Source organism: Streptomyces sp. NPDC030222, assembly GCF_055573115.1.
The window spans coordinates 93326-149327 of sequence record NZ_JBVICA010000019.1 but is presented as its reverse complement, the minus strand read 5'-3'; the positions used below and the strand labels follow the sequence as shown (position 1 = coordinate 149327).

The following is a 56002-nucleotide window of genomic DNA, read 5'->3' as shown; positions in this document are numbered from 1 at the left end:
AAGTCGAAGCAGTGGGAAATGGTCGCCACCGTCGACATCGACAATCCCAAGCAGCTCCCGCAGATCGTGCTCGACAAGGACGGATACGCCACCGCGGTCGACGCTGCCTGGCAGTCCCTGGCCGCACCGGTCGGCGTACTGCGCTCCGCCGTCACGGACAACTTCGCCACCGGCGGCGAGCTGACCGGGAAGAAGGTCTTCACCTCCACCGAGACCTCGAAGCGGCAGATCAAGGTCCACGACGAGACGACCAGGAAGTTCGGCCCGCGCGGCACCACCCGCTTCGCTGCCGCCGAACCGGAGTTCACCGACGCGTACGCGCTGAAGACGACCACGGGCGCACTCGTCGTCTTCTCGCACACCCACAGCCAGCACGACGCGGTGACCGCCCCGGGCCTGGGGATCGTGCCGGAGAAGCACGACCGGGCATGGCTCGGCACCAGCCCCCGCCCCGCCTTCACCTACACGTTCACCTGCTCGGACATCGCCGCAGTCCCGAGCGCGCCGGAGCCGTCCAGCCTCCTCGGCTACGGCTGTCGCCGCACCGACGCCGAGGCCGCTGGCCCCAGCACCTCCGTCTAGAAGGTCCCGTGCCCCAGAATCCCGACTTCGAGTTGTACGACAACGTCGGCCGCGACGCCGACCAGATCGCCGCCGCCCGATACGGCATCGCCACCCGCGGTGATCTGCTCCGCTGGGCCAGGCGGGACGCCGAGCCGTTCCTGGCCAAGCACCCGCTGCCGGACGAGCCGCTGCCGAGCCCTGACCTTGCCCCGTATCTCGCCGCACTCGCCGCCGCGCAGACCCCGGCCGAGGCCAGTGCCGTCACCCAGCGCCTGCTGGACGCCGCCGACCCCATCCTGCGTGCCGTGAGCGACTACCTCCTCGCAGCCGCCCAGTGGCGCGGACAGCACCGCGGCGCGGAGAAGGGTTCGCCGCCCAAGCTGCTGATGGAAGCGGCCAGCCGCAGCCTGTCCGTGACAGCCATCGCGGACCAGGCCGATCTCACCATCCTGCGGGCCGAATACGACCCCGCGCCAGCACCAAAGCTCCCGCCGCCGGGCCGGACCGAAACGTCGCCCAGGCTCCCCCCGGCTCCCCCGCCCGCCGGCCCGACACCCGGCCGGTAACCGCTCTCCTTGGAGGCGCCTGCTGTCGACCTTCCAAGTCGGCACCCCGCTCAGCCGCGCCGAGCGCAACACGCGGACACGGCCGGCTATCGAAGCCTGGCTCGCCCACGGCGAGCCGTTCCTTCGCCAGGCCCGAGCAGCGGCCCCGCACCAGCGCCCCGCCCTGGCCATCTCGGCGCCGCCTCGTGCTCTCCCGCCGGGCCGGCCCGCACCACGCCGCTGACCTGCGGCACCACCACCGTAAGGAGCCCCCTTCCCTTTGGATCCTGGCACCCACTTCGCTTTCGGCACTCACGAGCAGCACGGCTTCGTCGCCGCCTTCACTTCCTCCATGCCCGCCCACCTGGCCCACTGGTTCCTCGTGCGGGAGCAGTTCGAGCCCGTCCCCGACCAGCCGGGACTCTTCCGGCTCACCGAGCCCGAGCGCGACGGTTCCCGCCGCACCCGCCAGGCCGTGCACGACCTGCGTCAGAAGGGGTACGCCGTGCACGCCGACGTCGCCCTCGACCCCGCCGCCTCGGCGAGCCCGCCCCGCCCTGTCCGGCCCAACGGGCTGATGGAACGGCGCAGCCGCATCGCGCAGGCCGCTGCCGGCCGGTCATCCCAGCGCGGCACGGCGCCCACCATCACGCCGCCGGCAGCCCGGCTGCCGATCCCGCCGAAGCCCACCTACGCGCCCACCGTCCACCTCACCGTCTCCGCGACCGGGCGGGTTCGGTGAATTCGGGCAGCGGGCCGATCCGCATCACCCGCGGACCGGGTGGCGAGGTTGAAGTCGACGGCGCCTTCGATGCCTTCGCCGCCGATGTCCTGCGACGGGCGGGCTTTCTGTTCGAGCCGTCCCTGCGCGGGCAATGGATCCGCCTCCCGTTCGACCTGGGCGAGGCGTGGGAGAACGAGCACGCGACCTGGGCTGCCGAAATGCTGTCGGCCGCCCGCTACCGAGTCGACCTCGACCCGACGCTGCGCACGCCCACGACCAACGCGCCGCCGGCGGCGGCCAGCCGCCTCACGATCGGCTCCCAGGCGGGCGAGCCGACCCTCGTGGCCGCCCCGCCATCGGCATCCGTGATCAGCGCAGGCCGGCACCGCTGACAACCGACCACGAGGAGGAACCGATCCCCGACACCCGACAGACTGCGGTGACCGTCCTCGTCTCACGGGCCCGCGACTTCCGGTTGCGGATGGCCGTCATTGACCGCGCGGCCGAGGCTGCGCTCGACGCCACCCGGGACCGCTACGGACGCACCGTCCACCACGAGGCCGCCGCTGCTGCCCGTGCCCACCGCAATCAGGCCGCCGTCGAGGCATACGCCGCGTATCTCGCCCGGCATGCCGACCAACTGCTGGACACAGCACGCCGCGCTCTCGACAAGCTGCCGCCCGCCCGGCACGTCTCGGCGTGGCGAGACCTGCTCGACAGCCTCGCCTCCTCCCACACGGAGATCGTCCGCGTTCTCGACCGGCCCGACGTCCCCGGCTCGGACGCCGAACGCGAACAGCACAAGGCCGTGTGGCCGCACCTCGCCGTCTGGGCGGATCACAGCTCCATCGCCACCGACCTCGCAGACCAGCACCACCGGCCCGAACCTGAGCTGAGCGACGAGGAACGTCAGATGTGGACCGCGAGGGCCCAATCGGCGCAACTACGAGGCGCACTGGACCTGATCGAGTCGTGGTACGTGGCCGACGGCCGCCGCATCACGCTCGCCCATCTCGTCCAGGACGACGACTCCACGGTGGTCGCTCTCGCCGGAGATCCAGGCGCGCCGGGCTGGGAGGTCATCGGGCACTACGAACACGAGTACGCGGCCGGGCAGGCGCTGCCGCGAGCGGTCCCGCCCGGAGTCCTGCGACCCGAGGCCGCGTCCCGGTTCAACCGTCCCGAGCCTGCCCCCGAACGGCCCCTGCAGGAGCTGGTCCAGGAGGTTGTCGAGGCCCGCGCCGCCGGTGACGTGTCCGAGGTGCTGCTCAGTGCCACGCAACAGGGATACGGCGCCGGTCCGATGGTCCGCCTGCAGCACGTCCTGTCCGCCGCCGCCGAGTTCTCATACGCCCTCGACACCGTCCAGGGCCGGCAGATCGGTGCACGGCTCGACGTACTCGGCCGGCAACTGGCCTTCCTCGCCCGCGAAGTCCACGACGTCGCAGAGGACCTCGGCGCCACCGTCGCCGTCCTTCCACCGCACCGCGCCCCCAAGCCCCCGCGGATCCGGCCGCGCCCCGCCCTGGGCACCACGCCCCCGGCGCCGCCCCGCACCACGGCCCCCGCGCGCCACCCATAAGCTCCCTGACAGAAAGCTCCCGTTGCCCCTGACCGCCTCGACGGCCCCGGCACCGCGCATCACCTACCGCGCGGTGCTGGGCAGCCCGTACGTCGCCCGCCTTCTCGGCGGCACCCTCACCGGCCGCCTCCCCAACGGCATGGCTCCCATCGCGATCCTGCTGTGGATCACCGCCAACGGCAGCAGCCTCGCCTTCGGCGGCCTGCTCAGCGCCCTGTACGGGCTGGCCTCCGCGCTCGCGCAGCCGGTCAAGGGACGCCTGATGGACCGCTACGGGCAGACCGCCGTACACGTCCCCACCGCCCTGCTCAACTCCAGCCTGCTCCTGGCCCTTCCCCTGGCTGGCCCCCACGGGGAGGGGGCGCTCGCCACGGTGATCGTGGTCGCGGCCGGTCTGAGCACGCCACCCCTGGAAGCCGGCATGCGAGCCCTGTGGCCCGGTGTGCTGCCCGGACGGCGACTTCGGCACGCAGCCCTTGCCCTGGACACCGGCACACAGGGCCTGCTGTACATCGTCGGCCCCCTGCTCGCCGCCGCGCTCGCCGCGGTACACAGCCCCTCCCTCGCCCTCGCCGCCACCGCCGTCCTCGGCCTGGCCGGCACGACGGTCGTCGCCACCGCGCCGCCGTCGCGCCAATGGGCGCCCGCACCGAGGAACCCCGGCGACACACCGGCACAGCGGCTGCACTCCCCCGGCCTGGTGCTGCTGTTCATCTCCCTCGCCGGTATCGGCTTCGCGATCGGCTCCCTAAACGTGTGGGCCGTCGCCATGGCCGAGACCCATGGCAAGGACATGCTGTCCGGCCTGCTGCCCGCGGCTTTCTCGACCGGCAGCTTCCTCGGCGGACTCCTCTACGGGCGCCGCACCTGGCCCAGGTCCGCCACCCACCAACTCCTGGTCGGCGCAGGTGGGTTCCTGGCGGGGTGGCTGCCTCTGCTTGCTCTCCCCGGTCCGTACGGCGCCACCGTCGCGGTCGTCGTGCCCGGCGCGTTCCTCACCGTCGTGGTCGCCTGCGCCTACGTGACCACCGACACCCTCACCCCTGCGGGCCGCACGAGCGAGGCGTACGCGTGGCTGATCCTGTCGATCGGCGTAGGGCAGGCCGCCGGCACCGCCCTCGCCGGCCGCCTCGCCGGTCACCCCCTCGCCAGCGCCGCGCTGCCCGCTGCCGGAGCAGCCTTCGCCGTAGCCGTCCTGCTCCTCGCCCGACCCCGCCTCTCCCGATGCGGGCACGGCCCGCACCGCCGCCTTCGGCCGCCCCGGTGCGCGCGCACCTGAGCGCTCGACACCGGCACCCCTCTTTCTGCAACCGATCAAGGAGATTCATCCATGGCTGTCCGAACGACCTGGAATGTTGTCCACACCTGTGGACCCAGCGTGGATCACGACCTTTCGAACCGTCCCGCCGACAAGCGCGCCGGCTTCGCCCGTTGGCTCGGTGGCCGGGACTGCACCGACTGCTGGAAGGCATCGCGCGAGGCCGACACCGAGTCCAAGGAGCAGTGGCTCGCCGCCAAGCGAGCCGAGGAGCAGCAGGCCGCCGCCGAGTGGGCTGCGAAGTTCGACATGCCGGCACTGGAGGGCCCGGAGCGGGCTCTGGAGTGGGGTGAGCGTTCCCGCCACCAGCCGATGACCGCCGCGCACACCGCGCTCGTCGTCGAAGGCACTTGGGACGAGGCGGACTGGGCGGAGCTGGAGGAGAAGGCCCGCACGATCAGCCGCGCCGGATGGTGGATCGACCAGCGGGACACAGAGGGCGCTGACCTGCTCGAACTCCTCGACGCGGCCACCGAGGCGGACAAGGGGACGGAGAACCCGTTCCGCTGACAGCGGCGGAACATAGCCGAGGATCGCCGGTTAGCCAAACCGGCGATCCTCCGGACCATTGGTCCTCCCACCGCCACCCGCCCCGCGTGGAAGGATCCTCATGAGCCTGCCCCCGACCACCCCGGCCTTCGCGCCGACGCCCGACCCGCTCACCCCGGACCGGGACATCACCCACGCCCACTTCCAGGCCGGCGACCAGGTCGTCGTCCTCAAGGGAGTTGCCGGCGGGGAACTGTGGGGGGATTCGATGCGCATCGTCGCCCCGTCCTGGCACACCCCGACCGACGAGGACGGATGGCGACTGCGGGATGCGACCGGCGGAGCACAGTCGTTCATCACCGCGCACCCCCGCTACCTCGTGCACCTCTCCCGCCGCTGTCCGGACTGCCTGATCTACCTGCGCGCCATGGAGGACCACCTCCTGCCGAAGCACACCGGAGACGACACACTGATCGACTGCGGCTGGTACACCATCACGGCGCTGAACCAGCTCGTCCACGTCGCCGATGCCCTGGGTGACCGGTGATGCCGCGCGTCAACGAGCGCTCCATCGCCGCCCACGAACCCCTCGGCGACGCTCTGCACGCCGGGTATCAACCGACGAGGGCCTGACAGAGCACACCGTAGTCGCGGGCTTGGACTTCTACACCCTGGACGACGAACACGGGACGTGGGCGTCCGCCCAGTGGTCCGAGCACCTCGACGACCCGCTCATCGAGCACCCGTTCGCCACCAGCCCTTACGGGGACCGGCGGGCGAGCTTTCACCTTGATGCCCGGCTCCACCCCGACGACCGTGACCTGAACGGTGCGCAGTGGGCCGAGGTCGGCCACCGCCTCGCCCGAGCCGCCGGGATCGAGATCCCCGGCGACGAAGCCGGATGCCGCTGGATCGCCGTCCAGGCCCAGCCGGGACGCCTTGATGTGACCGCTCGCCATGGTCCTCTCGCAGCTCGCCGACGAGCAGTCCGGCTCGCTGGCCGCGGTCCGCGGACTCGTCGAACATGCCGCCCACCGGATCGCCTTGCAGCCGAGTGCCGCCAGCGACGACACGGCGCACAGCCTGGAGCTGATCGCCCGCCGTCTCTACCGCATCCAGCAGGACCTCGACGCAACGGCAACACGCCTGACCGGCCCGCCCGGCATGCCCCCAGCGCCTTCCGCCGTGCGGCACACCACACGTAGATCACTGAAGGAGAAACGTCTCTTTGACCCTGGCCGACCGCTTCCTGTTCATCCGCCGCGACCCGCACTCCGCGGAGGTCCTGGCCCGCGGCGGCGACGGCGAGGCCCACGGCGTTCTCGAGCGCGCGGGCTTCGTCCCGGTGGTCCGCGTCCATGAGACGCACCACCGCGCCCCCACCGGCCTGGACGGGCACGACGAGGCCCGTCTCGCCACCGAAGCCGTGGCCCGACTGCGGGCCGTCGGGTACCACGTTGACTGCGACGACGACTTCGACACCGAGCGTCGCCCGGCCTGTGACCTGCCGCTGGGTTCCTCAGTGGCCCATCTCGCCGAGCGGATCCGGCAGGCCACCACCACCGAGGAGGCGGCCGACGTCCTTACCGAGCTGACCGCCTCGCACGACGGCATCCTCGCTGCCCTCGAAGACGTACTCGTCGCGACAGCCGAGTTCCACGACGGCCTCGGCGGCGCGGCTGACCCGCACATCGCCCGCCGTCTGCGCTACCTCGCCGACGAGCGCCTGCCCCTCATCCGCGGCGATCTCGCCCACACGCGCAACGCGCTCGCCGACCGGCACGCTGTGCTCCCCGGCCGCAGCACCTGCACCCAAGAGGTCCCGGCCGGCGAGCGTGAACGGTCGGCCGTGTGCGCCTGCCCACCGGCCCCGCGCACCGTGCCGGCACCGCCCCCGGCCGTCACTGGGCTGCGCCGCTGACCCCTCACCCCTCGCCCAAGGACACCATGCACGACCACGAAGATTCCGAGCGCCTCGCCTCGTTCGCCGACGTTCTCGCCGGCGAACTGCCCGATACCTGGGCCAGCGCCTACCACTCACCCGAGCACAAGGACGACCTTGCCGAACTCGCCGACCGGATATGGGACCTGGACCTGGTCGCCGAGGCGCTCGCCGAGCATCCGCTGCGGCACGCCGCCGTCCTGACCCGACAGGACGGCGCCCAGCTGGCCGTCCTCGACCGGCACGACGAACTAGGCGGCTTCCTCATCGCCGCCGTCGGCCCGCGTGCTTTGCCCGACGAGGCGTACCGCGGCATACGGGAACCGAACGGGATCGCCCTGAGCGACGACCCCTTCCTGAGCGCCGAGCTGGTCGCCGGCGACCTGCTGGCCCGCTACGACGCCGCGCTCGCCCAGGCCCGCCACAACGCAGCCGCGGCCGTCCATCCGTCTCAGCCTGATCGTGTCGTCCTGACCTGGCAGCAGGACGGCAGCCTCGCCGCCGCCCCCGTGGGCGAGACGGCCTCCGCCGTACTGGCCGCGGGCGGCTTCGTCCACGATGAGCAGACCGGCATCTACCGGCTGAGCGGCGACGACACCGCCGAGCAGGCCCGCGCCGTGCGCGAGACGGGACAGCAGCTGGGCGCCCACGGCATCGCCGTCGCCCTCCAGCACCCCTCCGGCCGCATCGCGCCCACCGCCACTGCGCCGGCCACGCCGCCGGCCCTGGCTACGGCCCGGATCACGACCGCCAGGTCCGGCCCGGCAACTCCGCGCCACCGCTGAACAGGAGAACTGCCTATGGGCAATCGTGCCGATGATTGCGGCACCGACGTCGAGATCTACACCAAGGCCCTGACCACCACGATCTACGCAGCAACCCCGACCGGAGCGCCACACAGGCTCCTAGACCTGCTCGACCGGCTGGGCCTTCAGCGTCAGGAGGTCCGCACCGCCGGCCCCGTCTACGTCTGGCACATCGTCCCCGAACATCTCGACGACGCCGAGCAGAAGCGCCTGGCGAGCCGCGCGATCCCCTCCCTGCTCATGGCCGGATACAAGGTCAACATCGACCCTGATCTGTTCGACGAAGCCGCCTACCAGCAGGCCCTAACAGAGATCCGCTCCGGCCAGATGCGCCCTGCCGCGAAGACCCCGCCGCAGCCTGCTGCTCCCGCCCACCGACCGCCTTCCCGCCGCACCTCATAAGCCCGATGGCGGCCCCGGCGCCCTTGCCGGGGCCGCCTCCCACCGACCGGAGAAACCCGTAACACCCCGCATCACCCCGCCCCTCTCCCGTTCCCTCAAGCCCCGCCTGGCCACCGCCCTGTTCCGCCGCTACCTCCGCGCCTGCATCCCCACCGGCCCCGACCGCCCCTTCCCGGCATCTGGGGCACGGCCCGAGGCGGCTCTGCCCGAGGTACGGCGGATCGGCCACCGCCACCATCACTGATCCGACCAATGTCCTGGAGGAGCATGCCCCACCCCACCTCGCACCTGGTGCAGCTGGCCGACGAGATCGCCCGTCAGCTCGGCCAGCTCGGCGACCACCTCGCGATACTCCCGCCCCATGAGGCCACGCAGGTCATCGCACGCGTTGTAGACCCCGCGGACGGCGTGCTCGGCGGCGTCACCCACCTTGTCTCCGTCAGCAGCCGGTTTGCCAAGGAACAGGCCGAGCGCGGCGCACTGCCGGCCGAGATGTGGCTCGCCCTTGGGCGGGCTGCGAACGAACTCGACGCCATCGGCGACGACCTGGACGACCACCGTGAGATCCTCCAGCACGTCAGCGACCGGGCCCACGCCGGACCGGCGAAGCCGCCTGCCCCTGCTCCGCTCGTTGTCCGGCGACGCCGGTGAGAGGAAAGCAGTGGCAGGGCTGGGGGCCGGGCGAGCAGGCCGAACAGCACTACCTCGTTGAGCCCCGTACCCTCGCCGGCGGCGGCGACCTGCGCCACGTCTCCGAGTTCCTGCGTGCCTCCGGCTGGCGCGACAAGTCCAAGAGCGGCGGTCCGCTCTTCCTGGAGAGTCCCGACTGTACGGTCCGCGTCTCCTACGACCCCTACGTGCTGCCGGGCGGGTGGACGATCCACGGCAAGCCGGCCGGGCACCAGGACGAGTGGCTGGTAAACCTCGGCCGGCAAACCCCGGTGGAGATCGTCGCCGGTCTGACCGATGCCCTGACCCGCCCCCGCTCCGCCCACGCCCCCAACGTCTGGGCACCTCTGCACGAACAGCGTTGGCGCACCCCGCCCAACACGGAGCACGTCACCGCAGTGAGTCCCGACGGATCGGCGTGGATGCAGTACCACCAGGACCCGAACGGCGAGGCGATGTGGTGGTCCGGCGCCAAGGACCAGCAAGGCAACGGCTGGACCGCCAGCTTCACCGCCACCACCCCGATGCACCTCGTGCAAGCCTTCTCCGCCACGCTCGCCAGCCCCGAGCCCGTGATGCGCCCGCGAGGACGCGTCCCGCACAGCGGACAGATCCGGACCACGTCCGTCTCCGTCCTGCCCTCCCAGCTCAGCGCCTGGCAGCAGGCCCGCATCACCGCCGCCCGCGCCGCCACCTGGGCCCGCAACTCCTGGGCCGCCGGCCGGCCCCGCACCACAACCCGCCCCCACGCCCACGCCGGCGGCACCCGCGCCCGCCGCTGACCCCAAACCCAACGATCCAAGGAGCCCCGTGCCCGCACTGACCCCAGACACCATCCGCACCGCTACCGAAACCCTGACCGACCTCACCGACTACCTGCGCGACAACCCCGACCCGGCCAAGGCGCTCGCGCTCGTCGAGCCGCTGCTCGACGAATACACGGGCGTCCCCGTTCAGCTGGCCGACACCCTGCGCGCCCTCGCCCGCACCCTGCAGGACCACCCGGCCATCCCGCGCACCACCGAAACCGACCTCCTGATCGCAGAGCTGCGCACCGCGGCGTGGGAGCAGTCCGACCAGCACGTCCTCCACTACGTCCTCGACGGCCTCCGCGATCACTTCGACAGCACGCCTTCAGACGTGCCGGGGCGCGGCCGGTGCCGGTGAGCGAACGGCAGCTCGCCACCTTCGCCGACACGCACGCCTGGCGGATCCCGTTCGACACCACCCCCCGCCACCTCGCAGGCCCCGGCGACGCCCGCCACGTCACCCACGGCCTTGCCGCGGCCGGATGGACCCGCACGTCCGACCCGCTGAGCCCCGAGATCGTCCTGCGCAGCCCCGACCACCGTCACAGCCTGCAGTTCGACCCGCAGGTGGCGGCTGCGGGCCGAGCCCACCGACACCGAGCCGGGCTGGTACGCCGAATTCGGCGAACTCGTCCCCGCCGAGATCCTCGCCAGCCTCACCGACGCCCTCGTCTCCCCCACCCCGGCCCGACGCATCGACCCGTTGCAGGTGCTGGAGTCGGCGGGCTGGCTGCTCAACGGGCAAGACGCTGCTCACACGCCTGACGCCATGTGCCACGTGGAGCAACGCCTCCGAGCGGGGCGAGAGCACCGCGTACTGGCATGTGGAGACCTATGAGCCGGGACACGGCACCCCGATGGGCCGCCGGATCTGGCACGCCTGGTTCGACGGCCGCACCCCTGCCCATCTGGTCGACGCCTTCATCACCGCGCTCGCCGACCCCGCCCCGCTCCAGCGCGGCATGTACGACCGCACCGCCCACCACAGCGTCGTGCAGAAACCGAGCCCGCTCACACCCGAGCAGATCGTCGAAACGCACACCACCCGACTCGCCGGCATCCGCAAACAAGCACGCGCCGCACACCGCCAGCACCGGCCGGACGCCGCGACACCGCCGAAGGCCGGCACCGTCCGTTCACCCGCTCGCCGCTGACCCCGACAGGACACCCCACCATTTCCTTCGATCCCACCGCCCACCGCGAACTCCTGCGCCACCTCGACGGCTTCGTCCGCGACAGCAAGAAGATCCTCGACGCCTGGGACGCCTACTCCGACGAGCACACCGGCCTCGACGGCTGGCCCTACGACGACCACGCCTACGGACTCCGCCAGAGCCAGCGCGACGCCGACACCGCCGAAGCGTTCGAAACCGTCCACGCCGGCGCCCGCCACCTGCTGGCCACCGCCGAGACCCAGCTCGCCCAACTCCCCGCCCGCGCCGTACAGAACCACTGGGTGTGGCAGCTCGGCGTCCTAGGGGATGCACTGGACCGCCTCGACGCTCTGCACGAGGAGTGGCTGCAGACCCGCGACAGCCTCCCCATCGCCGCCCGGCCCGGCACCCCGGCCTACGACGACGCTCTCACCGAGTACCACGCCGAAGCGTGGAGCTACCTCGACGACTGGGCCTCCCACGGCAAAGCCGTCCTCGACATCAACACAGCCGCCCGGCACGCCCCCTCAACCCTGGCCCCGCCGCCGACCGTGACCACGGTCCCCTCGTCCGGCCGGACCTACACGGTGCGGAAGTGACCATGCCCAAGACCCCCGAGATCGTGGAAGTCGACTTCATCGCGCCGCGGCAACTCGCCGGCGGCGGGGATCCCGCCTGGGTCACCGTTCCCCTGCACCGGGCCTGCGGATGGAGCTACGGCCACGACCCCCTGATGCCGCGCGTCATCCTCTCCAGCCCCGACCAGAAGGCGCTCCTGCGACTGGAGCCCGATCCCGACGGTCAGTGGTGGACGCTCCACCACGCCCACCAGCCGGACCGGCCCGCCTGGTATGCGAGCTTCGGCGCACGCACCCCGGTCGAGATCATCGCCGGGTTCACTGACGCCCTGACCGACCCGGCAGCGAGCGCCGCGGGCACCGACCCGTACGAGCCGCTCCTGCAGGCCGAATGGACACCCGCCGCCGGCAAGGACGGTCTCGTCTCGCCGGACGGCAAGGCGCACGTCGAGCACTACACCAGCGCAACGTCCGACTGCTGGTGGGCCACCACCACCCTCAGCGAGACCGATGGCCCGGTGTGGCAGGCCCGCTTCGGCGAGCACACCCCGCGGCACCTGATCGCCGCGTTCACCCGCGCTCTTGCCGACTCCAGCCCGCTCCCACGTATGGGTAGCTCCCTGAGCATCCCGGCCTATGGCACCAAGCTTGTCACCCACTCATCCCGAGAGCTGCCCGCCGCCCAGGTCGCCTCCGCCCTGGAAGACCGCGTCCGCGTACTCGCCGCACGCTGCCCCGCCCCACCGGTGAAGTCTTCGACCCCGCGACGCTCCCCGGCAAACCCAGGCCGCACCCGCTGACCGCCGCCCTCCCTCACCCGGAAGCACACACCACCTTTGCCTCCTTCCACCAACCAGTCTTCCGACGGGTACGACATCGTCTTCCGTCTCCTCCTCGGCGTACTCGGCATCGTCGTCCCGCTGTCCCACCTCGCCTGGCTGTCCGGAAACATCACCGCCCGGTTGACCGGCGACGACTGGGCGCCCTACCAGCCCACCGCCGCCCTCCTCCACCCCGACCAGCTCTGGCCCCAGTTGGGTGAAACGTCCCTGCTGGTCGGTGCCCGGATCGTGCCGATCGCCGCCCTGATCGCGCTCGGCGCCGTGGCCGGCATCCTGTGGTCCCGCCACAAGTCCAGCGGCAGCAGCCGGAAGAAGAAGATCACCGGCATGGCCAAGGCTCGGGATATCGAGCCGCTGATGGCCAAGGCGATCACCGCCAAGGCCCGCTCCCTGCGCCCGAGCCTGAAGACGGCCAAGCACATCGAGGCCAAGGACACCGGCATCCTCCTCGGCAACCTGCAGGGCACCCGCCACGAGGTCCGCATGGGCTACGAGGACGTCGCCGTCGCGATCATGGCCCCCCGGTCCGGCAAGACCACCTCCCTCGCGATCCCGTCCATCCTCAACGCGCCCGGGCCCGTCCTGCTCACCTCGAACAAGGCCGCCGGCGACGCCTACACCGCCACCCTCGACGCGCGGTCAGCAGTGGGGCGGGTCTGGTCGATGGACCCGCAGCAGATCGCCCATGCCGAACGCTCGATGTGGTGGAACCCCCTCGCCGACGCCAAGACCCTCGACGGCGCGGGCCGCCTTGCCGGCCACTTCCTCGCCGCTTCCGTCGACGCGAGCCAACAGGGCGACTTCTGGTCCAAGGCCGGATCCAACATCCTGTCGCAGCTCTTCCTCGCTGCCGCCCTGGACGACCGGCCGATCACCGACGTGATGCAGTGGCTGGCCTTCCCCGCCGACCGCACCCCGCTCGACATCCTCCGCGACCACAGCTTCGCTGCTGTCGCCGCACAGCTCAAGGGCACCGTGGAAGGCCCGCCGGAGACACGGGACGGCATCTATGAGACAGCCCGCCAGTACGCCGCTGCCCTGCTCAACTCCGAGATCGCCGCGTGGGTCACCCCGCAGAACGATGTCCCCGAGTTCCGGCCGCCCGAGTTCGTGACCTCCGCCGACACGCTCTACCTGCTGTCGAAGGACGGCGGCGGCGGCGCCTCCGCGCTGATCGCCGCGTGCGCGGACTCCGTGATGCGGGCCGCAACCGCGCAGGCCGAGCGCGCCGGCGGACGCCTCGACCCGCCGATGCTCGCGATCCTCGACGAGGCCGCCAACGTGTGCAAGATCAGCGACCTGCCGGACCTATACTCCCACCTCGGCTCGCGCGGGATCATCCCGATCACCATCCTCCAGTCCTACCGCCAGGGCCAGAAGGTGTGGGGTGACGCCGGCATGGACGCCATGTGGTCCGCCTCCACCGTCAAGGTCATCGGTTCCGGCATCGACGACCCCGACTTCGCCGACAAGCTCTCCCGTCTCATCGGCGACCACGACGTCGAGACCACCTCCACCTCGCACTCCGAGTCCGGCAAGTCGACCTCCGTCTCGATGCGGCAACAGCGGATCCTGCCCGCCGACGCGATCCGCGCCCTACCCAAGGGCACCGCGCTGTGCTTCGCCACCGGAATGCGCGCCGCGATGCTCGACCTGCGCCCCTGGTACCTGGAGCCCGGCGCCGCCGAACTCACCGTCGCCTCCAAGAGGGCCTCCAACGGCATCATCGAGCGGGCCGTCGCCAAGCACGCGCCGCGGCAGACCAACTTCGGGACGGCAGCATGAACGCGATACGGCTCCCGGACGGAGCCCGGCTCGCCACCTACATCGACGGTCCCGCACACGCATCTGTGACGGCGGTCCTGGTCCACGGGCTTTCGGTCACGGCGGACCTGTGGCGCTCGCACGTACCGCTCCTGGCCGGTAAAGGGGTGCGCGTCGTGCGCTACGACCAGCGCGCCCACGGCTGCTCCACCCGCGGCACCGCCGCGCTGGGCCTGGACCAGCTGGCCGACGACCTCGCCCACCTGCTGGAGACGGCGGTGCCACGAGGACCGCTCGTGTTCGCCGGCCACTCCATGGGAGCGATGACGCTCATGCGCCTGGTCGCGCGCCACCGCGAACTTGCGCCACGGATCCGCGGCCTGCTGCTGATCTCGCCTCCGTACGGCGGGATCAGCACCCGCACGGGTACCGGCCCGGCCCAGTCGTTCCTCACGCTCAGCCGCAACCTGCTCGCGTCCGCATGCACGCACACGCCTCGCCTGCTCGACGTCACCCGGCGGCGCCTTCCCGCCACCAGCCGGTGGGCTCTGCGCTCAGACACCCACCCCGCATTCGATGGGCTGCCCCTTTCGTGCCGGAAGGGCCTGCACACCACGGCGACCAGCGACATCGCGGCCCTGTGGCACGACCTCGCCGGCCAGCAGCCCGACCCCAGACCGCTGCGGCACCTCGGCGATCGGGTCCACCTTCTGGCCGGAAGCCTCGACGCGCACATCCCGCCCGAGCAGACCCGGCGGCTGGCCGCCTTGCTGCCCGACGCCCGGCTGGAGATCGTCCCGGACGCCACCCACTCACTGCCGCTGCGTCACGCACAGCTGGTCACCGACCGAATGACCCGCTGCGCAGCGCCCATGCCCATCTGCGGATCGGAGTCTTCCCGTTGGGTCTCCTAGACCACGCCGACGTCACGTTCGGCACCGCCGACGCCGGCGGCACCTTCGCCGTCGTCAACAGCGACCTGCCCCAAGCCCACACCATCCTCGCCAGCGCGGGCTTCACACCTCACCAGTACCAGGGCCAACTGCTCTATCAGCTGCCCCTTGACGGACCCACGGCACGTCACCTCAACGCCGTCGCCCAGGCGTACAACACACTCCTGCGCTACACCCCCGACATCGCCTACCTGTGCACGCCGCCCCTCGACGGCCCCGGCGAGCACGCCCGCAAGCCAGACGTTGACATCCATCTTCCCTCGCCCGTCGTGACGGCGACGGCGCATCAACCGCACATGGTCGAGGTCCTGTTGCACTACGGCTGGCAGCCCGCCGACGCGCTCGGACACCACGTGTACGTGCTGCCGGACGAGATGAGCGACTCCGACAGGCTCGGCGTCGTGGTCATGGCGAAGGCGAATCTCTACGCCCTCGGCACGAGCGTCCGAGTCGACTGCGGCATCCCGTGCCTGACTGCGGATTCTCTGAGCGGTCGCGCTCGGCCGCCTGCTGTGGCCTCCTTCGCCGCCGGCCTGGCCACGCGGCTGCGCGGCGAGTGGAGCCTCGACTACCAGCGGCACCAAACCTGGGCCGACCGTCAACGCCGGGCCGACCGGATCTGGACCGCTGCCGAGCCCCGCCCCTCCTTCAGCAGGCACACCCTCGAGGACGCCGTGCTGCACGGCACCGACGGCCTCCAGCTGTACATCGTCAACCACCGGGCCAGCCGCTTCCTGGTCTGCCCCCTCATCCCCGCCGACATCCACGAGGACACCGCCGACCGGCTTCCCGCCCCTCCCGTGATCGGCACCCATGCCGACCCCCGCCGCGCAGCCTGGCGTGTCGCCGATCGCCTTCTGCCGCACTATCTCGCCACGACACTCGATGCCCGCCGCGCCACCGCCGCAATCCGACACCAGCGGACGCCGACGGCTGCTGCTCGCGCGCGCACCACGGCGCCTCCGTCGGGCCGCCGACGCTAGCGCCCCCGGCGACCTGCAGGCACGGGCCGCCGCTGGGTGATACCTCCGTTGCCCGCCCCGCCGAGCCCAGCGGCGACGCCAGTGCTCCGCACCCCCACCCCCGCCGTCTCACCCGACAGGAACCACCATTACCTCCAGCCCACAGTTCCGCGCCATATCCCTGGGCGCCGGCATTCAGTCCAGCACCATGCTCGCCCTCTCCGCCGAGGGCATCCTGCCCAAGGTCGATTACGCGATCTTCGCCGACACCGGCTGGGAACCAGCCGCTGTATACGCACACCTCGACCGACTGGAAAAGGAGATAGCCGAACCCGTCGGAATACCTGTCCTGCGAGTCTCCTCCGGTAACATCCGCAGCGACGCCCTCGACCCGCATCACCGATTCGCGTCGATGCCGCTCTACATCCTGAATAAGGACGGAAAGCAAGGCATGACCCGGCGGCAATGCACGGGCGAATATAAAATCAAGCCAATCAAGAAAAAGGTCCGCGAACTTCTCGGATACCCGCACCCCCAGCGCATTCCCAAGGGCATGTTCGTCCAGCAGTGGGTTGGCATCTCCACCGATGAATTCCACCGCGCCAAGGACGCCGACGTCCGGTACATGCGCAACCGGCATCCACTCCTCGACCTAGGCTGGTCGCGCAGTGACTGCGTCCGCTACCTCACCTCACTGGGCCTGGCGGACACGCCCAAATCGAGCTGTCTCGGCTGCCCCTTCCACGGAAATGCGCAGTGGCGGCACATCCGTGACAGCAGCCCGGATGAGTGGCGGGATGTCGTGGAGTTCGACGCCGCCATCCGGCAGGGAAATGCCCGCGCGAACAAGAGCGGCAACCCGCTGCTCGGGCAGGCGTTTCTCCACCGCTCCCGGGTGCCGCTGAGCGAGGCGCCGATCGACCACGTCACCGCAGCCGAGTGGGCCGCCCGCCAGCACGAGCTGGCCGACGCCAATGAACTGGAGCAGGGCGTGGTCGACGGCTGCTCTCCCTGGGCATGCCGCGGTGACGCCGAGCCGGTGCAGGACGACTTCGGGCTGGCTTCTTGATATTGGACCTTTTCGCGGGTCCGGGCGGGTGGAGTCACGCGCTGACCGTGCTCGGCGTACGGGACGTCGGCCTGGAGTGGGACGAATGGGCGTGCAAAACCCGTGCAGCCGCCGGGCAGTTGACGATCCGAGCCGACGTGGCGATGTATCCGGCATGGCCGTGGGTCGGCCGGACGCGGGGGTTGATCGCGTCTCCACCTTGTCAGGCTTGGTCGATGGCCGGTAAGCGCCTCGGACTGGTAGACCAGCCACTGGTGCACCAGGCGGTCGCCGACCTCGCCGCCGGACGCGACACCCGCGAGCAGCTCCTCGCCGCGTGCCGGGACGAGCGCTCGCTTCTGGCCGCCGAGCCCATGCGCTACCTCCACGCCTTGCACACGGCCGGCGAGCCGGAGTGGGTCGCCATGGAGGAAGTACCGGACGTCCTGCCACTGTGGAAGCAGTACGCGGCGATTCTGCGCCGCTGGGGATTCTCCGTCTGGACCGGCATCCTCAACGCCGCCGACTACGGCGTCCCGCAAACGCGGAAGCGGGCGATCCTGCTCGCTTCCCGGGTCCGCACCGCCGGGCCTCCCCCGCCGACGCACGCCCGGCTCCCGGAGCCCGAGTCGCTGTTCGGGCTGGGCCGCGCACGGTGGGTCTCCATGGCCGAGGCCCTCGGCTGGGGCGCGACCGACCGGCCCGTTCCCACTGTGTGCGCCGGCGGCGGCCCCGGCGGCGGACCGGAACCGTTCCCCTCCGGTTCACGCAAGACACTCTCCGACGCCCGCGACCGCGGCACCTGGACGCCCCGGCCGGACGGAATCGTCCTGCAGTCCCGCAGGGAAGGGGCCGGCTGGGCCGCCCGGCACGGCACACGCGACAACCGGCCCGCTGATGCCCCCGCCCCCACGTTCACGGCGGAAGCTCACCGCTGGTCCTGGTCTCTGCGTAGCAACAACCAGGCCAACGCCACCGTCCGGTCCATCGAGGAGCCGGCCGGGACGCTGTTCTTCGGCCACCGCGCGAACGAGTGCACCTGGATCGCCGAACCCCGCGCCGCCCAGCCGGACGCCGAGCGCCGGGCCACACCGGAGCCGATCCGGATCACCGCCCGAGAAGCGGGCCTGCTGCAGACCTTCCCCGCCGACTATCCCTGGGCCGGAAACAAGGGACAGCAGTTCTCCCAGATCGGCAACGCCGTACCTCCGTTGCTCGCCGGCCACCTCCTCGCCCCTCACCTCAACCGGCCCCTCAACCCCGACGACTTCACCCTGGCCGCCTAATGGCACACACCCCCGACCACGAGGACGACGACCTCGACCCGACCCCGCCGCCACAGCCCGTGTACTACGCCGAGCAAGCCCTCCTCGGCGCCCTCCTCCTCGAACCCCAGCGCCTCGGCGACGTACCCGGCATCGGTCCGGACGCGTTCTCCACCGCCGCGCACGCCGCTCTGTTCGCCGCGTTCCGCTCCCTGCCGGCCCCCGATCCGGCCCAGCACGCGCAGAACACCAAGTGGCTCAACCTGGTGCTCACCACCGCTCGCGAGCAGGCCCGCGGGCTGACCGCCTCCTACCTCCACACTCTGATCCAAGTCTGCCCCTGGCCCCGGCACGCGCCCGCGTACGCGAGGATGATCGAGGCAGAGCACGCCCGCCGCCGCCTGCGCGCCGGCGGCCAGCGCCTCGCGCAGACCGCGCGGGACACCTCGCTCCCGCACCCGGTCGCGACCACCCAAGCAGCAGCCGACTCCCTCGCCAGCGTCGTGGACGACCTCGCAGCCCGCTTCCCTTCGCACGCCGGCTCCCTGCCCCGCACCCCCCAACCCGCGCCGACCACCGCCCCGTACGACGTCGAAGAAGCAGTCGACGAGGAGCGGCTGCTGCTCGGCACCGCGACAGCGCACCCCACAGAGGTCGAACAGATGCGGTGGCTGACCCCGGACGACTTCACCCACCCCCTGCACACCGGGCTGTGGTACTGCCTGACCGCCCTGACCCGGCGCCGAGCGCCCGTCGACCCGGTCACCGTGCTGTGGGAAGCCCAGCACCGCGGCCTACTCACCACAGGCGTCGAACCCACAGATGTGCTCGACCTCCTCGGAAAACCGGCTGGCTGCCCGCAGCACTGGGGCGAACAGATCCTCCAGCGCGCCGTCCTCGCGACCGCGCACCACGTAGGCCGCCGCATCGAGGCGTTCACCGACGACCCGGCAACAACGCCGTACCAGCTCGTCATCGGCAGCCGCCGCGCGCTCGCCGACCTGTCTGCGGTACGCACCCGCTGGCAGCACGCCACCGCACCCGCACCCGCACCCGCACCCGCACCCGCACCCGCACCCGCACCCGCACCGGCAACGAAGCCTGCACGGCCCAGGGCAACGCCCCCACCCCGGGCCGGCCCGCCGCCTACCACGTCGCCGCCCGCTGCGCGCATCTCCCGCTGACCCCGAACCCGCCGGTGGCCGGACCCCACGGCCCGGCCACCGGCAGAAACGAGCACCCCTTCGTGCCGACACCCACCACCGACGCGCATGTCCGCCTCGACACCCACCCCATACACCCCAGCGCCATAACCGCCACGATCACCGGCCCCCGTCCCCACCTCGCACGCGCTCTGCTGACCGCCCACGGCTTCGAAGCCGTCAACGAGCGCACCCTGGTCATGGCCCGCATCGACCACGAGGAGCCCCACTGGGCCGAGAAGGCCGCCCAGGCAATGACAGCGGACGGAATCACCACCGAGATCAGCCCCCGGCTCCACGAGGCGATCGACGAGGAGTGGACCTGGGCCAACTATCCGATGCCCTGGTGCAGCCGCGAGGAGATGCGGGAGGTCTCCAACGAAGCCCAGAAGATCTACGACGACATCCGTCTCGGGCGCCTGATCATCCACGCTCATGCCGACGACAGCGGCACCGTGGTCGCTGTCGGCACCTACCCCGACAGCGGCAAGAGTGTCTACCTGCACGGCGAGAACCATCTGCGGCAGGTCGCCGACACCTTCGACTCGCCCGCCCGTGCCCTGGCAGCCTTCGAACGCCTCCACGGCGACACCATGCGCCCCGGCCCCGCACCGCTGACCGACACCGAGCGCCACGCCGCCGACGCCCGCACCACCCTCGGCACACCAGCCGCACACCCGGAGCCCGCCGTCCCGAAGCCGGAGATCGTACCCGCCTACGCCGCCGACCCCGGCGACCACGACTCCATCCTCGACCAGTTCCTCGCCGCACACGGCGACTGGGAGAAGTGGAGGACCTGGTCCGACGACACCACCCACGCGATCCACGAATCCCAGACACTGCGTATCGAGCGCGTCCACGAAGCCCACCCGCGCGAGACCGCCTGGACCGTGGCTGCGTACGAGTCCCCTGTCTCGGAGCGAATGTGGCACCTCACCGCGACCGCCTCCACTCCCGCGCCACTGCTCCAGACACTGCTGAAGCACCTGGCCGAGGGCGACGGCTGGGACACCGCCATCGGCGGCCCCATCAATGAGAAGACTGTTGCCGCCGCCACCAAGCCGCTCACCGACGCCGGCTGGGAACACACTGTCGACGGACGCTGGATCCGCTGGACCAACCTGACCGGGGACGCCGGCGTGCAGTTCGACGCCTTCGCCGCCCAGAAGGCGAATAGCCCCCTCGCCACCTGGACCGTCTGGGCGGGCCCCAGCATCGACCAGCCAACCTGGACCGTCACGGCGTCCCCGCACGCCCCGACTTCGCTGCTGGCCGACCTCACGGAGACCATCGCCCACGAAACCGGTACCCGCCGCGCCGATACCGCAACGCGCCCCCGCAGCGTGCATCTCCGAACCGCGCCACCAGCCAACCCCTCGACAGCGACCGGACCCCTGGTCAGCCGTCGTCTTTGAACCGGACACACCCGAGTCGTGCGCTGCTGCCGACCGGCAGCCGCCTTGCGCCCCGTGAGCCCGGTTTCCGTATCTGCCCTCGTTCGGGGCACGTCCTACCCAAGACCGGCCCTCACCCGCACACCGCCCAGAGGGGCAGCACGGGATCGATCTCCTCGTCAGTCACACTTGCTACGCCTTGCCCCGAATCTCCCTCGTAGCGCGGCTGTGACTTGGTACGTTCGGGCGCATGACACCGCGTTCAGTGGATCTGCGCAAAGAGCCCGTGGAAGCCGTGCTGGACCGTGTCGAACGGTCGCTTGGGGTGCGCCTGAGCCGGGAGGCTGCGGTACGTAAGCGCCGGTCTGTGGGCGCGCGTACGGACCGCAATACGTGGGTGCGGATCGAGCGTCGCGGACTCGATCGGATCGGGGTCCAGGGAGGGGACGGCACCGCGTCCGCCGAGGCCCTTCGCGGGATCGCGAAACCGGCCTGGCTCACAGGCGTCGCATGGCGGGACGACACAGAGCCGGTGATGTGGCGGGCGGACGAGACAGAGCTGCTGCCGGCGGCACCGGTAAGCAACGCCGTAGTGGCGGAGGATCCACAGCTGCCCGAGGAGTGGTGGAAGGCGCTGAACGCCACGCTGGATGCCTTGGCCACGCAGCACACCAACCGCATCGCGACACCAGACACTGAGACCCTCACGCAGGACCTGGTCAGCGGAACGATCCACAGCGTGTTCCCGGGCGTCGATACGACCGTGGCCGAATGGCGGCCGGCCCATGCAGATTTCAACTGGGCGAATATCACGGCGCCGGTGTTCTGCATGTTCGACTGGGAGGACTGGGGCATGGCCCCCCGCGGCCTGGACGCGGCCAGTCTGTGGGGGGCCTCCCTCGCCGTCCCGGCTCTGGCCGACCGCGTCCGCAGCGAGCGGCGTGAAGATCTGGAGAGCCAGGACGGCATGCTGATGACGCTGTTCGTCGCCGCGAAGATCCTCGGCCCTTACGCCGATCCCGAGGACCCCCGCCTGGTCCCCGCGCGGAAGACAGCGGAGCAGCTGCTGCAGGAACTTCAGTCAGACTGACGGGCTTTGAGGAGCTGCCGGTACTCCCGGACCACGTTCTCGTCGACCTCGTACGCCAGGGCCTCGGTCAGCTCCCGCAGATGGGCGACGTCGTCTGTGCCGACCGCGACCGCGTCGACCCGAGGGAGGCCGTACGAGGAACGGAAGGCAGCCTGGGTCTTCGTGGCGGACGGGGAGCCTCGCAGGAAGATCCTCGGATCGAAGCGTTCCCACACCGCCTCGGCCGTACTTCCGCCGAAGGGGCTCATGCCCCACACCTGCGACGGGCACCACCGCATCGCCAGGGCCTCGGCCGCTTCGAGGACGTCGACCCCGACCAGCAACCCCGCTCGGGCCATAAGGACATCAGGGCTTGGCACGTCGAAGTCCATGAGCGAGCGCGGATCCCAGGTCGAGACGCCCCAGGAACGGCAGAGCCCCGCCTGCGCTGCGTCGGCCAGGATCGTGCACGCCTGTTCCAGCGTCTCGGCGTCGGGTGCCGAGCGCTCTGGGTTGTGGAGAAATACCAGATCAGGCTCCCGCCCAAGATCCTTGATGGCTTGCTCGACGGCTACGCGGAGCCGGGCGGGAGCGAGGCTGTGCCCCTCGGGGAAATACCCGACCTTCGTGGAGACCGAGAATTTCGGCAGAAGATCGCCTGCCGTCGCCTTCAGGACCTCGTGGGAGCGATGACGCAGGTAGTTAGACGCGGTGTCGAGGCGTGTTACATCGAGGTCGACGGCTGCTTCGAGTAGGTCACGGGCGTGACCAGACCGGTGTAGCCCGAGGACGATAGTTCCGTCAGCGGTTCGCACAGCCCCTCCGTGATCAACAAGTCGGCCAAAGTGATGATGTCGTCGGGGGCACCCTCGAGGTAGATCGGGTGACCTGACAGGAGCGCACGCAAGCTCGGTTCTGCGCGCTCGTGGAAGGTCAGCCGCTTACCGCCACCGCACACTTGGACGGTGTCACCGGAGCGGAGGATGGAGGGCGCGAACTCGGTGACGGCCGCGACTCCGTCCGGCCGACCGAAGGCGGCCACGTGCGGCATGTGGCGTGCGGGTGGGGTGCTGGACCGCAGTTCGTCCAGGTACCGCTCTGGGCTGTAGGTGGCGGCCAGGGCGCTGAGCTTGTCCGTCAGCACCTGGTGTGCGGTGCCCTGGGCGCCCTCCAGGTCGTGACGGAACGCGTCGTCTGCGCGGGCGGCGTCAGAGAGGAAGTTGGCCCAGGTGACACCGGTCCGTTTGGTGAACCCGAACGTCACGTGCAGGGAGTGTCCACCACTCCCCGAGCCGAGGCGGGTCGCGGTGTGCCAGAAGCCTCGTGGGATGTGCATGACGTCCCCGGCCCGCATCGTGCCCTTCCACAGCACTTCCTCGGAGGGCGTGCGATTGCGTTCCGCGTCGCGGTACATCGGCGCCGGCCGCGAGGGACCGCGCACTTCCCACGACTTCTCGCCAGAAAGCTGCACGGCGATGACCTCGTGGTCATCCCAGTGCAGATGGAATCCGTCGGTGTCACCCACCGCGAGGTAGGCGTTGGCAGAGGTGAGTTCGCCGGACCACCAGCCCAGGGCCCGGCAGGCGACTTCCAGCGTCGGATCGAAGAAGTCCACGTGATCCAGGACCACGGTGCCGCCGTCGTTGAGAATTCGGCCGAGGGCCGCCATGTCGGCCTGGCTCACCGCCTGCCTGCGCCGGTTGACGTTGGTGGACAGGAACGTCGACGGGTGCACTTCCTCGCCCTCGGCATAACAGCGCAGCTGCGGATTGGCCAGATGGCGGCGCTTGATCAGGTCCAGCAGTCTGAGCGGAGTCAACAGCCGTGCGGGCAGCTCCGGGTCCGTGAGACGGGCGCGCGCGAACGCGGTCCCCACGGAACCCGGCCCGTCCCAGCCGAGAGCTTTCTCGATGTGGCTGACGAGCCGGTGCTCCATGGGTTCCCCTTACTCCTTCGGGAGGTTCAGGTCGCGGTTGTCGCCGTCATCTCCCGCGCTGTTCTGCGAGCTGGTGATGTCGGACCGCTCGGACTCGCTGCGGTCGTGGGCGGTCGCCAACTCCTCCACGGCGATCAGAAGCGCGGGGCTGGTCCCCGCCACCTGGGTGGATGCGCTCTCTGCCATCTCGTGCCCTCCTCTTCGACTTCTCCCGACCGGCTCCGGGCGAAGGACCTGAGTTAACCCGCCTCCACGGGATGGCAGTAGGGCGGGATTCGGACAGCGCCGCAGGGTGCCCCCCAGGAGGGCACAGGATTGATAGAGGGTGACTCAAGTTGGATTAACCCGGACGGCCGCTGCGACAGTGACCTGCGTGATTTCCGATGACGTGACCGACGCCCCACCCCTGGTCTACGCCGACAGCGTGGACATACCCGTGCTGTTCCGTGACGGGCCGGCCAAGCGACCATTCAAGCAATGGCGGACGGCGAAGCACCTGCCGTGGACCACGCCGGGAGCCTTTCCAGGCAAGGATGGCTGGTACGCGCCGACGACGACGTGGCGGGAGGTCGTCAAGGCAGCCACCGAGGTAGGCCGTGACGTCACGCCCTGGTTGCACCAGGCCCCGCGATTGGCACGAGGTGAACTGGTCGCCCGCGTCTCCCCTCTGTACGCCTACCTCGGCATCCACGACGTCACCCCGCGGCATCCGCTCCCCCACACGTCGGGCCGGCGCCTGACGGTCAACGCCGTCTACGAGCACGGCACCGAACGCTCCGCCAAGACCATGCTCGGCTACCGGCTGGGCATGACGATGGCGGAATGGGCATGCCGCTCGTTGATGGGGCTGGGCCAGACCTGGCACATCGAGGACGGCGGCCCGATACCGGCTCTGGAGAATGACTTCAAAGATCCCGTCCGCACGCTGCCGGACCTGTGGGGACTGCACGACGCAGAGAACGCGTACTGGCTGATCGAGGCCAAGGGCGGCAACGTCCGCAAGAACCGGCTCACCGAAGGGTGGGAGCAGCTCGAGGAAGGGACCAAGGTCCTCCACGCGTACGCTCACCGCCGCATCCTGTGCGGTGCCTCCGTCCAGCCGCAGGGCGACCTGTTCGTGACCATCGACCACGACCACCGCCCCGGACAGCCGGCGCTCCCAATCAAGGGGAAGACCGCTCCAACGCCCAGCAGCCCCGAGGACCACCTCGGAGAGAGCGACGACGCCCTTCTGGCAACCGCTCGCACACAGATGCTGGCCTACCTCGCCCTGCGCTCCGCACCCACTTCCCAGCTCCGGACTGTCGCCTTGCCCGCGGACCGCGCCACCCGCCGCCGGCGCGCCGACGGACTGACCACACCGCTGGAGCGCGACGAGATGACCCGAGGCATGCGCGCAGCCGTTCGCGCCGAATCACCATCGGACGACGAGCAGGCCCGCCGCAACATCACCCGGGCGATCGGCCTGGACGATTTCCTCACCTACCGCATCCCCGGCACCGAATTGCGCCTGGGCATGTCCCGTCGTCTGTTCGCCGCCTGCGACCAACTCCACTCCGAGGACCAGGACATCGCGGCGCGCACGCCCGGCCTTCGCGCCGAGGACCAGCGCACCGCCGAGGAGCCCGCCGACGAAGAGGTCGAGGAGCAGCGCCGTCGCACCCAGCGGCGTGTCTTTCGCGAAGCGCAGGAGGAGGAACGCGAGCTCATCCAGGAACGCCTCCGCGACGCCTACGAAGACGGCGCCGGCCGCCAGTGGCGAGACCTCCTGCCCGGTCAGGCAGAACCGAGCCTCGACCTCGACGACCACCCCGACCTACTGGAGGCCGCGACCCCGGAGACCTACCTCGCGCTGCGCCGAGACGACCTGCCGCACCACCGCCGCTGACGGAGACACCCCATCCCTGTGACCACACTGCTCGTCCTCGCCAAGTCACCCGTCGCCGGCCAGGTCAAGACCCGGCTGACACCGCCCTTCACCCTGGCCGAGGCACGAACGAGATGGCGCCGCGAGCTACGGCAAGCGAAACTCCTGGCAGGCCGCCCTGTATCGAGCTCTGGCCGCATCCCCGTGGTGCGTGAAGTCCGGATACCTGAACGAGTGGGACGCCTGAGCATTCTCACCAGCCGCACAGAGTGGATCACCCTCAAGGCCCCGGTCACCAGGAGTTCGCTGCCGTGAGCACCGTCCCCCTGTGTCACAGGCGGGTCGCGGCGTGGCATCGCTGCATCTGCCCGGGTGAAGAGGCGAAGCGTCGGTGCCAGCGGCGCGCCGTGCGGCTGCGCCGAGCCGCGCGGTGGCCTGACTCCTCAGCTGGCAGAGAGCGCCGCCCGACAGCGATCACAGCACCATGCCGTTCGGTCATCCTCCCTGGATCGCCGAGCCTTCCACCTCGGCGACGAGTTGGACGAGACGACGACGCACCGGCTTCCCGTACTGGAGGTGCAATCCGAGGATCAGCGCCGGCGGCATCGTCCGGTATCTGAACCACCGGGGATGGCGGGGCGGTGCGATTCCCTCGGCGTTGTTGCACTGGGTGCATAGGAGGCCGCGGACGAGGCCAGTCTCATGGCAGTGGTCGACCACTGCGTCGGAGTGAAACGCGTGTCCGCACCCGGCACAGCGGCCCGCTTGCCAGGCAACAAGCAGTTCGACGGGGTCCTCGTCGGGCAAGGGCACAGCTCTTGGGTACGGCCAGGAGTGGCAGGCGGGTGGCTGGGCGGCCCTGAGTCTCTGTTCTGTCTGCTGCTCTACCGTCATATGGACGCATCCGCCGGAGACGTCGCGGAGATACGCATGCGGGTAGTCGATGGTGTCTTGCCATTCCTCGTCGTTGAGGTGACGCGCACATCCGGCAAGGCCAGGCAGCGGCCATGACTGGCATCGTCGGATTCCGTCGCTCAAGGGCCGGCCACACCGGCCCTCGTCAGGCAGCCCAGCTGCTCGTCGCTCGTGTCTGATCCTTGCGACCAGAGCGAGATGGCGGGCTCGCTCCGGCGTCATCTTCGGCTCACGAGGGGGCGGGACCGTAATACGTGAACTCATGCGGGCGACTCCTGGGTCGGCGGCAATGGCGCGAATCTCATCCCACCACTCACCACTGACAACGGGTCCACAGCCGCTCACGGGCCGTGAAGCATAGGCCGCGGCTGCTGGTGATCACCGGCGGGCCAGAGCGGGGAAGCAGAGCCCGAGGTCGCCAGTTGGCCAATCTGCGGATTGATGTTCCACCACCACTTGACACGCCCTTCTGACCGAGGCGGTGCCGTGGCCGACCCTGCGCCCGCCGGTAGACCGCCGGCCCACTTCCCCGGTGATAACGCCGAGGAAGTGGGCCGTTCGGAGGGCGGGGCTGCTTCTTAGCCGAGCAGTTCGGTGACCATCAGGTCCAGTTCCTCGGCATCGGGGGAACTGAAAAGGAAGTCACGCAGGGTGCGGCGGATCTGGATGTAACTCTTGCCATCCTCGAACTTCAGCTCCGCGATCCGCTGGGCCTCCGCCTCACCGATCTCCGCGATTCGTGCATGCTTGGGGTCGGCCGGGTCGAAGTCTGGGATGGGCAGCTCCCACACGGCCTTGTCGATGTCCCGCTCGTCCTTGCCGTAGGACATGAGGGGGCGCACAGCTTCGGTGGTGTACGGCGAGTTGAGTACCGCCAGCATGTACATGCCCTCCTGCCGGGTGGCGACGGTTCCCCAGTACAACTTGTGCTCGATGATTGCGTTCGGATCGTCCACCAGCGCCGCCGTGACGTACATGCCGGATGCTCCGTAAACCACACGCAGCGGCGCGCCGGGTAGCTGTTCGGTCAACCCTTTGCGGAAGTCAAGCCTTTCGGCCAGGGAGAGACGTCCGCTGGAGCGGTTGTCATCCCAGAGCCGTTCCGCGTCGCGCCACCATTTCGCCAGGTCGGGGTAACGGTCGAGGTGGTCGTGCTCACCGTCCATGAGGGTTTTCGTTCCCTCAATGGGCAGGACGGCCTTGTCGGCACCCAAGATTCGGTAGGGGACGACGTGCTCGCCAAGCAGAACGGGCCGGACGAATTGCTTCTCGACCGATCCCTCCAGATCGGGAAGGTCCTTCCAGGGCTTCTTCTCCAGAGTGCTGCGCCGAGAGCGGACTGCGACGCGACCTCCTCCCAGGCCAAGAGGGCTGGCCGCCTGCTCCTCTACGAAGAAGAAGACCTTGGGGAAGATAGTCGCCCCATTCATGAATCGCTCCCGGTAGGGGGAACTGATCAGCCCCTCCTTGGGGTAGCGCAGTTCACCCGCCTTCCGGGTAATCCAGCCCTTAGCGCGTTCCCAGTGAGCGGCATTCTTCGGGATCTTCCCAGTCCAGACCTCGGTCTTCCGAGGCAGCGCCACGGCGCTGTTGCCCTGCTGCCCGATTCTGAGGGTGCGGCGCTTGCCGAAAACGACGGCGGCAGCGCGGGGGAAGAAGTGCGGACGCAGTCGGCGCAGGTCCCAGGAGCCGGTGAAGCCAACCTTAACGGGGTGGTCGGGGTCGGTCCATTCCCCACTGCGGAAACCTGTCCAGTAGGGGCGGTCCAGGACCGGGTTCGGGACGACGAAGGCGAAGGAGCCGTCCTCGCGCAGGTACTGCTGGACGGCGCGGGCGATGAACAGGCCGGAAAGGTCCTGGTGGGTGGCGACCTCGAAGCCCTTCCACAGGCCGCGTGCCTGCATCATGTCCTTGAAGGTCTTCTGCATGTGCCCCGGCATGTGCCGGTAGGAGAGCCAGGGCGGGTTGCCGACGAGGACGTCGACGCGGTTCTCGGCGCGCGAGAGCCACATGGGTCGGGCGAGGTTGCGGACATAGTAGGACCAGATGTGGTTGCGGTCCTCGTCGACCAGCTCACACAGGACACGGAAGTTCTCCGCAAGTTCTTCCTGGTCGTCCTTGTCGGCGACGCCGTGCCGGTTGAAGACGGCGGTGAGGGAGGGCAGCTTGCCCTTGGTTCGGTGCGGGTCGGCTGCCTTGTCGGCGAGTTCGTTGACGATCGCGTCAAAGCGGCTGGCGTCCTGCACCAGCGTTTCTGAGAAGCGTAGCTCGTTGGCGAAGAGCTGGTTGCCGGTGCCGGTCTGGATGACGAGATGGCCGTGGTCGATGAGGTCAGTGCGCTGGTCCCACTGGAGGCTGTCGCCCAGATAGACGGGGACGCTTATCGGACCGCGCTCTTCGGAGGTCAGGGTCTCGCGTCCGATGGCGAGGAGGTAGGTGACGCGGGCCAGTGCCACGGCGACAGGGTGGAGGTCGATGCCGGCAACATGGTCGTGCAGGCTGTCCAGTGCCTCACGCAGGGGCAGTCCGGCATCCTTTGCGGCGGTCAGGTAGCGCCGGACGCCGTGGAAGAGGAACGTGCCGGAACCGCACGACGGGTCCATGATCCGCTGGTTGAGCGAGTCGGGGACGGCCTCGATCACCGTCGCTTCCGCCAGCCAGTCCGGGGTGTAGTACTCCCCCTGTTTCTTACGCGTCTCCGTGGAGATCACCGACTCGTACAAAACCTTCAGGACGTCGTGCTCGACCCTCGACCAGTCGAAGCCTGCGAGCCGACGAGCCAAGTCTTGGACGAAGCCCTCGCCACCCTCGGTCTCCAGTGGCCAGCCGAAGAAATCTGACTCAACCACACCCGAGATTCGCGCCTGTGCGAACAGCTGACCGTAGACCAGCGAGGCGGGTGCCGTGTCCTTCACGTCGATGCCCATCACGGCGTGGGCGATGATCGAGGCTGTGTTCACCAGGAGCGTGTGCTCGATGAACAGGTCGTCGCTGTTCTCGAACTGGGCGCCCAGGGCGCTGCGCAGCAGCCGTGCCCACAGATCGCGCTTCAGTTGGACAGTCGGCTGGTTCTTATTCTCCTCGTACAGCGCCGTAAGGATCGTCTTGTCGATGGAGTGGGCGACGCTGTCCGCTCCGAGGCGGGTCGCGATGGCGTCCGGTGTGGGTGCGGCTCCCTCGGACGTCGCCAGGACGCCTTCGAGCCACCGGACCAGGTCCAGCGCCTTGACGTTGCGCTCCCGCACGTCGAAGCGGTTCACTTCGTTCAGCTCGTCGCGGACCAGTGTGTAGGCCCGCCAGTCAGCGCCGTCGGTGAGGATGCCGACGTGCCGCCGTTCGCGCTGCTCAGTTCGGGCCCGCACGTACTTCGTCAGTTGCACAACCGCCTCGTTGCGGGCCTTCGGGCGGCTGATGTCCTTCTTGACCTCGATGACGGTCGCGCCCATCTCGATGTCGATGCGGTGGCCGGTGCCGTTACCCACCTGGGCTTCCAGCACGGGGGTCAGGAGATCCTGCTCGCCAAGGTTGAGGTCCGCTTCGAGCAGGAACTGGCGGATGTCGGCCTGCAGTGTCGCTTCGGCGCGTGCGGCCTTGCGCTCGACGACCCGCTTGAACACGAGGTCGAGCGCCGTAGGCGAAGGAGGGGCAGACAGCGTCACAGCGGGGGCTCCAGGTACATCAAGGCTTATGAGAGACACTATGGGACCCCGGGGTCCCGAGGACCATTGTCGTGCAGGCAGTACGTGTCGGCACAGTCCTTGCCGGGCAGAGCCGTGGTGCACCGGGTACCACCCCGCCGATGGCCCCCACCGGACGCTCTGACCTCGGAGAGAACGACGCGATGGTCAGTCCCGCCACTCCAGCCCCGGCCCCGACGACATCGCACTCACTCGAGATCACGAGACCGTCCCCTTTCGAGACGGGACTGCTCAGGCAGTCATGGCTGCGTCGAGATACTTCTGCACCGGCTCGAACAACCCGTACGGCACGTACCGCGGGATCTCGCCATGGGCGACCCAAGCGAGCTCGGCCAACTCCTCGGTGTCCGCGACATGGGCGGTGCCGCCCATAACCTCGCAGGCCGTGTACGACATCAGCCGGCCTGTCTTCGGATGGACCCGCTCGCCGAGCAGCCTCACAGCGGCCACGTCCAAGCCAGTCTCCTCCTGGGTCTCCCTCACAGCGGCGTCCTCACGCGCTTCCCCGGGCTCCACTTCACCGGCCGGAAACTGCCAGGAGAGCTGCCCCTCGCTGACCCGGCGGCGGACCATGAGCACGCGCCCCTCGTGGACGACGATGGCCGCGGCGATGCCCGGTCGTTCCTCCGCGTTCTGCTGCATCACGTCTGCTCCTCCAGGACAGCCAGGATGGGTGGGAAGATCGTATCGACGGGGATGAAGCGCGGCACCGCGTTTCTGGGGACCCACATGACGTCGATGTTCTCCGCCGCGTCGCTGTTGATGGCCTCGCCCGCGAGGTACTCGCAGAGGAAGTATTCGCACAGCACGCCGGTTACGGGGTGGAGGCGGTTCCCGAGGTGCTGCCGGACCGCGCAGTGGACACCGGTCTCGTCCAAGGTCTCCCGCACGGTGGTCGTCTCCGCCTTGCCTCCCGGCTTGATGACCCCAGCCGGGAACTGCCACGTGATTCCAGCAGCGTCGTCGTCCCGCCGGCACACCAGCAGGACATCGCTGTCGCGGACCACCACCGCGATAGCCACCCGAAGGGGCTGCGCGCCCGGTGGCATCGAGTCCGCTGGGGACCGTTCCTTCGCCAGCAGAAGCGCGAAGCGCTGTCGTGCAGCCGGAGGAGCCTGCTCGTAAGCCGTGTCGAGTAGCTGCTGCATCTCCCTGCGAGGCACGACGGACGCGTCGGAGTGCCAGGTGGCCACGGTCCTCACGGCGATGCCCAGGAGGGTGGCGAACTGTTCGTTGCCGAGCCGTAGGGCGGACTGCAGCAGGCAGGCGTACCGGCCGCTCCAGCGCTCGATCACCTCCACAAGACTGCCCCCTCGTCGCTGCTCCGGTGCAGGAACCCGTGCGCCGAAAGTGCACCCCCACTGCACTGGCGCTTCATGGTCGCGCGAGAAGAGCCCCGGAAGAATCGGAGTCACCAGGGGCCAAGGAACCACCCGCCGACGGCTCAGTCCCTTGGAGACACATCAGAGGCGCGAAGGCGCCAGACGACCACACGGAGATTCTAGGTGCAGACCTCCATCGCATAGCGGCGACAAAGAAGTTGGCCGAATCGGGCCTCGCGTCAACTGCGCGTCGGCACCATTGCCGGCGTTCACCCGTCCGTGGCATTGCCCGCGCGCCCGGACCGCCCTGCCAGCGCCGGTAACCTCAGCAGGTGACGGCTGATCGTCCGTCATGTTCGGTTGCTAGCAAGGCGAAAGGAAGTCAATGCCCGAGGTTCAGGCACACACTGTCGAGCGCACGCTCGTCCTGCTCAAGCCCGATGCGCTGGCGCGTGGCCTGGCGGGAAGGATCATCACGCGATTTGAGGACGCCGCGCTGAAGATCGTCGGCACGAAGATGAAGTGGATGGACGAGGAGTTCACCCGCCAGCACTACTTCGACCTTGAGGAACGGCTGGGTTCGGAGGTCTACAACGTCACGTCGACGTTCATGCAGCAGGGGCCGGTTATCGCTCTGGTGCTGGAGGGCTTCGACGCCATCGCCACGGTCCGCAAGATCGTCGGCAGCACGTACCCGAACGAGGCCCCGGCCGGCACAGTGCGGGGCGATTTCTCGCACTACAGCGCCGCGGCCAGCATCGCCTCTGGCAAGGCGGTCGCGAACCTTGTGCACGCCTCCGGCAACGCGGAGGAGGCCAAGCAGGAGGTGGAGCTGTGGTTCGGCAAGGACGAGCTGCAGGACTACAAGACCCTGGCCGAAATCTATACGTACTAGCAGCGGGTCACGGCGTCACCACGTGGACGCCGTCGCGTTGATCACCACTGGGGCACGACCGTATGAACCGAGAGGGCACCATGACCAACCAGACCCGCCTGGCCTCCACCGAGGAACTGGAGTCGATCTTCCAGCGTGAGCTGGCGACCGACCGGTGGGCGGCCACCGAGACCGCGTACGCCCTGGCAGTGCGCCACCGCGACCTGGGCGACTGGCCCGCGTCGCGTGAGTGGGCCGACCAGTGCCTGCGTCTGCTGGAGGGCTTCCCAAGCGAGACGGAGGAGCAGGTCGCCACCGGCCGGACATCGGTAGGAGGCATTCAGCTGCCGACCTACCTGCACTCGGGTGTCGTCCAGGAGCGCTTCGGCACCCTCGGCTGACACCCACAGATTCACCGGCGTGATGCGGCCGGCACCCCCATCGGCCGCGTCACCCCGCGTTCGACCACCAACCCCATAGCGATCGCCCGACCGGACAGCCCCCGCACGGCAGGGTTCGGCTGGCTTCGCCATGCCTGAAACGAGGAGGCGTCAGCCCCGTGGCCGTCGAGATCGAGATGCGCGCCCGCTTCACCAAGGAGGTCCACGACCAGCTCGTCACCCGCCTGAAGGCGGACGGGGAGGACCTGGGCCCCGACGACAAACACATCTACTTCTACGTGCTCCCCGACCAGCTCCTGAAGGTCACCGACAACACCGCCGCCGGCACCGCCAAGATCACCCTGAAGGGGAGCAAGATCGGGCAGGGGGCGGCCTTCGCGGAGACCGAGTTCGCCATCGCACCCGCCGACGTTCCTGGCGCGGTGAAGGTGTTCAACGCCCTCGGGTTCGAGTCGGTGATGCATGAGGCGTTCAACTTCCGTCACAACTTCCGCTTCGACGGCGTCGAGATCGCGGTCAAGTGGAGTGAGGCGTGGGGCTATCACGCAGAGTTCGAGGTGCTGCTGGAGGACGGCGCCCCGGACGCCACCCGCGCCGAGGCCGAGGCCAAGATCACGGACGTCGCCACGGCGCTCGGGGTGACCTTGATGACGGAGCAGGAGCTGGCCGACTTCACGGCCGCCTTCGAGGCCGCAGAGAAGGAGCGCAAGGAGCGCGAACAGCAGGCCGCACCGATCCGGTAAGGAACATCACCGCGGAGACCACCAAGGGGGTGGGCACGAATGAGCACGACCCCGTTGACCGCAAGTCTGATCGACCTTGCTGCCCGAGGGCAGCTCCCGCTCCACCAACACATGGACCACCCCACCATCGAGTGGATCAGCGACAACCGGCCCGACCTCCCGTCAGCGCCGCAGCCGGCCTTGCGCCCGCAGTCGAAGAAGCTGCTCACGCACGGCGGACTGCCCACCCGGTGGTGGGCCGACCCCCGCCTGTACACCTCGCTCCACGGCGTCCGGCACGCCATGAGGACGGCGGCGCTCGCCGCCGTCCTCGCCGAGGCAAACTGCCTCGACGACGCCGACACCGCCACGGCCGTCCTCGCCGCCGCCGTACACGACTGCCAGCGGCGCCACGATAAGGACGACCGCGGACATGGCGCTCGCGCGGCCATCTGGCTCGCCGCGAACGCCGACACCGTCTGGGGCCACTTCGGCCTCACCGCCACGCCACGGCGGATCGTGCAGGCGGCCACCGCCGTCCGCCTGCACGACGTCCCCTACGAGACGTTCACCGCAGACGACAGGACCGACCACGCCCGGGCCGAGCGCATCACCGATGTGGTCAAGGCCGCCGACGCCCTGGACCGCTACCGCATGCCGAAGCTGAAGTGGTGGCCGGACTCCCGGTACGTCCGCGAACCCGCCTTCGACCATCTGCGCGGCCTCGCCTTCGACCTGGTCCTCATCTCCGAACGGGCCTACCTCGCCGGGGCCAGCGGCACCGCGGCCGTCCGCTACGCGCTCGCCGAGAAGGGCCTGGTCTGACCATGGACTTCCTCGACGCCTACCACCTGTGGGCCGACGCCCACGCCTTCTTCGACTCCACCCTCATTCCCAGCCCCTCCGACCACACCGACCCGCTCGCTGCCCAGGCTGCGAACTGGGAACGACGACTCGCCGAGGAGACCCCGAACGGCCACCTGCTGCGGCAGAACGCCCTCTTCGAGGCCCTGAGTGGAAACGGCAAGCTGCACCTCCTGCACGTCACCCACGCCCTGGAGGAGATCAGCCGACAGGGAGTGCTCTACCCGTCGGGCGGCTGCCTCGTCGGGAGCATCTACTGCGCGCCGGTCACCGCGACCGACCAGGGTTTCCGCATGCACAACCTCGGCGCCTACGTCCTGACCAAGGAAGCGCCGGCCTTCCTGGCCAAGCTCGGCGTCACCGATCGCGTCCCCGCCCCGCTGATCTTCGAGATCGACACCCCGCCGCAGGCGTATCGCGGTCTCGCCGGCGTGGACTACCTGCGGCTGGGCCTCATTCACCTGCAGATCTACAGCCATCTCGAATACCTGCTGAGCAAGAACGAGCGGCACCAGCTGCGCGAGACCGTCGTCAGCCGGGTCAAGAACTCGGCCGCGTTCCTCGCCACCGCTGCCGCTCTCGCCTACCAGGGCACCCAGGTCGACGCCGAACCGTTCCTCAGGCTGCTCGACGAGACGATCCCCCGCCTGCCGATCCTGGGCTACCTGTACTTCGAAGCGGTCGCCGAGTACCTGATGCTCCACTCGACGTCTGACCACACCCGGCGCCTTGCCGAGCTCGGCGAGCTGAACAACTGGCTGTACAAGGAGATGCTGTTCGCCTCCTTCCCCGCCATGGCCGGCAAGTTCGACCTGGCGAGGTTCCGTCCCCGTCCGAAGCAGCTGGCCGCGCTCATCCACCGAGTCGACCCGACCATCGACACCAGCCACGCGAGCGCTTACCTGGTCGAGCGGATCAGCTACCTCGTCGCCGCCCGCCTCTTAGCGCCTGGCGACGCCCCCGAAGCCTGGCACCACACGCGCTGGGAATTCGACTCCCTGGCCACCCAGCTCGGACCGCTCCTCGGCCACCTCATCCACCGAGAACTCCGCACCTTCGGCCGCTACCCCGACTTCTACTTCTACTTCGACCAGCACAAGGCATTGCAAGCCTGGAACTACTGGAACCACATGGACATCGTCGCCCCGTTCAACGGCACGATGCCCAAGGGCGAGATCGGCATCAACCCGGCCTACCCCAACCTCGACTACCGCGTCTGGCGCGCCGAGCAGGACGACGCCGGCCACCTCCACCCGGCCGAAGAGCTCTCGCTGACCATCGCCCCGCGCCTGGTGGACATCAAGTACACCCTCATGCGCAACAACCAGTGGACCGCCCCCACGCCCAGCGTCGCCTGATCCACCGCCGCCTCTCGCGGCACACCCCACCCGAGCAACCTCACACGCAGGAGATCCGTGATGAGTCCCTCCGGCATGCCCTCCGTCGACCTCCTCGGCGAGCAGATCGCCTCCGTCCTCGCCGACCCGGCCACCACCCACGGCCTCGCCCGCACCCTCCGGGCCGCCGCCAAGGAGATCGACCTCCACCGCTACCACCACTCCAGCCGGCGTGCCTGGCCCAACGGCCGGATCGACGACAAGCCCGCCAAGGTCCAGATCGGCGGCGGGGCCCACCGCATCGACGGCTTCTTCAACATCGACCTCGTCCCGCCAGCCGACCTCCTCTGGGACATCCGCGAGGGCATCCCCCTCCACGACGACAGCACCGACGAGATCTTCTCCGAGCACTTCCTGGAGCACATCGACTACCCGCGCTCGGCCAAGCACTACGTCCGCGAGGCCCACCGCGTCCTCGTGCCGGGCGGCCGGGTCATCACCGGCGTCCCCGACGCCGCCTTCGCCATGAGCCAGTACCCCGGCCCGCTGGACGCCACCGACGAGACGATCGAGCGCTGGTACGCCAGGCGCGACTGCCGCAGCGACATCAACACGCGGCTCGACCTCATCAACCTCGTCTTCCGCGACCAGGACGACGACCCCACGTACACCCCGCACCTGTGGGCCTACGACCACGAGAAGCTCGTCCAGCTCTTCACCGAGGCCGGCTTCACCACCGTCGAGCCCTGGACCTTCGACCCCGCCATGGCCAACCCGAAGCGCCGCTGGGGCAGCGTCTACGTCATCGCGACGAAATAACACCCCATCAAGGGTCCCGGCGCGTCCACGTGCGCCAACACTGTGCGCCACGAAGGGGCACTGGCCTGCGACAGCGACTACGTACCGGTAGACAGCTCCCCAGGCACAGAACCGGGTATGGGGCTCGGGGGTCCGTCACCTGCTCGGCACCTGAGCGCCTCCGAGGGAAGCGGCAACATAGCGGCTGATCGCCGGTTAGCCAAACCGGCGATCCCGCGCACCATTGATAGTCCACCGCCACGACCTGCCCGTACATCGAAAGGCACCACCCAGACGACCACAGACCAAACGCGAAGCGCTCATGGCCAAGGTGCCGTCAAGCGATCACGCCGCTGCGTAGCTCGCCCTGAACAGAGCCTGTGCACGCTCCACGTCCCTCGGCGTGCGGAGCTGTACCTCCAAGTCGCCCGTCCCGTGATGCCCGAGCCCGGACACGTCCCGGGTGAACCCGGGAACGAGGTCGACGTCCTTCGGGTCGACCTTCAGGTAGACGAGGATCTTGCTCCGCTGAGGCGGACAGACGCAGGCGAAATTTCGCAGACGCTGATACGCCCGGTACTGCTTGCGCTCAACGCAGTTCACGCCGTCCCCGAGACCGAGCAATGCTTCGTCGACCGCGTTCGCCAGCTCGACCATCGACGCCCCCTTGACGTCGACTGCCGCCCGTGCGACCGCCTGTCGGCGCGCCCGCCGGGCGACCGGTGTCCCGCCGCTCACGGACGCCACGGTCTCAAGCCCGAGCAGGTCGCAGCCGAAGAGTCGGTAGCGGACCAGGTCGATCGACCTCCGGTGCTCGCGTACGGCGTGCACGTCGTAGCGCGTGAAGTCTCCAGCGATACAGATCAGGCGCGGTCCGCTCCACAACACCTGGGCCGCAGCCGTAGCCCCGAGCCGGTCGCGGACCAGGTGCTCGAACTCGCGGCGGTGGTCCATCAACCACGAGAGGTAAAACAGGCCCTGGTTGATGACGCCGGCGTCGACACCCCGCTTGTACTCGACGATGACCGGCGACCCGTTCTCGTCCAAGCCGAGCGAGTCGATCCGGCCCCCGTGAACCGACCCTGTGCTGTACTCGCTCGCCATGAAACGGACGCCCAGCAGCGTCTCCATGTGAGCCTCGACGAGGCCCTGCACATCCGCCTCTACCTCAGCAAGACGCGGCGTGACCTCGGTCACGCCGCTTTTCGTCGTGTGGAACAGCTTCAGGCCCGACACCTTCCCCTCCTCGATTCGGAGATCGACAACGTCGGGCAGGTGCGGATTTGTTTCCGCGAGGGCCTTCGGAGCCGTGAAGAAAGTGTGAGCGCGGGTGGGTCGACGGTACCCGCTCCCCCTCTTGCCGAGGTGTGGCCCACGAGCCAGCACGGGAGTGTCACCGGCATCCCAGCACGATCCCAGCACGGTAGGGGTGAGCAGGGGTGATGACGGGTGACGATGGGTCAGATTTCCCAGCACCATCCCAGCACGGGAAAAAGCTAGGGGCCCGACGCCGAAGAGTCGGACCCCTTCTGACCTGCATGTTTGCCAGATCAGCGATGTGGTGGTACGTCACCCACTACACGTTGAAGCGGAACTCCACAACGTCCCCGTCCTGCATGACGTAGTCCTTGCCCTCCATGCGGGCCTTGCCCGCGGCGCGGGCGTCGGCGACCGAGCCGGTGGCGACCAGGTCGACGAAGTGGATGACCTCGGCCTTGATGAAGCCCTTCTGGAAGTCGGTGTGGATGACACCGGCCGCCTCGGGGGCCGTGGCGCCCTTCTTGATGGTCCAGGCGCGGGACTCCTTGGGGCCTGCCGTGAGGTAGGTCTGGAGGCCCAGCGTCTCGAAGCCGACGCGGGCGAGAGTGGCGAGGCCGGGCTCGTCCTGGCCGACGGACTGGAGGAGTTCGAGGGCCTCGTCGTCGTCGAGCTCGGCGAGGTCGGCCTCCAGCTTGGCGTTCAGGAAGATCGCCTCGGCCGGGGCGACCAGGGCGCGCTGCTCGTCCTTGAAGGCCTCGTCGGTCAGCTCCTCCTCGTCGACGTTGAAGACGTAGAGGAAGGGCTTGGTGGTGAGGAGGTGCAGGTCGTGGAGGATCGCGGCCTTCTCGGTGCCCTGGACGATGCCGGCGGAGAAGAGGGTGTCGCCCTTCTCCAGGATGGCCTTGGCCTCCTCGACCGCGGCGACCTTCGGCTGGACGTCCTTCTTGATCCGCGCCTCCTTCGCCAGGCGCGGCAGCACCTTCTCGATGGTCTGGAGGTCGGCGAGGATCAGCTCGGTGTTGATCGTCTCGATGTCGTCCTTGGGCGAGACCTTGCCGTCCACGTGGACGACGTTCTCGTCCTTGAAGGCGCGGATGACCTGGCAGATCGCGTCGGACTCACGGATGTTCGCCAGGAACTTGTTGCCCAGGCCCTCACCCTCGCTGGCGCCGCGCACGATGCCGGCGATGTCGACGAAGTCGACGGTCGCGGGAAGGATCCGCTGCGAGCCGAAGACCTCGGCGAGCTTGGCCAGGCGCGGGTCCGGGACGCCGACCACGCCGACGTTCGGCTCGATGGTGGCGAACGGGTAGTTGGCCGCCAGTACGTCGTTCTTGGTCAGGGCGTTGAACAGGGTCGACTTGCCGACATTCGGCAGGCCGACGATTCCGATCGTGAGCGACACGTTGGCGACTTCCCGTAGCGAGAGGGGTAGGGGACGGGCCCGTGGGACCGCGAGCGGCAGGGGCCGATCCCCCAGTTTACGGGCGCGGCCCGGTGACATCGCGGCCACGTGCCATCGAACTCATCGCCAAGCTCACACAAAGGGCGTGTCCAACGCCTGATAACGCCCTCCCCGCGACCTACGTTGGTCGGGTGGAGCAATACAGGACGCGCACCCAGCAGCCCTCCGCCGCCGTATACCGCGTCGAGACGCGTCCCGCGCGGCCGACGCCCCCCGTCGTGGTGGCGCTGCGCAGGATGCCCCGTCCCCGCCTGACCGGCCTGGGCGCGGGGCTGTTCGCGTCCATGACGATGCTGCTCCTGGGCTGCCTGGACTCGCTCCTGCTGGGCGGGGAGCCGATCGTCTACGGCCTGCTGTTCCTGCCCGTCAGCGCGCTGACCGCGCTGTGGGTGCGGCCCGCGGACCTGGTCACCGCGCCGATCGGCGTGCCGATCGCGTTCGCCGTCGGCGCGGTACCGATCGCCGGCGGTACGGAAGGGGTCGGCGCCCGGGTCATGGCCGTCGTGACCACGCTCGCCCTGCACGCCGGCTGGCTCTACGGCGGCACGCTCATCGCCGGGCTGATCGTCACCGTACGGAAGGTCCGGCTGATGCAGCGCCGCCGCGCCCGGCTGCGGTAGGCACGTTCGGGCGCAGCCGCAGGTCGATGTCGGGGCCGGGGTCGGGGTCGGGAGTGTTCTGGGCCGGGGTCGGGAGTGCTCTGGGCCGGGGTCGGGAGTGCTCTGGGCCGGGATCGGAGGTGCTCGGGGTCGGGGCGGAGGTGCTCGGGGCCGGGTCGGCCCGGACGGCGTGCTCAGACGGTGTGCTCCTCCGCCGCCGCCATCGCCGCACCCACGATCCCCGCGTTGTTCTGCAGCTCCGCCGGGACGATCTCCGCCTCGATGCCCTGGATCAGCGGGACGAACCTGTCGGCCTTGCGGCTGACACCGCCCCCGATGATGAACAGCTCGGGCGAGAACAGCATCTCGACGTGGGCAAGATACTTCTGGACGCGGTGCGCCCAGTCCTTCCAGCTCAGATCATGGTCTTCCTTGACCTTCGTCGAGGCGTGCTTCTCCACCTCGTGGCCGTCCAGCTCCATGTGACCGAGCTCGGTGTTGGGCACCAGCCGGCCGCCCGAGAACAGCGCGCTGCCGATGCCCGTGCCGAAGGTCAGCACCATGACGGTGCCGGTGCGGCCGCGGCCCGCGCCGAACGACATCTCGGCGATGCCGGCGGCGTCGGCGTCGTTGAGGACGGTGACGGGCAGCCCGCCCAGCCGGCCGCCGAGCAGCCGGACCGCGTCCAGGCCGATCCAGCCCTTGTCGACGTTGGCGGCGGTGCGGATCGTACGGCTCGTGACGACGCCCGGGAAGGTGATACCGATCGGCCCCGACCAGCCGAAATGGCTGACGACCTCGGCCACGGCCCCGGCCACCGCGTCGGGGGTGGCCGGGTGCGGGGTCAGCACCTTGTGGCGGGATTCGGTGAGGTCTCCGCGCTCCAGGTCCACGGGCGCGCCCTTGATTCCCGATCCGCCGATGTCCACTCCGAAGATCTGCATGGACCCAACGTTACGGCGTGGAACGCAGGGTCACCGCCGGAAGCGGTGACCAGGGGTCATTTCCCGGTGGTCCCGGCGAGGGTCACTGGTCGGCGAGGCGGGCCGCCTCGGCCCGGAGGTCGCGGCGCAGCTCCTTCGGCAGGGAGAACGTGATCGACTCCTCGGCCGCCTTGACGATCTCGACGTCCTCGAAGCCCCGCGCGGACAGCCACTCCAGGACGCCTTCGACGAGCACCTCGGGCACGGACGCGCCGGACGTGACTCCGACCGTGGTGACGCCCTCCAGCCAGGCCTCGTCGATCTCGTCGGCGAAGTCGACGAGATGCGCGTCCCGGGCACCGGCGAGCAGGGCGACCTCGACGAGCCGCTTGGAGTTCGACGAGTTCTGCGAGCCGACCACGATGACGAGGTCCGCCTCGGCGCCCATCTGCTTGACCGCGATCTGGCGGTTCTGCGTGGCGTAGCAGATGTCGTCGCTGGGCGGGGACTGCAGGAGCGGGAACTTCTCCTTGAGCTTGTCGACGGTCTCCATCGTCTCGTCGACCGACAGAGTGGTCTGGGACAGCCACACGACCTTCGACTCGTCGCGGACCGTCACGTTCTCCACGTCGTCGGGCCCGTCGACCAGCGTGATGTGGTCGGGGGCCTCGCCGGAGGTGCCGATGACCTCTTCGTGGCCCTCGTGGCCGATCAGCAGGATGTCGAAGTCGTCCTTCGCGTACCGCACGGCCTCCTTGTGGACCTTGGTGACCAGCGGGCAGGTCGCGTCGATGGTGGCGAGCTTCCGGGCCGCCGCCTCCTCGTGCACGATCGGGGCGACACCGTGGGCCGAGAACATCACGATCGAGCCCTCGGGGACCTCCGCCGTTTCCTCGACGAAGATCGCGCCCTTCTTCTCCAGGGTCTGTACGACGTACTTGTTGTGGACGATCTCGTGCCTGACGTAGACGGGCGCCCCGTACTGTTCGAGGGCCTTCTCCACGGCGATCACGGCACGGTCCACGCCCGCGCAGTAGCCACGGGGAGCGGCGAGGAGGACGCGTCGGGCGTTCGTAGCAGTCATGCCCCCATGTTAAGGGCGGGTTCCCGGCGTCGAGGGCGGGGCCCGACCGGCGGACGGAGCCAGGCCGCGCCGGTGATCACCCACGGAACCGGGGGCTGCGTCAGAGGCTCCCACTACGCTCGCCGCATGGCTTTGCAGACGTCTCCCGAGGCCCCCCTGCCCGTCGGCCGGGTCTCACGGCTGATCGGCGGATGGATCGACCGGCTCGGTGCGGTCTGGGTGGAGGGACAGATCACGCAGTTGTCGCGGCGGCCGGGCGCCGGCGTGGTGTTCATGACGCTGCGCGATCCGTCGCACGACATCTCGCTGAGCGTGACCTGCTACCGCCAGGTGTACGACACGGTGGCCGACGTCGTCTCCGAGGGCGCGCGGGTGATCGTGCACGCGAAGCCGGAGTGGTACGCCCCGCGGGGACAGCTGTCGCTGCGCGCCACGGAGATACGGCCGGTCGGTGTCGGCGAGCTGCTGGCGCGGCTGGAACAGCTGAAGAAGTCGCTGGCGGCGGAGGGCCTGTTCGCGGCCGACCGCAAGCGGCCGCTGCCGTTCCTGCCGCAGCTCATCGGCCTGGTGTGCGGCCGGGCGTCCGCGGCCGAGCGGGACGTACTGGAGAACGCCCGGCGCCGCTGGCCGGCGGTCCGCTTCGAGGTGCGCAACGTGGCCGTGCAGGGTGTGCACGCGGTGCCCCAGGTGGTGCAGGCGGTCAGGGAGCTGGACGCGCTGCCCGAGGTTGACGTGATCATCGTGGCCCGGGGCGGCGGCAGTGTGGAGGACCTGCTGCCGTTCTCGGACGAGCAGCTCGTACGGGCGGTGGCCGCGGCGGGTACGCCGGTGGTGTCGGCGATCGGTCACGAGCCGGACTCCCCGCTGCTGGACCTGGTGGCGGACCTGCGGGCGTCGACTCCCACGGACGCGGCGAAGAAGGTCGTGCCGGACGTCGGCGAGGAGCTGGACCGGGTGCGGCTGCTCCGGGACCGGGCGCTGCGTACGGTCCGGGGGCTGATCGATCGCGAGGAGCGGGGGCTGGCCCATGCGCTGGCACGGCCGTGCATGGAGCACCCGCACCGGATGGTGGACGACCGGGCCGAGCAGATCGACGCCCTGCTCGGCCGGAGCCGGCGCACGCTGCGGCATCTGCTGGACCGGGCGGACTCGGAGCTGTCGCACACCCGTGCTCGGGTGTACGCGCTGTCGCCCGCAGCGACGCTGGAGCGGGGCTACGCGGTCCTGCAGAAGGCGGACGGCAAGGTGGTGCGGGCGCCGGAGGAGGTCGCGGAGGGTGAGGAACTGCGGGCCCGGGTCGCGGAGGGCGAGTTCTCGGTTCGGGTCACGGAGTGACGGGCGGAGGGGATGCCGGATGGTGATGGCCCGCGGATGCCCCGCCTCGCCGAGCCGGAGTGCGGCGACGGCGGTGCCGCACCCACGAGCCGCTGCGTCCCGAGGAAGTCGCCGTCGGTCCCCGGCCGTGAGGGGGTCTGGCCCCTCGACCCGGCGGGCCGCCCCGACGGGCCGGAGGCCCCGTCCGGACCGGGCGCGGTGGCGCGGTCCGGGCAACGGTTCCCGCCGCCGCAACATCGCTGTCGTACCGCGCACATAGGGTGGAGCACATGGCCAGTACAGACACCGCGGGCACGTTGGGTTACGAGCAGGCGCGGGACGAGTTGATCGAGGTCGTACGCCGTCTGGAGGCGGGTGGCACGACGCTCGAGGAGTCCCTTGCGCTGTGGGAGCGCGGCGAGGAACTCGCGAAGGTCTGCCGGCACTGGCTGGAAGGCGCCCGGGCCCGGCTGGACGCGGCGCTCGCGGAGGGTTCGGAGGGCGCGGAGAACGGCGGCGGGGCGAACACCGCCGACGGCACGGGCTCGGCGAACGGCTGACCCGCCCTGTGCTGCTGCACCACGGCACCACACCGCACCACACCGCACCGCACCGCACCGCACCGCACCGGCGAGCCAGGACCGAGTGAGACGGACCGAGCGGGACGGACCGGAGTGTGAACAAGCCGTGTACCGAGGCGTTAGGCGAGGCGTGTACCGAGGCGTGAGGCGAGGCGTGTATCGAAGCGTGAGGCGAGGCGTGACCCCCACATGAGGCGAACAGCCATGAATGTGACGTGCGCCACTACTCGGCGTTAGTTGAAATTTAACCAATAGGCGCCCGGTTGAACCGCTCGCAAGACGCCCCGTACCCACTGGAAGGTTCGCCGTAATGACTCTCGCCCTTGACGCCGCCGCCCAGGACCTGCTGTTCCGCGAGGCCCACACCGCCCACACGTTCACCGACGAGCCGGTGACCGAGGATCAGGTGCAGGCGATCTACGACCTGGTCAAGTACGGCCCGACCGCGTTCAACTCGACCCCGCTGCGGATCGTCCTGGTCCGCTCCGAGGAGGCGCGTGGCCGCCTGGTCAAGCACATGGCGGAGGGCAACCAGGCGAAGACCGCCTCCGCGCCGCTGGTCGCGATCCTGGCCGCCGACAACGAGTTCCACGAGGAGCTGCCGGAGCTGCTGCCGCACTTCCCGCAGGCCAAGGACCTCTTCTTCACCGAGCGCCCGGCCCGCGAGAGCTCCGCCACCGTGAACGCCGCACTGCAGGCCGCGTACTTCATCGTCGGTGTCCGCGCCGCGGGCCTGGCCGCCGGCCCGATGACCGGCTTCGACTTCGCCGGGGTCCAGAAGGAGTTCCTGGACGGCGACCACACCCCGGTGATGGTCGTCAACATCGGCAAGCCCGGCGAGAACGCGTCGTTCCCGCGCTCCCCGCGTCGCGCCTACGAGGACGTCGTCACCACCGTCTGACGCACGCGGGCCCACCGTCCGGCGCATCCCGGCCGGCACGTCCCGGCGCGGGAAACCGGGCCGGGACCGCACGGGTGACAGCGCCCTGCACGGGCACCGGAAGAACCGAGGCCGCCGCTCCTTCCGGAGCGGCGGCCTCGCCGCGCGTTCAGGCCTTCTTCGACTCCAGGGCCGCGGCCACCAGGCCGAGCTGCTCGTACGAGCCGGTGCCGGTCACGACCGTCGTGTGGCCCTTGTCCTGGCGGACGAGCGCGTCGTACTTGGGCCCCTCCCAGCGCTCCCAGACCTGGTCGCCGACCTTCTGCGTCTCCTCGGTCCGCTCGGCCCGCTGGCTCACGGCGTAAGCGAACTTCCTCGCAGGCGCCGTGGACTGCTCGACGGCGACGTACTGCCGGTCGGGGCTGTGGAAGCCGAGGTGCCAGGCGTTCTCGTCGGAGCGGTCGTACCGCACGGAGGTGGCCTTCCAGCCCTCCGGGAGCCCGACCGGTGCCGCCACGGGGTACGGCGCCGCGCGCCGCGCCGTCTGGAGCTCTACCGTGTAGTCCCTGGCCTTGACCGGGTCGCCCGAGTCGTCGTGCGGAATGACGAGATAGGCCGCCACGACGACGGGCGCGACCGCCGCCATCGACAGCAACATGTTCCGTACCGTCTGCTTGCCTCGCATACCTGCCACGCACCCATGTTCTCAGGTCATGACGCCGCTCATACGTGGGGCCCACTGCTCATTCTGTCGGGGTACCGATAGAGTCTCGGGGCACCCTCGTTTTATCCGGCCGTCGTCGTACAGAAAGGTGCGCTCCGATGACCGAGCACCATCTTCCGCCTCCGCTCGAGGTCTCTCCCGAGGCCCCCGACCGCAACCTCGCCCTGGAGCTCGTCCGGGTCACCGAGGCCGCCGCGATGGCCGCCGGCCGCTGGGTCGGCCGAGGTGACAAGAACGGTGCCGACGGCGCGGCGGTCAAGGCGATGCGCACGCTCGTCCACACCGTGTCGATGAACGGTGTCGTCGTCATCGGTGAGGGCGAGAAGGACGAAGCGCCCATGCTGTTCAACGGCGAGCGCATCGGTGACGGCACCGGTGCCGAGTGCGACATCGCCGTGGACCCGATCGACGGCACGACGCTCACGGCGAAGGGCATGCCGAACGCGATCGCCGTCCTCGCCGCCGCCGACCGCGGCACCATGTTCGACCCGTCCGCGGTCTTCTACATGGACAAGCTGGTCACCGGCCCCGAGGCCGCCGACTTCGTCGACATCGACGCCCCGGTCTCGGTGAACATCCGCCGGGTCGCCAAGGCGAAGAACTCCTCCCCCGAGGACGTCACGGTCGTCATCCTGGACCGCCCCCGCCACGAGGGCATCGTCAAGGAGATCCGCGAGACCGGCGCGCGTATCAAGTTCATCTCGGACGGCGACGTCGCCGGCTCGATCATGGCCGTCAAGGAAGGCACCGGCGTCGATCTGCTGCTCGGTGTCGGCGGTACGCCCGAGGGCATCATCTCGGCCTGCGCGATCAAGTGCCTGGGCGGCGTGATCCAGGGCAAGCTGTGGCCGAAGGACGAGGAGGAGCGGCAGCGCGCGCTGGACGCCGGCCACGACCTCGACCGCGTCCTGTCGACGAACGACCTGGTCAGCGGGGAGAACGTGTTCTTCGTCGCCACCGGCATCACGGACGGCGAGCTGCTGCGCGGCGTCCGGTACCGCTCGGAGACCGCGACCACCCAGTCGCTGGTGATGCGCTCGAAGTCCGGCACGATCCGCCAGATCGACTCCACGCACCGGCTGTCGAAGCTGCGCGCGTACAGCGCGATCGACTTCGACCGGGCCCAGTAGCGGCAGGCGCGGTTACGTACGCGAAGGAGGGCGTTCCCGTTGTGCGGCGGGGGCGCCCTCTTCCGCGTCCGGATCATTTCCGGGGGCGCCCTCTTGCGCGTACGTACATTCGCCGTTCGTGGTGCCCTGCCGTCCCGGTGCCTCCGTCGGCGGCGGGGGACGCCGACGACCCTGCGTCAGCCGGCGGCGGCGACGCGGGTCGTCGAGGCGGCCTTCTTGAGCTCCATCTCACGGCGCCGGCGACGGGCGAGGGCCACCCGGCGCTCGGCGGCCGTGAGACCGCCCCAGACGCCGTAGGGCTCGGGCTGGAGGAGGGCGTGCTCCCGGCACTCGACCATCACGGGGCAGCGTGCACAGACCCGCTTCGCCGCCTCCTCCCGGGCCAGCCGGGCGGCCGTCGGTTCCTTCGACGGAGCGAAGAACAGCCCCGCCTCGTCGCGGCGGCACACCGCCTCCGTGTGCCAGGGCCCCTCCTGGTCGTCCCGGGCGGGGACTGCTGGACCACTCTGCGGCGGAACGGCGGCGACCTGCAGGGGCTGACGCGGCGCATGCAGCACGATCTACTCCTGACGACGGCTTCGCGAGCGAGAGACGATGCAGCGTTCCCTACCCGCTGTGCGCGCGCCTATGCACTGGGTTGACGGGCCCGTGTGTGCGGCATGTGTACAGGGCATGTGTGCGGACCGTGCGCCCGTACGCGCATGCCCGCCGCGGGGCAGGAGTCACTGGAGTCTCCCGCGAGGTCACTGGAGTCGCCGGCGTATCTGCTTGTACAGGTCCTGGATCACCTTGCCCTTGTGGGGCTTGGCCTCGATGTTCCCGAGGACCGCGTAGCCGTACACCACGACGACGGGGGCCTGCGGGTCGGCGGCCTCCAGCGAGTCGACCTCGAAGTTGCCCATGAGGCCGCTGCCGCTGCCGCGCAGAGTCACGTTCTCCGGGACGGTCACTTCGACGTTCCCGAACACCGCCGTCGCGTTGATCACCGTGAGCCGCTGCTCGAACAGCGCCTCGCTGAGATCGATCTCGATATTGCCGAAGAGCGCGAACGCGTTCGTCGTACGCGGGACCCGCCACCTGCCCTTGCGCACAGCGCCGGACAGCACGGCGAACAGCTTCTGCGAGGTGCCCGGGACGGCCGCGTCCTCCGGCGGGCAGGCGGGCGCCGGTGCGACCACCCGCCCCGGCGTGAGCGGGGTGCCGGGCACGGGCAGGTCCCGCACCAGGGGTTCGAGATCGGCCATCGTCTTGGCCCGGAGGACCGCCTCGATGCGGTCCACGTGCTCCTCGGCCGTCAGCCGGCCCTCGGCGAGGGCGTCCCGCAGGACGTCCGCGATCCGGTCGCGGTCGGCGTCCGAGGCCCGCAGTCCGGCTTCTTGGGTGCGCTTCGTCAGGTCCACGGCCCAAGACTAGCGAAACGCGATAGATCGCGACTAGTCCGCGACGCGCATCGATTCGCCGCCGTCGCCGCCCCCCTGCCCGCACGGCCTTCGCCACCCCGGCCCCGAACTGAGCCTTACCTCACAAGCCCCGACCTCCAGGTGCGTTCTACGCTTGTGGGCGCGCTGCCAATCGGATGTCAGCCGCAGTCTGCCGAGTGAGGAATGGCCGTAATGCCAGAGTTTCAGTACTCCGATCTGCTCCCGCTGGGAGAGGACACCACGCCCTACCGCCTGGTGACCACCGAGGGTGTCTCCACCTTCGAGGCCGACGGTCGTACGTTCCTCAAGGTCGAGCCGGAGGCGCTGCGCAAGCTGGCGGCCGAGGCCATGCACGACATCTCGCACTACCTGCGCCCGGCGCACCTCGCCCAGCTGCGGAAGATCATCGACGACCCCGAGGCGTCGTCGAACGACAAGTTCGTGGCCCTGGACCTGCTGAAGAACGCCAACATCGCGGCGGCCGGCGTGCTCCCGATGTGCCAGGACACCGGCACCGCGATCGTGATGGGCAAGCGCGGCCAGAACGTGCTGACCTCCGGCCGCGACGAGGAGGCCCTCTCGCGGGGCGTCTACGACGCGTACACCAAGCTCAACCTGCGGTACTCCCAGATGGCCCCGCTCACCATGTGGGAGGAGAAGAACACCGGGTCGAACCTGCCCGCGCAGATCGAGCTCTACGCGACGGACGGCGGCGCCTACAAGTTCCTCTTCATGGCCAAGGGCGGCGGCTCCGCCAACAAGTCGTTCCTGTACCAGGAGACGAAGGCGGTCCTGAACGAGGCCTCCATGATGAAGTTCCTGGAGGAGAAGATCCGCTCGCTGGGCACGGCCGCCTGCCCGCCGTACCACCTGGCGATCGTGGTCGGCGGCACCTCCGCCGAGTTCGCGCTGAAGACCGCGAAGTACGCCTCCGCCCACTACCTGGACGAGCTGCCCGCCGAGGGCTCACCGAGCGGTCACGGGTTCCGCGACAAGGAGCTGGAGGAGAAGGTCTTCGAGCTCACCCAGAAGATCGGCATCGGCGCGCAGTTCGGCGGCAAGTACTTCTGCCACGACGTGCGGGTCGTCCGGCTGCCGCGGCACGGTGCGTCGCTGCCGGTCGCCATCGCCGTGTCCTGTTCTGCGGACCGCCAGGCCGTCGCGAAGATCACGGCGGAGGGCGTCTTCCTGGAGGAGCTGGAGAAGGACCCGGCGCGGTTCCTGCCGGAGACCACGGACGAGCACCTGAGCGACGACGACGTGGTCCGCATCGACCTCAACCAGCCGATGCCGGAGATCCTCGCCGAGCTGTCGAAGTACCCCGTCAAGACCCGTCTCTCGCTCAGCGGCCCGCTGGTCGTGGCCCGCGACATCGCACACGCCAAGATCAAGGAGCGGCTGGACGCGGGCGAGGAGATGCCGCAGTACCTCAAGGACCACCCGGTCTACTACGCGGGCCCCGCGAAGACCCCCGAGGGCTACGCCTCGGGCTCCTTCGGCCCGACCACGGCCGGCCGCATGGACTCGTACGTGGACCGGTTCCAGGCCGCGGGCGGCTCCATGGTCATGCTGGCCAAGGGCAACCGCAGCAAGCAGGTCACCGACGCGTGCGGCACCCACGGCGGCTTCTACCTCGGCTCCATCGGCGGCCCGGCCGCCCGCCTCGCCCAGGACTGCATCAAGAAGGTCGAGGTCGTCGAGTACGAGGAGCTCGGCATGGAGGCCATCTGGAAGATCGAGGTCGAGGACTTCCCGGCGTTCATCGTCGTCGACGACAAGGGCAACGACTTCTTCCAGGAGCCTGCCCCCGCCCCGACGTTCACCTCCATCCCGGTCCGGGGCCCCGGCCTCGCCTGACCGGCCCGCTCACCGTCCCGCCCCCGCCTGCGTCCCGCAGCGGGGGCGGTGTCGCATCCACGCGTCCGGGCGTGCCGCACCCGGGAATAGACGCGGCGTCAGGGATGCTCGACGGTGCAGGAGGTACGGACATGGACCTGGGCGACTACCGGATCGAGCACGACTCCATGGGGGAGGTGCGGGTCCCCGCGGCGGCGAAGTGGCGGGCGCAGACGCAGCGGGCGGTGGAGAACTTCCCGGTGTCCGGGCAGCGGCTGGAACGCTCGCACATCGCGGCGCTGGCCCGCATCAAGTCGGCCGCGGCCAAGGTCAACGCCGGGCTGGGCGTGCTCGACCAGGACGTCGCGGAGGCGATCTCCGCGGCGGCCGGCGAGGTCGCGGAGGGCCGCTGGGACGAGCACTTCCCGGTGGACGTCTTCCAGACCGGTTCCGGCACCTCCTCCAACATGAACATGAACGAGGTGGTGGCCACCCTCGCCACCGAGCGCCTGGGCCGGGACGTGCACCCCAACGACCACGTCAACGCGTCCCAGTCGTCCAACGACGTGTTCCCGTCGTCCATCCACATCGCGGCCACGGGCGCAGTCACGGACGGGCTGATCCCCGCGCTGGAGCATCTGGCCGCAGCCCTGGAGCGCAAGGCGGAGGAGTTCCGGGAGGTCGTCAAGGCGGGCCGTACCCATCTCATGGACGCGACGCCGGTGACGCTGGGCCAGGAGTTCGGCGGCTACGCGGCCCAGGTCCGTTACGGGATCGAGCGGCTCACGGCCGCCCTCCCCCGGCTCGCGGAGCTCCCGCTCGGCGGCACCGCGGTGGGTACGGGCATCAACACCCCGCCCGGCTTCTCCGCGGCCGTCATCGCCGAGGTCGCCCGGGCCACCGGGCTGCCGCTCACCGAGGCCCGCGACCACTTCGAGGCGCAGGGCGCCCGGGACTCACTGGTCGAGACGTCCGGGCAGCTCCGTACGGTCGCCGTCTCCCTCACCAAGATCTGCAACGATCTGCGCTGGATGGCGTCCGGGCCGCGCACCGGACTGGCCGAGATCGCCCTGCCCGACCTGCAGCCGGGCTCCTCGATCATGCCCGGCAAGGTCAACCCGGTGATCCCGGAGGCCGTGCTGATGGTCGCCGCGCAGGTCACCGGCAACGACACCGCGATCGCCACGGCCGGGGCCTCGGGGAACTTCGAGCTGAACGTGATGCTGCCGGTCATCGGCAAGAACCTGCTGGAGTCGGTGCGGCTGCTCACCAACGCCTCCCGGCTGCTCGCCGACCGTGCCGTGGACGGCATCACCGCGAACGCCGGACGGGCCCGCGAGTACGCCGAGTCGTCCCCTTCCGTCGTGACCCCGCTCAACAGGTACATCGGCTACGAGGAAGCCGCCAAGGTCGCCAAGAGGTCCCTCGCGGAACGCAGGACCATCCGCGAGGTGGTGCTGGAATCGGGTTATGTGGAACGCGGCGACCTCACCCTGGAGCAGCTCGACGAGGCCCTGGACGTGTTGCGTATGACTCATCCGTGACCTGCGGAGGCGTCCGGGTTCGTAAGATCTTGGCATGACACGTACGGAGGAATCGAACACGACGGGCTCGGCCCCGCGGCGCTGGGCGCCCGGGGAGCACATCCTCTGGCGTTATCGCGACAACGTCCCGGACGGCAGGACCGGGCGCATACACATCTGCCGCCCGGTGACGGTCGTGCAGGACACCGACGAGCTGCTGGCGGTGTGGATGGCGCCCGGCACCGAGTGCGTGAAGCCGGTGCTCGCCGACGGCGGCCCGGTGTCGGGGGAACCGCTGGCCACCAGGTACACCGCGCCGCGCACCACGGTGCGGACGCCGTGGCGCGGCACGGGTGTACTCAAGATCGCCCGGCCCCACGAGCCGTGGTCGGTGTGGCTGTTCTGGGACGACGGCTGGCAGTTCCGGAACTGGTACGTCAACTTGGAGGAGCCGCGGACCAGGTGGAGCGGGGGCGTCGACTCCGAGGACCATTTCCTCGACATCGCGGTGTATCCGGACCGTACCTGGGCATGGCACGACGAGGACGAGTTCGCCCAGGCGCAGGAGGCCGGTCTGATGGGGGCCGGGCAGGCGCGGCTGGTGCAGGAGGCCGGCCGGGCCGCCCTCGACGTGGTGGGCTCGTGGGGGACGCCGTTCAAGGACGGCTGGGAGAGCTGGCGGCCCGATCCGCGGTGGACCGTGCCGGATCTTCCGGAGGACTGGGATCGCACCCCGGCGCATATGCCGTCGTGAGACCCTTGATGCGCCCCCAGGGTTCAAACGTAGGATCGTCCTCCGCAAGGCTGCGCAACGGCAATACCCGAGCGCCGCACATCTTTTGACCGTACGTCACCTCCGGGTGACCTTTCAGGGGGGTGGAGCCGTGCCGGGTGCCGGAATCACGGTGTCCGTGGCCCGCCCTGTGGACCCCGCCCGTGGAGCGGGTATACCGCTCAAAGAGATTGCAGCACGCACCTTTTCCCTGCCTCCGGCGGGGAGGCCACTTTCCGGACGGACGGAAACCGACGCGTGACGGAGCACCAGCCCACCTCGCACGAGAGCCGGCAGCCCATGGCCGCCCGGCCGCACGAGCGCGCCCGGACGCGGCCCGGAACGGACTACGCACCCCGCGCGGCCGCCGACGCCCCCGCGACACGGAGCGGGGCCGCCCCCGACCCGTATCCGGGAGGCGTCCCGGGCGCCCGCGGGCCCGCGGGTGGCCCCGGCGCGGCGGAACACCCGGTCGTACCGGGCGCGGGCGCGCCCGGCCCGCGCGGAGCCGACCATCGCGACACGCCCCCGCCGGACACGGCACCCTCGCGGCGGCGCACCGCGCGCACCTCGGAGGCGGCCGGCGCGGGCGGCACGGGGAACGTGCGGCGCCCCGACGCCGATGCGGTCCCCGGGCACTCCACGGGAACGGGACACTGCGGCCCGGGCGGCTGCGACGGCCCGGAATCCGGCCCTGCCGGGCGTCCGGAGGCGACGCACTCCTCGGGCCCGGTCACGGGCGGTGGCGGGGACGGTGATGCCCGCGTCCCCGGATCCCGCGCCCACGACCCGCACGTCCCCGGCTCACGGGCGGAGAGCACACGGGCCGACGGCGCTGGGACGGAAGGCGCGCGGGCGGACGGCACGCGGGCAGACGACTCGGACGCCCGGCGCTCCGGCCGGTACGACACCGCCGCCGTGTCCGGCGCGGACGCGGCACGCCGCGCCGCGGACACGGGCGCCGCGCGGAACGCCGGGCGTCGCGACCCGGACGGGGACCCGGTCGACATCACCGGGTTCGACGGCGACGGCGACGGTCTCACGGGGCCCGGCGGCGAGTCGGCGACGGCCCGCCGCGAGGGCGACCGGCTGCGGTTCGTGGGCGCCGCGACACGCCGGATCGCGCGCGGCATCGACCTCGACGAGATCGTGCTCGGGCTGTGCCGGGCGACGGTGCCCACGTTCTCCGACGCGATCCTGGTCCATCTGCGCGACCCTCTGCCGGTCGGCGACGAGCGGCCCGTGGCGCCGTTCGTCCTGCGGTTGCGCCGCACCGACCGGCTGCGTTTAACCGACGAGGCCCTGAGCGAAGGCCTCGCGCCGGCCGCCGTGCCCGACGAGGACGATCTGACGCCGGCCTCCGAGCTGTGCGAGATCCACACCGGTGGCGCGCTCGCCGAGGTGCTGCGCGGTGTGCGGCCGGTGTTCGCGGACTCGGCGGCCGCCCGCGCCGCGCTGGCCGAGCTGCTGGGCCCGGACCGTGCCGTGCCGTCGGGAAGCAGGGCGATCCTCGCGCCGCTGCGCGGCCGCCGCAGGGTCATCGGTGCCGCCGTGTTCGTACGCCGTCCCGAGCGGCCGGCGTTCGAGCCGAACGACCTGCTCGTCGCGGCCCAGCTCGCGACGCACACCGCGCTGGGCATCGACAAGGCGGTGCTGTACGGCCGGGAGGCGTACATCGCGGACGAGCTGCAGCGCACCATGCTGCCGGACTCGCTGCCGCAGCCGACCGGCGTGCGGCTCGCGTCCCGCTATCTCCCGGCCGCGGAGACGGCCCGGGTCGGCGGCGACTGGTACGACGCGATTCCGCTGCCGGGCAGCAGGGTCGCGCTGGTGGTCGGCGACGTCATGGGGCATTCCATGACCTCGGCCGCGATCATGGGCCAGCTGCGCACGACCGCGCAGACCCTCGCGGGACTCGACCTGCCGCCGCAGGAGGTGCTGCACCACCTGGACGAGCAGGCCCAGCGGCTGGGCTCCGACCGGATGGCGACCTGCATGTACGCGGTGTACGACCCGGTGGCGCACCGCATCACCATCGCCAACGCGGGCCATCCGCCGCCGGTGCTGCTGCATCTGGGCGGACGGGCCGAGGTGCTGAGGGTGCCGCCGGGTGCGCCGATCGGTGTCGGCGGGGTGGACTTCGAGGCGGTGGAGCTGGACGCGCCGGCCGGCGCGACGCTGCTGCTGTACACGGACGGACTGGTCGAGTCGCGGCTGCGGGACGTGTGGACGGGCATCGAGCAGCTGCGGGAGCGGCTGGCCACGACCGCCCAGCTGACCGGCCCGGACCATCCTCCGCCGCTGGAGGCGCTGTGCGACGACGTCCTCGACATGCTGGGTCCCGGCGACCGGGACGACGACATCGCGCTGCTCGCCGCCCGTTTCGACGGGATCGCGCCGAGTGATGTCGCCTACTGGTTCCTGGACCCGGAGGACGCGGCGCCGGGCCGGGCCCGTCGGCTGGCCCGGCGGGCGCTGGCCCGCTGGGACCTGGAGGAGCTGACGGACTCCGTGGAACTGCTGGTCAGCGAGGTGGTGACCAATGCGGTGCGGTACGCGGAGCGGCCGGTGACGCTGCGGCTGCTGCGCACGGACGTGCTGCGCTGCGAAGTCGGCGACGACTCCCCGCAGTTGCCGCGGCAGCGGCGGGCCCGGGACACCGACGAGGGCGGCCGGGGACTGTTCCTGGTCAACCGGCTGGCCCGGCGCTGGGGCGCCACCCGGCTGTCCACGGGCAAGGTGGTGTGGTTCGAGCTGCCCGCACCCGCGTGAGGTGGCGGCGCCCCGTGCGCGGCGTGGAACGGGCGCGGAGGGCCGGGCCGACCCTCAACGGCCGAATCGCCGACGACGTCGACGGGGCGAGCGGCTGCCGCGTCACGCCCGCCCGAGACACGGAAAGGGGCGGCCCCCCGGGAACCCGGGGGGCCGCCCCTTCCTCATGTCGTCGCCTCACCCCGTACGGGGCGTCGCGTGCGTCATGGTCTGGGCGGTTTCCCGCCGTCCGGGTCACCGATGGTGCCGCTGTCACCCGTGCCGGTCGGGTCCGGTGTCCCCGTCGGGGTGCGCGTCGGCGTGCCGGTCGGGCTGCTGCTGGGGCGGGAGGTCGGGCTGCTGGTCACGGAGTTCGTCGGGCTCGGCGACGTACTGCCGGACGGCGTGCCCGAAGGCGACGACGACGGCGAGCCGGACGGCGTGCCCGAAGGGCTCTTCGACGGCGTGCTCTTCGGCACCTCGACCTCGCCCTGGCTGGTCTCCAGATCGAACTCGGAGATCCCGTCCATGACCTCGAAGGTGTACGCGGCCCAGATGCGGGCGGGGAAGCTGCCGCCGTCGACCCGGCCGCCGCCCGCCGCGCCCTTCATGCTGACCTGCTGACCCTTGACGATCTTGTCGTGGGCCTCGGCGGCCTCGCCGAAGAGTCCGACGGAGGTGATCAGCCGGGGGGTGTAGCCGGTGAACCAGGCGGACTTGTTGTCGTCGGACGTGCCGGTCTTGCCTGCCACGTCCTGACGGGAGTGGCGCACTTCCCTGCCGGTTCCGTCGTCGACCACGCCGGTCATGATGGACGTGGCGGCGTCCGCGGCGTCACGGCTGATGATCCGGTCGCCGAACGGATCGGGCAGCTCGGTCTTGTTGCCTTCACGCTCGGCGGACTTCACGACGGCGGGGGTGACC

General features: G+C 70.1%; 58 protein-coding genes and 1 pseudogene (2 of these 59 cut by a window edge). 42 read left to right on the top strand and 17 right to left on the bottom strand.

What is annotated here, in order from left to right; translation table 11 throughout:
* From ACZ4Z5_RS25295 to ACZ4Z5_RS25260, 8 genes are all read left to right on the top strand, one after another.
* Positions 1 to 582, top strand: partial view of a DUF8094 domain-containing protein gene (locus ACZ4Z5_RS25295; RefSeq protein ID WP_468266487.1) — the 3' portion only. The gene continues 438 nt to the left of window position 1, outside the view; 582 of the gene's 1020 nt are visible here — the last part of the coding sequence; the start codon falls outside the window, past its left edge; it ends in the stop codon at positions 580 to 582.
* An 8-nt stretch (positions 583 to 590) separates the two neighbouring features.
* Positions 591 to 1130 carry a hypothetical protein gene (locus ACZ4Z5_RS25290; RefSeq protein ID WP_468266485.1) on the top strand — a complete coding sequence of 180 codons (540 nt, stop codon included), beginning with the start codon at positions 591 to 593 and terminating at the stop codon, positions 1128 to 1130.
* Between the two features lie 259 nt (positions 1131 to 1389).
* Entirely contained in the window at positions 1390 to 1851 is a 462-nt protein-coding gene (locus tag ACZ4Z5_RS25285; RefSeq protein ID WP_468266483.1) for a hypothetical protein, read from the top strand.
* Positions 1848 to 2225, top strand: a complete 378-nt coding sequence (locus ACZ4Z5_RS25280) for a hypothetical protein (protein WP_468266481.1) — start codon at positions 1848 to 1850, stop codon at positions 2223 to 2225. The genes ACZ4Z5_RS25285 and ACZ4Z5_RS25280 overlap by 4 nt, the downstream gene beginning before the upstream one ends.
* 89 nt (positions 2226 to 2314) lie before the next feature.
* The gene (locus tag ACZ4Z5_RS25275; protein WP_468266525.1) at positions 2315 to 3415 is read left to right on the top strand and encodes a hypothetical protein; all 1101 of its coding nucleotides are present in this window, start codon (positions 2315 to 2317) and stop codon (positions 3413 to 3415) included.
* Positions 3416 to 3437: 22 nt separating this feature from the next.
* Positions 3438 to 4694, top strand: a complete 1257-nt coding sequence (locus ACZ4Z5_RS25270; protein ID WP_468266479.1) for an MFS transporter — start codon at positions 3438 to 3440, stop codon at positions 4692 to 4694.
* A gap of 51 nt (positions 4695 to 4745) precedes the next feature.
* On the top strand, positions 4746 to 5243 hold the full coding sequence (locus ACZ4Z5_RS25265) for a hypothetical protein (RefSeq protein WP_468266477.1): 498 nt from the start codon (positions 4746 to 4748) through the stop codon (positions 5241 to 5243).
* A 100-nt stretch (positions 5244 to 5343) separates the two neighbouring features.
* Positions 5344 to 5769, top strand: a complete 426-nt coding sequence (locus tag ACZ4Z5_RS25260; RefSeq protein ID WP_468266475.1) for a hypothetical protein — start codon at positions 5344 to 5346, stop codon at positions 5767 to 5769.
* A 67-nt stretch (positions 5770 to 5836) separates the two neighbouring features.
* Here ACZ4Z5_RS25260 and ACZ4Z5_RS25255 read toward each other — a convergent pair whose 3' ends face one another.
* Positions 5837 to 6295, bottom strand: coding sequence for a hypothetical protein (locus ACZ4Z5_RS25255; protein WP_468266473.1), 459 nt, complete (start codon positions 6293 to 6295; stop codon positions 5837 to 5839).
* Between the two features lie 155 nt (positions 6296 to 6450).
* Between ACZ4Z5_RS25255 and ACZ4Z5_RS25250 the strand changes: the two genes are divergently transcribed.
* The 18 genes from ACZ4Z5_RS25250 to ACZ4Z5_RS25165 all read left to right on the top strand — a co-directional run bounded on the left by ACZ4Z5_RS25250 (position 6451) and on the right by ACZ4Z5_RS25165 (position 22102).
* On the top strand, positions 6451 to 7143 hold the full coding sequence (locus tag ACZ4Z5_RS25250) for a hypothetical protein (protein WP_468266472.1): 693 nt from the start codon (positions 6451 to 6453) through the stop codon (positions 7141 to 7143).
* Between the two features lie 26 nt (positions 7144 to 7169).
* Complete coding sequence (locus tag ACZ4Z5_RS25245; protein ID WP_468266470.1) at positions 7170 to 7949, top strand: hypothetical protein; 780 nt, start codon at positions 7170 to 7172, stop codon at positions 7947 to 7949.
* Between the two features lie 15 nt (positions 7950 to 7964).
* The gene (locus ACZ4Z5_RS25240; RefSeq protein ID WP_468266468.1) at positions 7965 to 8372 is read left to right on the top strand and encodes a hypothetical protein; all 408 of its coding nucleotides are present in this window, start codon (positions 7965 to 7967) and stop codon (positions 8370 to 8372) included.
* Positions 8373 to 8639: 267 nt separating this feature from the next.
* Positions 8640 to 9023 carry a hypothetical protein gene (locus tag ACZ4Z5_RS25235; RefSeq protein ID WP_468266466.1) on the top strand — a complete coding sequence of 128 codons (384 nt, stop codon included), beginning with the start codon at positions 8640 to 8642 and terminating at the stop codon, positions 9021 to 9023.
* On the top strand, positions 9020 to 9823 hold the full coding sequence (locus tag ACZ4Z5_RS25230) for an SPDY domain-containing protein (RefSeq protein WP_468266464.1): 804 nt from the start codon (positions 9020 to 9022) through the stop codon (positions 9821 to 9823). Before ACZ4Z5_RS25235 ends, ACZ4Z5_RS25230 begins: the two co-directional genes overlap by 4 nt.
* A gap of 28 nt (positions 9824 to 9851) precedes the next feature.
* Positions 9852 to 10208, top strand: a complete 357-nt coding sequence (locus ACZ4Z5_RS25225) for a hypothetical protein (RefSeq protein WP_468266462.1) — start codon at positions 9852 to 9854, stop codon at positions 10206 to 10208.
* A 216-nt stretch (positions 10209 to 10424) separates the two neighbouring features.
* The gene (locus ACZ4Z5_RS25220; RefSeq protein WP_468266523.1) at positions 10425 to 10688 is read left to right on the top strand and encodes an SPDY domain-containing protein; all 264 of its coding nucleotides are present in this window, start codon (positions 10425 to 10427) and stop codon (positions 10686 to 10688) included.
* Entirely contained in the window at positions 10675 to 11004 is a 330-nt protein-coding gene (locus tag ACZ4Z5_RS25215) for an SPDY domain-containing protein (RefSeq protein WP_468266460.1), read from the top strand. The genes ACZ4Z5_RS25220 and ACZ4Z5_RS25215 overlap by 14 nt, the downstream gene beginning before the upstream one ends.
* 302 nt (positions 11005 to 11306) lie before the next feature.
* A complete protein-coding gene (locus ACZ4Z5_RS25210) occupies positions 11307 to 11603 on the top strand; it encodes a hypothetical protein (RefSeq protein WP_468266458.1) in 297 nt (98 codons plus the stop codon).
* Positions 11604 to 11605: 2 nt separating this feature from the next.
* Entirely contained in the window at positions 11606 to 12382 is a 777-nt protein-coding gene (locus ACZ4Z5_RS25205) for an SPDY domain-containing protein (RefSeq protein ID WP_468266521.1), read from the top strand.
* Between the two features lie 36 nt (positions 12383 to 12418).
* On the top strand, positions 12419 to 14209 hold the full coding sequence (locus ACZ4Z5_RS25200) for a type IV secretory system conjugative DNA transfer family protein (RefSeq protein WP_468266456.1): 1791 nt from the start codon (positions 12419 to 12421) through the stop codon (positions 14207 to 14209).
* A complete protein-coding gene (locus tag ACZ4Z5_RS25195) occupies positions 14206 to 15102 on the top strand; it encodes an alpha/beta fold hydrolase (RefSeq protein ID WP_468266454.1) in 897 nt (298 codons plus the stop codon). The genes ACZ4Z5_RS25200 and ACZ4Z5_RS25195 overlap by 4 nt, the downstream gene beginning before the upstream one ends.
* Complete coding sequence (locus tag ACZ4Z5_RS25190; protein ID WP_468266452.1) at positions 15090 to 16124, top strand: hypothetical protein; 1035 nt, start codon at positions 15090 to 15092, stop codon at positions 16122 to 16124. Before ACZ4Z5_RS25195 ends, ACZ4Z5_RS25190 begins: the two co-directional genes overlap by 13 nt.
* Positions 16125 to 16311: 187 nt before the next feature.
* On the top strand, positions 16312 to 17172 hold the full coding sequence (locus tag ACZ4Z5_RS25185; protein ID WP_468266450.1) for an adenine nucleotide alpha hydrolase family protein: 861 nt from the start codon (positions 16312 to 16314) through the stop codon (positions 17170 to 17172).
* The gene (locus tag ACZ4Z5_RS25180; RefSeq protein WP_468266448.1) at positions 17169 to 18437 is read left to right on the top strand and encodes a DNA cytosine methyltransferase; all 1269 of its coding nucleotides are present in this window, start codon (positions 17169 to 17171) and stop codon (positions 18435 to 18437) included. Before ACZ4Z5_RS25185 ends, ACZ4Z5_RS25180 begins: the two co-directional genes overlap by 4 nt.
* Complete coding sequence (locus ACZ4Z5_RS25175) at positions 18437 to 19600, top strand: DnaB-like helicase N-terminal domain-containing protein (RefSeq protein WP_468266446.1); 1164 nt, start codon at positions 18437 to 18439, stop codon at positions 19598 to 19600. Before ACZ4Z5_RS25180 ends, ACZ4Z5_RS25175 begins: the two co-directional genes overlap by 1 nt.
* Before the next feature lie 62 nt (positions 19601 to 19662).
* Positions 19663 to 21033, top strand: coding sequence for an SPDY domain-containing protein (locus ACZ4Z5_RS25170; protein ID WP_468266444.1), 1371 nt, complete (start codon positions 19663 to 19665; stop codon positions 21031 to 21033).
* A gap of 229 nt (positions 21034 to 21262) precedes the next feature.
* A complete protein-coding gene (locus ACZ4Z5_RS25165) occupies positions 21263 to 22102 on the top strand; it encodes a hypothetical protein (protein WP_468266442.1) in 840 nt (279 codons plus the stop codon).
* On the opposite strand, the gene ACZ4Z5_RS25160 is transcribed toward ACZ4Z5_RS25165, so the two are convergent.
* The 4 genes and pseudogenes from ACZ4Z5_RS25160 to ACZ4Z5_RS25145 form a co-directional block, all read right to left on the bottom strand.
* Positions 22090 to 22440 carry a hypothetical protein gene (locus tag ACZ4Z5_RS25160; protein ID WP_468266527.1) on the bottom strand — a complete coding sequence of 117 codons (351 nt, stop codon included), beginning with the start codon at positions 22438 to 22440 and terminating at the stop codon, positions 22090 to 22092. The two genes, ACZ4Z5_RS25165 and ACZ4Z5_RS25160, sit on opposite strands and share 13 nt — an antisense overlap.
* 87 nt (positions 22441 to 22527) lie before the next feature.
* Positions 22528 to 22896: pseudogene (locus ACZ4Z5_RS25155) on the bottom strand (aldo/keto reductase); the annotation flags it as partial.
* Positions 22806 to 24017, bottom strand: a complete 1212-nt coding sequence (locus ACZ4Z5_RS25150) for a JmjC domain-containing protein (protein ID WP_468266440.1) — start codon at positions 24015 to 24017, stop codon at positions 22806 to 22808. The pseudogene ACZ4Z5_RS25155 and the gene ACZ4Z5_RS25150, both read right to left, overlap by 91 nt.
* Before the next feature lie 9 nt (positions 24018 to 24026).
* Positions 24027 to 24203 (bottom strand): hypothetical protein, encoded by a 177-nt coding sequence (locus ACZ4Z5_RS25145; protein ID WP_171052823.1) that lies wholly within the window; start codon positions 24201 to 24203, stop codon positions 24027 to 24029.
* A 187-nt stretch (positions 24204 to 24390) separates the two neighbouring features.
* Here ACZ4Z5_RS25145 and ACZ4Z5_RS25140 point away from each other — a divergent pair, with 187 nt between their 5' ends.
* Positions 24391 to 25905 (top strand): gamma-glutamyltransferase, encoded by a 1515-nt coding sequence (locus ACZ4Z5_RS25140; protein WP_468266438.1) that lies wholly within the window; start codon positions 24391 to 24393, stop codon positions 25903 to 25905.
* 474 nt (positions 25906 to 26379) lie between these two features.
* On the opposite strand, the gene ACZ4Z5_RS25135 is transcribed toward ACZ4Z5_RS25140, so the two are convergent.
* The 4 genes from ACZ4Z5_RS25135 to ACZ4Z5_RS25120 form a co-directional block, all read right to left on the bottom strand.
* A complete protein-coding gene (locus ACZ4Z5_RS25135; protein ID WP_199800641.1) occupies positions 26380 to 26778 on the bottom strand; it encodes an endonuclease domain-containing protein in 399 nt (132 codons plus the stop codon).
* Between the two features lie 599 nt (positions 26779 to 27377).
* The gene (locus ACZ4Z5_RS25130; RefSeq protein ID WP_468266435.1) at positions 27378 to 30458 is read right to left on the bottom strand and encodes an N-6 DNA methylase; all 3081 of its coding nucleotides are present in this window, start codon (positions 30456 to 30458) and stop codon (positions 27378 to 27380) included.
* A 270-nt stretch (positions 30459 to 30728) separates the two neighbouring features.
* A complete protein-coding gene (locus ACZ4Z5_RS25125; protein WP_468266433.1) occupies positions 30729 to 31139 on the bottom strand; it encodes an NUDIX hydrolase in 411 nt (136 codons plus the stop codon).
* Entirely contained in the window at positions 31139 to 31798 is a 660-nt protein-coding gene (locus tag ACZ4Z5_RS25120) for an NUDIX hydrolase (RefSeq protein ID WP_468266431.1), read from the bottom strand. Before ACZ4Z5_RS25120 ends, ACZ4Z5_RS25125 begins: the two co-directional genes overlap by 1 nt.
* Positions 31799 to 32204: 406 nt before the next feature.
* On the opposite strand from ACZ4Z5_RS25120, the gene ACZ4Z5_RS25115 reads away from it, so the two are divergent.
* The 6 genes from ACZ4Z5_RS25115 (at position 32205) to ACZ4Z5_RS25090 (ending at position 36836) form a co-directional block, all read left to right on the top strand.
* Positions 32205 to 32714 carry a nucleoside-diphosphate kinase gene (locus ACZ4Z5_RS25115; RefSeq protein WP_468266429.1) on the top strand — a complete coding sequence of 170 codons (510 nt, stop codon included), beginning with the start codon at positions 32205 to 32207 and terminating at the stop codon, positions 32712 to 32714.
* Positions 32715 to 32794: 80 nt separating this feature from the next.
* Positions 32795 to 33094 carry a hypothetical protein gene (locus ACZ4Z5_RS25110; RefSeq protein ID WP_468266427.1) on the top strand — a complete coding sequence of 100 codons (300 nt, stop codon included), beginning with the start codon at positions 32795 to 32797 and terminating at the stop codon, positions 33092 to 33094.
* Between the two features lie 158 nt (positions 33095 to 33252).
* Positions 33253 to 33837 carry a CYTH domain-containing protein gene (locus ACZ4Z5_RS25105; RefSeq protein WP_468266425.1) on the top strand — a complete coding sequence of 195 codons (585 nt, stop codon included), beginning with the start codon at positions 33253 to 33255 and terminating at the stop codon, positions 33835 to 33837.
* A 39-nt stretch (positions 33838 to 33876) separates the two neighbouring features.
* Positions 33877 to 34641 carry a hypothetical protein gene (locus ACZ4Z5_RS25100; RefSeq protein WP_468266423.1) on the top strand — a complete coding sequence of 255 codons (765 nt, stop codon included), beginning with the start codon at positions 33877 to 33879 and terminating at the stop codon, positions 34639 to 34641.
* Between the two features lie 2 nt (positions 34642 to 34643).
* Complete coding sequence (locus ACZ4Z5_RS25095) at positions 34644 to 36038, top strand: hypothetical protein (protein ID WP_468266421.1); 1395 nt, start codon at positions 34644 to 34646, stop codon at positions 36036 to 36038.
* 60 nt (positions 36039 to 36098) lie between these two features.
* Entirely contained in the window at positions 36099 to 36836 is a 738-nt protein-coding gene (locus ACZ4Z5_RS25090) for a class I SAM-dependent methyltransferase (protein WP_468266419.1), read from the top strand.
* Positions 36837 to 37160: 324 nt separating this feature from the next.
* On the opposite strand, the gene ACZ4Z5_RS25085 is transcribed toward ACZ4Z5_RS25090, so the two are convergent.
* Entirely contained in the window at positions 37161 to 38051 is an 891-nt protein-coding gene (locus ACZ4Z5_RS25085; RefSeq protein ID WP_468266417.1) for a DUF5655 domain-containing protein, read from the bottom strand.
* Positions 38052 to 38391: 340 nt separating this feature from the next.
* Positions 38392 to 39480 (bottom strand): redox-regulated ATPase YchF, encoded by a 1089-nt coding sequence (ychF, locus tag ACZ4Z5_RS25080; protein WP_468266415.1) that lies wholly within the window; start codon positions 39478 to 39480, stop codon positions 38392 to 38394.
* Between the two features lie 191 nt (positions 39481 to 39671).
* Here ychF and ACZ4Z5_RS25075 point away from each other — a divergent pair, with 191 nt between their 5' ends.
* Positions 39672 to 40160, top strand: coding sequence for a DUF6542 domain-containing protein (locus tag ACZ4Z5_RS25075; protein WP_468266413.1), 489 nt, complete (start codon positions 39672 to 39674; stop codon positions 40158 to 40160).
* Between the two features lie 173 nt (positions 40161 to 40333).
* Here ACZ4Z5_RS25075 and ppgK read toward each other — a convergent pair whose 3' ends face one another.
* Both ppgK and ACZ4Z5_RS25065 read right to left on the bottom strand, forming a co-directional pair.
* Positions 40334 to 41083 (bottom strand): polyphosphate--glucose phosphotransferase, encoded by a 750-nt coding sequence (gene ppgK / locus ACZ4Z5_RS25070; RefSeq protein ID WP_468266411.1) that lies wholly within the window; start codon positions 41081 to 41083, stop codon positions 40334 to 40336.
* An 82-nt stretch (positions 41084 to 41165) separates the two neighbouring features.
* Positions 41166 to 42146: a 4-hydroxy-3-methylbut-2-enyl diphosphate reductase gene (locus ACZ4Z5_RS25065; RefSeq protein WP_468266409.1), complete on the bottom strand. Its 981-nt coding sequence runs from the start codon at positions 42144 to 42146 to the stop codon at positions 41166 to 41168.
* A 126-nt stretch (positions 42147 to 42272) separates the two neighbouring features.
* On the opposite strand from ACZ4Z5_RS25065, the gene xseA reads away from it, so the two are divergent.
* The 3 genes from xseA (at position 42273) to ACZ4Z5_RS25050 (ending at position 44942) form a co-directional block, all read left to right on the top strand.
* Positions 42273 to 43481 carry an exodeoxyribonuclease VII large subunit gene (gene xseA / locus ACZ4Z5_RS25060; RefSeq protein WP_468266407.1) on the top strand — a complete coding sequence of 403 codons (1209 nt, stop codon included), beginning with the start codon at positions 42273 to 42275 and terminating at the stop codon, positions 43479 to 43481.
* 269 nt (positions 43482 to 43750) lie between these two features.
* Positions 43751 to 44020: an exodeoxyribonuclease VII small subunit gene (locus tag ACZ4Z5_RS25055; protein ID WP_468266405.1), complete on the top strand. Its 270-nt coding sequence runs from the start codon at positions 43751 to 43753 to the stop codon at positions 44018 to 44020.
* 331 nt (positions 44021 to 44351) lie between these two features.
* Positions 44352 to 44942, top strand: a complete 591-nt coding sequence (locus ACZ4Z5_RS25050; protein WP_468266403.1) for a malonic semialdehyde reductase — start codon at positions 44352 to 44354, stop codon at positions 44940 to 44942.
* A 148-nt stretch (positions 44943 to 45090) separates the two neighbouring features.
* Here the strand turns inward: ACZ4Z5_RS25050 and ACZ4Z5_RS25045 are convergent, their stop codons facing one another.
* Positions 45091 to 45615 carry a DUF4245 domain-containing protein gene (locus ACZ4Z5_RS25045; RefSeq protein ID WP_468266401.1) on the bottom strand — a complete coding sequence of 175 codons (525 nt, stop codon included), beginning with the start codon at positions 45613 to 45615 and terminating at the stop codon, positions 45091 to 45093.
* 128 nt (positions 45616 to 45743) lie between these two features.
* Between ACZ4Z5_RS25045 and glpX the strand changes: the two genes are divergently transcribed.
* On the top strand, positions 45744 to 46775 hold the full coding sequence (gene glpX, locus ACZ4Z5_RS25040) for a class II fructose-bisphosphatase (RefSeq protein ID WP_468266399.1): 1032 nt from the start codon (positions 45744 to 45746) through the stop codon (positions 46773 to 46775).
* A gap of 176 nt (positions 46776 to 46951) precedes the next feature.
* Here glpX and ACZ4Z5_RS25035 read toward each other — a convergent pair whose 3' ends face one another.
* On the bottom strand, positions 46952 to 47332 hold the full coding sequence (locus tag ACZ4Z5_RS25035) for a WhiB family transcriptional regulator (RefSeq protein WP_468266397.1): 381 nt from the start codon (positions 47330 to 47332) through the stop codon (positions 46952 to 46954).
* Positions 47333 to 47518: 186 nt separating this feature from the next.
* Complete coding sequence (locus ACZ4Z5_RS25030) at positions 47519 to 48175, bottom strand: DUF1707 SHOCT-like domain-containing protein (protein WP_468266395.1); 657 nt, start codon at positions 48173 to 48175, stop codon at positions 47519 to 47521.
* Between the two features lie 213 nt (positions 48176 to 48388).
* Here ACZ4Z5_RS25030 and ACZ4Z5_RS25025 point away from each other — a divergent pair, with 213 nt between their 5' ends.
* The 4 genes from ACZ4Z5_RS25025 to ACZ4Z5_RS25010 all read left to right on the top strand — a co-directional run bounded on the left by ACZ4Z5_RS25025 (position 48389) and on the right by ACZ4Z5_RS25010 (position 55099).
* Positions 48389 to 50053 (top strand): fumarate hydratase, encoded by a 1665-nt coding sequence (locus ACZ4Z5_RS25025; protein ID WP_468266393.1) that lies wholly within the window; start codon positions 48389 to 48391, stop codon positions 50051 to 50053.
* 131 nt (positions 50054 to 50184) lie between these two features.
* Positions 50185 to 51576: a class II fumarate hydratase gene (locus ACZ4Z5_RS25020; protein WP_468266391.1), complete on the top strand. Its 1392-nt coding sequence runs from the start codon at positions 50185 to 50187 to the stop codon at positions 51574 to 51576.
* A gap of 34 nt (positions 51577 to 51610) precedes the next feature.
* Positions 51611 to 52309 carry a cytidylyl-2-hydroxypropylphosphonate hydrolase gene (gene fomD / locus ACZ4Z5_RS25015; RefSeq protein WP_468266389.1) on the top strand — a complete coding sequence of 233 codons (699 nt, stop codon included), beginning with the start codon at positions 51611 to 51613 and terminating at the stop codon, positions 52307 to 52309.
* A 318-nt stretch (positions 52310 to 52627) separates the two neighbouring features.
* Complete coding sequence (locus ACZ4Z5_RS25010) at positions 52628 to 55099, top strand: SpoIIE family protein phosphatase (protein WP_468266519.1); 2472 nt, start codon at positions 52628 to 52630, stop codon at positions 55097 to 55099.
* Between the two features lie 203 nt (positions 55100 to 55302).
* Here the strand turns inward: ACZ4Z5_RS25010 and ACZ4Z5_RS25005 are convergent, their stop codons facing one another.
* Positions 55303 to 56002 carry the 3' end of a transglycosylase domain-containing protein gene (locus tag ACZ4Z5_RS25005; protein WP_468266387.1) on the bottom strand. 1550 nt of this gene lie beyond the right edge of the window, so only the last 700 of its 2250 coding nucleotides appear in the window; its start codon lies beyond the right edge, outside the window — the gene reads right to left on this strand; the stop codon is at positions 55303 to 55305.

Coding starts and splice junctions, on each gene's coding strand:
- ACZ4Z5_RS25265 (WP_468266477.1), top strand. CDS start 4,746: ATGGCTGTCCGAACGACCTGGAATGTTGTCCACACCTGTGGACCCAGC.
- ACZ4Z5_RS25055 (WP_468266405.1), top strand. CDS start 43,751: ATGGCCAGTACAGACACCGCGGGCACGTTGGGTTACGAGCAGGCGCGG.
- ACZ4Z5_RS25260 (WP_468266475.1), top strand. CDS start 5,344: ATGAGCCTGCCCCCGACCACCCCGGCCTTCGCGCCGACGCCCGACCCG.
- glpX (WP_468266399.1), top strand. CDS start 45,744: ATGACCGAGCACCATCTTCCGCCTCCGCTCGAGGTCTCTCCCGAGGCC.
- ACZ4Z5_RS25065 (WP_468266409.1), bottom strand. CDS start 42,146: ATGACTGCTACGAACGCCCGACGCGTCCTCCTCGCCGCTCCCCGTGGC.
- ACZ4Z5_RS25245 (WP_468266470.1), top strand. CDS start 7,170: ATGCACGACCACGAAGATTCCGAGCGCCTCGCCTCGTTCGCCGACGTT.
- fomD (WP_468266389.1), top strand. CDS start 51,611: ATGACACGTACGGAGGAATCGAACACGACGGGCTCGGCCCCGCGGCGC.
- ACZ4Z5_RS25150 (WP_468266440.1), bottom strand. CDS start 24,017: ATGGAGCACCGGCTCGTCAGCCACATCGAGAAAGCTCTCGGCTGGGAC.
- ACZ4Z5_RS25165 (WP_468266442.1), top strand. CDS start 21,263: ATGACACCGCGTTCAGTGGATCTGCGCAAAGAGCCCGTGGAAGCCGTG.
- ACZ4Z5_RS25020 (WP_468266391.1), top strand. CDS start 50,185: ATGGACCTGGGCGACTACCGGATCGAGCACGACTCCATGGGGGAGGTG.
- ACZ4Z5_RS25010 (WP_468266519.1), top strand. CDS start 52,628: ATGGCCGCCCGGCCGCACGAGCGCGCCCGGACGCGGCCCGGAACGGAC.
- ACZ4Z5_RS25125 (WP_468266433.1), bottom strand. CDS start 31,139: ATGCAGCAGAACGCGGAGGAACGACCGGGCATCGCCGCGGCCATCGTC.
- ACZ4Z5_RS25185 (WP_468266450.1), top strand. CDS start 16,312: ATGCTCGCCCTCTCCGCCGAGGGCATCCTGCCCAAGGTCGATTACGCG.
- ACZ4Z5_RS25135 (WP_199800641.1), bottom strand. CDS start 26,778: ATGACGGTAGAGCAGCAGACAGAACAGAGACTCAGGGCCGCCCAGCCA.
- ACZ4Z5_RS25110 (WP_468266427.1), top strand. CDS start 32,795: ATGACCAACCAGACCCGCCTGGCCTCCACCGAGGAACTGGAGTCGATC.
- ACZ4Z5_RS25240 (WP_468266468.1), top strand. CDS start 7,965: ATGGGCAATCGTGCCGATGATTGCGGCACCGACGTCGAGATCTACACC.
- ppgK (WP_468266411.1), bottom strand. CDS start 41,083: ATGCAGATCTTCGGAGTGGACATCGGCGGATCGGGAATCAAGGGCGCG.
- ACZ4Z5_RS25145 (WP_171052823.1), bottom strand. CDS start 24,203: ATGGCAGAGAGCGCATCCACCCAGGTGGCGGGGACCAGCCCCGCGCTT.
- ACZ4Z5_RS25205 (WP_468266521.1), top strand. CDS start 11,606: ATGCCCAAGACCCCCGAGATCGTGGAAGTCGACTTCATCGCGCCGCGG.
- ACZ4Z5_RS25095 (WP_468266421.1), top strand. CDS start 34,644: ATGGACTTCCTCGACGCCTACCACCTGTGGGCCGACGCCCACGCCTTC.
- ACZ4Z5_RS25115 (WP_468266429.1), top strand. CDS start 32,205: ATGCCCGAGGTTCAGGCACACACTGTCGAGCGCACGCTCGTCCTGCTC.
- ACZ4Z5_RS25175 (WP_468266446.1), top strand. CDS start 18,437: ATGGCACACACCCCCGACCACGAGGACGACGACCTCGACCCGACCCCG.
- ACZ4Z5_RS25160 (WP_468266527.1), bottom strand. CDS start 22,440: ATGGCCCGAGCGGGGTTGCTGGTCGGGGTCGACGTCCTCGAAGCGGCC.
- ACZ4Z5_RS25275 (WP_468266525.1), top strand. CDS start 2,315: ATGGCCGTCATTGACCGCGCGGCCGAGGCTGCGCTCGACGCCACCCGG.
- ACZ4Z5_RS25235 (WP_468266466.1), top strand. CDS start 8,640: ATGCCCCACCCCACCTCGCACCTGGTGCAGCTGGCCGACGAGATCGCC.
- xseA (WP_468266407.1), top strand. CDS start 42,273: ATGGCTTTGCAGACGTCTCCCGAGGCCCCCCTGCCCGTCGGCCGGGTC.
- ACZ4Z5_RS25090 (WP_468266419.1), top strand. CDS start 36,099: ATGAGTCCCTCCGGCATGCCCTCCGTCGACCTCCTCGGCGAGCAGATC.
- ACZ4Z5_RS25050 (WP_468266403.1), top strand. CDS start 44,352: ATGACTCTCGCCCTTGACGCCGCCGCCCAGGACCTGCTGTTCCGCGAG.
- ACZ4Z5_RS25195 (WP_468266454.1), top strand. CDS start 14,206: ATGAACGCGATACGGCTCCCGGACGGAGCCCGGCTCGCCACCTACATC.
- ACZ4Z5_RS25100 (WP_468266423.1), top strand. CDS start 33,877: ATGAGCACGACCCCGTTGACCGCAAGTCTGATCGACCTTGCTGCCCGA.
- ACZ4Z5_RS25025 (WP_468266393.1), top strand. CDS start 48,389: ATGCCAGAGTTTCAGTACTCCGATCTGCTCCCGCTGGGAGAGGACACC.